We start from the raw sequence: 57144 nt of genomic DNA, 5'->3' as shown, positions 1-57144 counted from the left end.
TTTTTTGCATGGGCCATGGTGTGCTGTCCCTTACCTTTTCTTAGTTCAGGTCTGTTGTTGTGACCTGATCGAGGGCGGCATACCCCTCGGGCAGGTCAATTTCGTAGAACGTATATGAAAGCGTTATGGTGTGTACATACTTGCCGTCATTGTCATCGACGATTTCTGGATCGACATAGAAGCTGACCGGCATCTGAACGCGTTCGCCGGGGGCCAAAACCTGCTCGGTAAAGCAAAAGCATTCGATCTTGTCGAAAAACGCGCCCGCCGTGTAGGGCGTCACGTTATAGCTGGCCTGCCCGGCAATCGGGCGGTCGGTCGGGTTGTAGGCCTCGTAAAAGGCGAGACCTGTCTCACCGATGCGCACTTCCATTTCGCGCACAACCGGTTTGAATTCCCAGGCCATATTGCCGTTCAGCGTGCCGTCAAAACGAACCTTGATCGTCTGATCAAGGATTTCCTGATTGGCTGCCTGCACCTGTTCAGGCACACCGCCGAATCCTGTCACCCGGCAGAACCAGTCATAAAAGGGCACAGACGCCCAAGCCAGACCGCCCATGACAATGACAAGGGAAACGGTTTGTGCGACTGTTTTTGCGGGTCCTGAAAGTGCCATTAGTCAGATGCCTCCGATCCGGCGGCCGTGTTAGCTGTTCCCGGCGCGCGTGTGAAATCCGTTTCGGTGATTTTCACAAAAGTCAGAAGCATAACCAAGACGACAAATCCGCCCAGCATGAGGCCAACGCCAACGTTGCGGCCTTTGCGGCGGCCATGAATCTCGTGTTCGGCGCGAATGCCCATTACCAGCCTCCCAGTCCATAGGGCCGCAGCGTGGCTTCGATCAGGATCGCGCCAAAGTGCAGGAACAGATAATACAGCGACAGCCGGAAGAACTTGCGCTCAACCAGGTAGTTGTCGCCTTCGGCCATCTCTTCGTCACGCTGCCAGATGCGGTAAGCCCCGATCAGGAAAAGCGCATTCAGAACGATAGCGAAAGACAGGTAGATATAGCCGCCGATTGCCGTAAATCCGGTGCCAACCGCCAGAACGGCAAGCAGGACCGTATAGGCAAGGATATGACGCCGTGTCGATGGACGCCCGTGGGTCACGGTCAGCATCGGCACATTCGCGTCGTCGTAGTCTGACCGCATGAACAGGGCCAGTGCCCAGAAATGCGGCGGCGTCCACATGAAGATCAGTGCAAACATAAGCCACGCCTCAACCGAGAAACTGCCGGTCGCGATGATCCAGCCGATCACCGGCGGAAACGCACCCGCCGCGCCACCGATAACGATGTTCTGCGGCGTAGCGCGCTTGAGCCACATGGAATAGACCACGGCATAGAACAGGATCGTGAACAGCAGCATCCCCGCAGCCAGCAAGTTCGCGCTTAGTGCCAGCATCATCACCGACAGGCCAGACAATGCCACGCCCAGCGCAAGCGCCTCGCCCGGCTGCACCTTGCCTGCTGGGATCGGTCGTTTCGACGTCCGGCGCATCACAGAATCAATGTCAGCGTCCCACCACATGTTCAGCGCACCCGATGCCCCGGCCCCGATCGCCACGAACAAAATCGAGGCAAAGCCAACAATCGGATGCACTGACACGGGGGCCGCCAACATGCCGACGACAGCCGTGAAAACGACCAGTTGCATCACACGGGGCTTGAGAAGGGCAAAGTAATCGCCCAATTGCGCCTCATGCTCTGCGGCAGGTGTGTTGGTGATGTCCGTCATCCGGCACCTTTGGCTTGAGGTGAGGTGGGCACTCTGCCCACCTTACATGGCTTCCGTCAGGTGGGCAGAGCGCCCACCCACTGCGAAGGGATCAGTTAGAGGCGATCTGGACCGACTGGGGAATGCCGGCGTATTCTTCTTTCGCCTTGCCCAGCCACTCCTCATACGCTGCTTCCGACACCACTTTGACGGTGATCGGCATGTAGGCATGGGCCTGGCCGCAAAGCTCGGAACACTGGCCAAAGTAAATGCCTTCCTGCTCGGCCTCGAACCACAGTTCTGCAAGGCGCCCGGGAACGCCGTCCTGCTTCACGCCGAAGGCCGGGATGGTCCACGAGTGGATCACGTCAGAGGCTGTCACCTGCATCACGATGGTTTTGCCGACAGGTACAACCACGGACGTGTCTGTGGCCAGCAGCCATTCGTTGCGCGAATAGCCTGCCGCTTCGAGCTTGGCCACCATGACGTCGCTCAGCTGGTTGGCAATTGCACCGGCGTCTTCCTCTTCTGAGGAAAGTGTCGCGGGCGCGCCGATCATGTAGCTGTCAAAACCGAAACCGTCGTCGACGTATTCATAGGACCAGTACCACTGGTTTCCGATCACCTTGATCGTCACGTCCGCCTCAGGAATTTCCTGCTGGCGGAACAGAATCGGCAGCGAATAAGCACCGATAAGTACGAGAATCAGAATTGGGCCGACCGTCCACGACACCTCGACCGGGGTGTGGTGTGTGAAAGAGGCAGGCTCGGGATTGCGCTTGGCGTTGTAACGGATGATGACCCAGCCGATCAGCGCGGTCACGAAAAGCGTGATGGCAGTGATGATCACCAGAATCAACCAATCCAGATCGTGGATGTCCTGCGCCAGGCGCGTGACGGCAGGCTGAAAGCCCATTTCGCCGTCCGTTGGCGCACCAATGACTTCCAGACCGTCAATGCGCAGGTTGTCTTGCGCCATAGCGGGCAGTGCCGCGAGGCTTGCCATCACTGCACTCAGAGAGAAAAGATGTTTCATGTGTCGTCCTGATCTTGTGACCGAATTTGGCTACGGATGTCCGGCTACGCGATGGTCTTCACCCAGCCGTTGTCATTCCGGTGCTAACAACCATATTCTAAACACAAGATAAAGCCATTCGATTGCGTCAAACGGACGCGAAGCCGGTTTTATTACTCAATTACAGGATATCCCGCATGCCCAACCCGCCATTTTCGCCTTTTGACACCGATCTGGACCGGGATAACGCCCTGAATGTCCTGCGCGAGGCCGTGGCGGGCGCCGACGATGGCGAACTTTTCCTTGAGCGCCGACGGTCCGAGGCGCTGATGTTCGATGATGGCAGGCTCAAGACAGCCAGCTATGACGCCTCCGAAGGGTTCGGCCTGCGGGCCGTGCGCGGTGAGGTGGCCGGATACGCGCATTCCACGGAAATCTCGGAAAAGGCGCTGCGCCGCGCGTCCGAAACTGCACGTCTTGCGGTTGGTGACGGGGGCGGCACTTGGGCGGATGCGCCGGAGGGCACCAACAAACGGCTTTATACTGACGCGGACCCGATCGAGGGCGCGACCTTTCCGGTAAAGATCGAAACGCTGCGCGAGATCGACAGCTTTACCCGCGAACTGGACAAGCGGGTTGTTCAGGTCACGGCAAGCATCGCGGCCAGCCTGCAGGAAGTCGAAATCCTGCGTCCCGAAGGGACGTCCGTGCGGGATATCCGCCCCATGACCCGGATCAATGTATCGGTCATCGTGGAGCAGAACGGGCGGCGTGAGAGCGGCAGCGCGGGTGGCGGCGGGCGGATTGGCCTTGATGGCTTGCTTAATCCTGCCGACTGGCAGGCCAAGGCGCGTGAAGCGTTGCGGATTGCCGCAGTCAATCTTGAGGCTGTTCCTGCCCCGGCGGGCGTTATGGACGTGGTTCTTGGTCCCGGCTGGCCGGGCATTCTGCTGCATGAAGCCATCGGCCACGGTCTGGAGGGCGATTTCAACCGCAAGGGCAGTTCCGCCTTCGCAGGCCTCATGGGCAAGCAGATCGCGGCACTGGGGGTGACGGTGCTGGATGATGGCACGATTCCGGACCGGCGCGGCTCGATCAGCGTGGATGACGAAGGCACGCCCAGCGCCAAAAACGTGCTGATCGAGGATGGCAAGCTGGTCGGCTACATGCAGGATCGCCAGAACGCGCGGTTGATGGGGGTGAAAAGCACAGGCAACGGGCGGCGGCAGTCTTATGCGCATATCCCGATGCCACGCATGACGAACACCTACATGCTGGGCGGTGATGCCGCACCCGAAGACATCGTGGCCGACCTCAAGGATGGCATCTATGCCGTGGGGTTTGGCGGTGGGCAGGTCGATATCACCAACGGCAAGTTTGTCTTTTCCTGTACCGAAGCCTACCGCGTTGAGAACGGCAAGGTCGGGGCGCCGGTCAAGGGCGCGACACTGATTGGTGACGGGGCCACGGCGCTGAAACAGATCCGCGCAATCGGCAACGATCCGGCACTAGACCCCGGCATGGGCAATTGCGGCAAGCAAGGCCAGTGGGTGCCGGTGGGCGTGGGACAGCCAACGTTGATGATTGGCGGGCTCACGGTGGGCGGGTCTGCAGCCTAGACCGCAGCGACGTATCCTGCGGGGCCTGAGCCGTTCTTCTTCATGTCCTGTTAGCCAACGTCTCCTATACCTGATTCTGCAACGGACGGAGACACGGGATGACTGATGAGGACCACAATCCTTCTTCCACTCACCCCCCACTCCCACCTACCCCGGAAGATGAACGGTTTGCCCGCCTTCGTCAGTTGCGCTCGCGCCGGGTTGGCATATCCACGTATAAACGACTGCTGACTGAACACGGCACTGCGCAAAACGCGCTGGCCGCGCTGCCCCAGGTGGCGCGTGCCGCGGGCGTTTCAGATTACCGCATTTGCCCCGAAGGCGTGGTGCAGGCGGAAATGAAAGCCGCGAGGGCCGCTGGCGCTCAATTGGTAACGCTTGGAGAGCCCCCCTACCCCGATACGCTGGCCGAAATTGCCGACGCGCCACCATTCCTTTGGGCGCTTGGCGATCTGACATTGCTCTCAAGGCCAATGATTTCGCTGGTGGGTGCGCGCAATGCCTCCTCTCTTGGCGCTCGGATGGCCAAGGCGTTGGCCCGTGATCTGGGCGCAGCCGGGTTCGTCGTTGTGTCAGGCTTGGCGCGTGGCGTCGATGCGGCAGCACATCTTGCGGCGCTCGATACCGGAACAATCGCTGTGCAGGCGGGTGGTATCGACATCATGTATCCTGCCGAAAACACCGAACTGGCGCGGTCCATCGCAACAACCGGCTTGCGCCTGTCGGAGCAACCCATGGGACTGCAGCCCATGGCCCGGCATTTTCCCGGCCGCAACAGAATCATCTCTGGCCTGTCCCGCGCCACAATCGTGGTTGAGGCGGCTGCGAAATCCGGCAGCCTGATCACCGCACGGGACGCACTGGACCAGGGGCGCGACGTGCTGGCCGTGCCGGGCCACCCCTTCGATGCGCGCGCGGCGGGCTGCAACATGCTGCTACGGGACGGGGCCACTCTGATCCGTTCTGCCGCCGACGTGATCGAAGTCCTGGGGGCCGCGCGGACAGAAACGCCAGATCTGCCATTGATCGCTCAGGCAGCGCCCGAGAAACGCAGCTTGCGCGAATCTGCTGCGCTGCATGCGCAGATCCTGTCACGGCTTGGCCCGTCTCCGGTGGCCGAAGACCAGTTGATCCGCGATCTGGAAACACCGGCGGCGCAGGTCGCTCCAGCACTGGTTGATCTGGAGCTTGACGGCCAGATCGCGCGGCGGCCCGGAGGTCTGCTCAGCAGGGTCGTCTAAGGCAGGCAAGGCTGCTTTCCCAAACGTCAAGTAGCTGCTGCACCACCCGGTATGCGAGTAATTAGTTGCGACGCCAATAGTCAGGTTTTTCCCGGCGGCGCCACGCAAAACACCCATCTGTCTTGCGCAAACCCGCAGCTGTCGCATTGACAATACCCCGTTGGTTCCCACATGTGACAGCGAAAAGACCGCCCTCAAATTTCACGCAAGGTGCTTAATTTTATGCCAGTTGTTGTTGTCGAATCCCCGGCCAAGGCCAAAACGATCAACAAATATCTGGGCGATGACTACACCGTTTTGGCCTCTTACGGGCACGTCCGCGACCTGCCGCCCAAGGACGGATCCGTGGATACGGAGAACGGTTTCGACATGAAATGGGAGGTCGCCAGCGACAGCAAGAAACACGTCAAGGCGATCGCCGATGCGCTAAAAGAAGACAACGCACTGATCCTTGCCACTGACCCCGACCGCGAGGGCGAGGCGATTTCGTGGCACCTGCAAGAGGCGCTGACCAAACGCAAGTCGATCAAGAAAGACACGCCGGTCAGCCGCGTGGTCTTTAACGCGATCACCAAGAACGCGGTCACCGAGGCGATGAAAAACCCCCGCGAGGTCGACATGCCATTGGTTGAGGCTTACCTCGCCCGCCGTGCACTGGATTATCTGGTGGGCTTCAACCTGTCGCCCGTGCTCTGGCGCAAACTGCCCGGCGCAAAATCGGCTGGACGCGTGCAATCGGTCACGCTGCGCCTGATCGTTGAGCGCGAGATGGAGATCGAAGCGTTCCGCGCCAAGGAATACTGGACGGTCAAGGCGCTTCTTTCTACCCCACGCGGACAGGAGTTCGAGGCGCGGCTTGTCACACTGGCAGGCAAGAAGCTTGAAAAGTTTGATCTGGCCGATGCGACGCAGGCCGAAATGGCCGCGCAGGCGATCACATCGCGCGATCTGGCCGTCACGTCGGTCGAGGCAAAACCCTCAACCCGCAATCCGTCGGCGCCGTTCATGACATCGACCCTTCAGCAGGAAGCGAGCCGCAAGTTCGGCATGGGCGCACGCCAAACCATGAGCACTGCGCAACGGCTTTATGAGGCGGGACACATTACGTACATGCGAACCGACGGGATCGACATGGCGCCAGAGGCCGTGACCATGGCGCGCGATGCGATCAAGGACCGGTATGGCGCCGATTATGTCCCTTCTGAGCCGCGCATGTACAAGAACAAGGCCAAGAACGCTCAAGAGGCGCACGAATGTATCCGGCCCACCGATATGGCGAGGGATGCCGCATCCTTGAAGCTCGAATCTGATCAGGCGAAGCTTTACGATCTGATCTGGAAGCGCACGCTGGCCTGCCAGATGGCAAGCGCGAGGCTGGAGCGGACCACGGTCGAGATTGGCAGCAAGGACGATCAGGTCGGCTTGCGTGCCACCGGGCAGGTCGTGCTGTTTGATGGATTCCTGCGCGTCTACGAAGAAGGCCGCGATGACGTGGTGGATGAAGACGACAAGCGTCTGCCGCAGATCACCCAGGGCGACAAGATGGACAAGCGGTCCGTCACGCCTGAGCAGCATTTCACCCAGCCGCCGCCCCGCTATACCGAGGCGACGCTGGTCAAACGCATGGAAGAATTGGGCATCGGTCGCCCGTCAACCTACGCCAGCATTGTGACGACCATTCAGGACCGCGGCTATGTGCGCCGCGAGGGCCAGCGGCTGATCCCCGAAGACAAGGGACGGCTGGTGACAGCTTTCCTTGAGAACTATTTCCGCAAATACATCGGGTACGACTTTACCGCTGACCTTGAGGATCAGCTTGATAAGGTTTCGGCGGCTGACGCCAATTACAAAGAAGTGCTGACGCGCTTTTGGCGGGATTTTTCGGCGGCAATTGCCGAAACTTCCGAGCTGCGGATCACCGAGGTGCTGGAAAAGATCAACGAGGTGTTGGAGCCGCATCTGTTCCCACCAAATGAAGATGGCACTGATCCACGGCTTTGTCCCAACTGCGGCGAAGGGCGCCTTTCGATGCGCACCGCGCGGTCGGGCGGCGCGTTCATCGGGTGCTCCAACTACCCCGAATGCCGCTATACCCGGCCGTTCGGCCCACCCGACCCCGAAGCGGAAGCCTCGGCCATTCCACCTGACGGCAAATTGCTGGGCACCGATCAAGGTGACGAAATTCGCGTCTTCAAAGGCCGCTTTGGTCCCTACGTTCAGCGCGGCGAAGTGACCGAAGAGAACAAGAAGCCCCCACGTCAGTCGATTCCGAAGGACTGGCCGCCGGAAGAGCTTGATCTGGAACGCGCCTTGATGCTGCTTAGTCTGCCGCGCCCCATCGGGCCGCACCCGGAAGATGGCGTGATGGTCTGGTCGAACATCGGGCGCTATGGTCCATACCTCAAGCATGCCGAGAGCACCTCTGACCGGGGCGGCACCAATGCCAACCTTGAGAGCATCGACGAGGTGTTCACGGTCGGCATGAATCGCGCCGTGCAGCTTTTGGCGGAAAAGGTTGCCAGCCGCGGTGGGCGCGGACAGGCCGCAAAGCCGCTGCGCGAGTTGGGCGAACACCCCGAAGCAGGCGGTGCGGTCAACGTGATGAAGGGAAAATACGGTCCTTACGTGAAATGGGAAAAGATCAATGCAACGATCCCCGACACGATTGACCCCGAAGAGCTGACCATGGCGCAGGCCGTGCATCTGATTGATGAACGCGCTGCAAAGTCAGGCAAGAAGAAACCGGCGGCCAAGAAACAGCCTGCCGCGAAGAAAAAGCCTGCAGCCAAGAAGAAAGCCGCCCCCAAGAAAACAGCCGCAAAGAAAAGCGATGCGAGCTAAAGCCAGCTAGGAACGGCACAATTCACATTCGATAAACGGAATGTGAATTGTGCCGCCCCCGCTGCCCTGTCACATCTGCCACAAAGAAACACAGAGTTCGCGAGGCAGAAAATAACACGATCCCCCATCAACCGTCGGCACCTGATCCTGACCGGGGCAGCGGCCCTTTGCACCCCGGCGTTGGCGCGGGCGCAGACCGCGCTGCCTGCCGATGCCCTGTCCCCACCCGTTGTTCGCGACACGCAAGAAGCCGTGCGCCGGAACGCCACCAGCTTTGTAACTCAGAACTGGCAGGATCATTTCGACGATCTGGGCAAGGCGGCCATCGTCGCCGACACAACCTCTCGGGCGCTGCATTTCTGGAGCGGGGATGGCACTGTATATAATGTCTACCCAACCTCCGTGCCCCGCAGCGATGAACTGACCAAGCGGGGATACACGAAAATCGTACGCAAACGCGTCGGGCCAGACTGGACCCCGACCCCCAGCATGATCGAGCGGGACCCGACGCTGAAATACATGCCCCCAGGCCCCGATAATCCGCTGGGCACGCACGCGATGTATCTGTCGTGGCCCGCGTACCTTATCCATGGCACCCACGATACGCGCAAAATCGGGCGGCAATCCTCTGATGGATGCATCGGGCTGTATAACCACATGATCGAAGCGCTTTATCAGATCGCGCCTATTGGGACTCAGGTGCGTATCATCTGACCCCGATCCCCCTCGAACGATTTGACAGCGCCGCAGCGCGGCGTCACAACAGGTCCAAATGATAATTGACCTGTGAGGGGGAACTAGGCCCATGAAAAAGATCTATGGCTCCGCAGCCGAGGCGTTGGATGGTGTGCTGTCAGATGGAATGCTGATCGCTGCCGGGGGCTTTGGCCTGTGCGGCATTCCTGAACTGCTGCTGGAGGCGATCAAGGAGAACGGGGCCAAGAACCTGACATTTGCGTCCAACAACGCGGGCGTGGATGATTTTGGCATCGGCATCCTACTGCAAACCCGTCAGGTCAAGAAGATGATCAGTTCCTACGTGGGTGAAAACGCAGAATTCATGCGCCAGTATCTGAGTGGCGAGCTGGAGCTTGAGTTCAATCCCCAAGGGACCCTGGCTGAGCGGATGCGCGCTGGTGGCTGCGGCATTCCGGGCTTCTATACAAAGACGGGCGTGGGCACGGCGATTGCCGAAGGCAAGGAAAGCAAGATGTTCAACGGCGAGGAGTACATCCTCGAAGAAGGGCTGTTTGCCGATCTGTCGATTGTGAAGGCGTGGAAAGCGGACGACACAGGCAACCTGATCTTCCGCAAGACAGCACGTAACTTTAACCCGCCTGCCGCCATGTGCGGCAAGGTGTGTGTGGCCGAGGTCGAAGAGATCGTGCCGCGCGGCTCGCTTGACCCTGATCACATTCATTTGCCAGGCATCTATGTGCACCGCATCATTCAGGGCGAGCACGAGAAACGCATCGAACAACGCACCACCCGCAAACGCGAGGCGTGATCTGAGACCATGGCACCCAAGGCCGGATCAGAGGTGACAGTCAGCCCCTATCAGGGGCTGGACGACCGTGCCTTCTGGCGGTCAGGTGTTGTTGAGGCGGGCACCTATCCGCCGCCCGACATTTACCGGCCAAAGTTTCCGATCGCAAAGAACCTGCCGATTTTCACAGCGGGCAGCTGCTTTGCCCAGCATGTGGGCCGCACGCTGGCCAACGCCGGTTATCACGTCATCGATACGGAGCCGATGCCGGACTGGGTTCCGGCAGAGCTTGCCCACAAGCATGGCTACAAGCTGTATTCCGCGCGCTTTGGCAACATTTACACGGTGCGGCAGTTCTTGCAGTTGTTGCAGGAGGCGTTTGGCAACTTCAAACCAGCCGATCCCGTTTGGGAAAAGGACGGGCGTTATTACGACGCTCTGCGTCCGGGGATGACACCGGGCGGGCTGGCGAGACCGGAACATGTGATGGAGTCGCGCGACTATCATCTGCGCGCTGTTCAGGAAGCGGTGGCAGAGACCGGGATGGTGGTCTTTACGCTGGGGCTGACTGAAACCTGGCAGCATAAGCCAAGCGGCACTGTATACTCCACGGCGCCGGGCACCATTGCCGGTCGGATCGACCTGGAAGTACATAGCTTTGTAAATTTCCGCGCGTCTGAGATACGCAAGGACTTCCTGACGGTGCGCAAGATTTTCAGGGCGGCAAACCCTGATGTGAAGTTCCTGCTTACCGTCAGCCCTGTGCCGCTTACCGCAACCGCGAGCGGCGCGCATGTGCTGCCTGCCACGACATACTCCAAGTCAGTTCTGCGGACCGTCGCGGGAGAGTTGGCTGAAGATTTCGACGATTTCGACTATTTCCCCAGTTTCGAGATCGTGTCGTCACATCCGTCTGCGGGACGGTTTTTTGAACCGAACCTGCGCAGCGTGAAGCCCCGTGGCGTGCGCCGCGTGATGCGTGCGTTCCTGAACGCGCATGAGAACAAGCCGCGAACCAAGGAAGTGCGCCGCGCGCAAAGGCGCGCTTTGCAGGAAGACCGCACCGCCGATCAGAAAGCCGCAAGCGCCGAAGATGTGATCTGCGAAGAGGAATTGCTGGAGGCGTTCCGCAAATGAGCAAGGCGTTGATCATCGGCTCCAGCCATGTGGGCGCTTACAAAAACGCAGCCGATATGTTTGCGGAGTTATATCCCGAAGCTGAGCTTGATTACTTTGGCGTGCGCGGACCGCTGTTCCTGAACGGAGGCATTGATAAGGCAGGTCGCTTTATCGTCCCGTTTCGGGATGAGAAAGATCGCGCTTTCGTGGTCACGACGAATGGCAGCGAAAGCGTGGCGACCTCAGGTTACGATCATCTTCTGCTGGTGGGGCATCGCTTTGCCTTTGTGAACTTTGCCGCCCTGCTGCGCGATCATGACATTCTGGAAGGCGCCCGCACCGGCAAGCCCCGCGTGATCAGCAAAGTGATGCTGAAAGAGATCATTGAGACAGTCACAGACATGACAGTCGAAGACGCCCTGCGTGGGTTCGAGGACTTTGGCGGAACATTGACCTTTGCCATGGCCCCCTATCCGGCCAGTTCGATTGTAGAGCGTTGCGGTGAACTTGAACTTGCCGATGTGCTTGACAGCTTTTGGGCGCAACCAGATGCGGCTTGGGTCTATGACACATGGCTGAACCACCTGCGCAATGCGCTGGCTGCCAAGGGGCATCATCTGCTGAAACAACCAGACGCAGTGAACGACGGTCTCTTTGCGACCAAACCAAAATATGCCCGCAAGGCTGCCACGCTGAACGATGGTACGCTGGGCAAGAAAGATCACCGGCATATGAATGCGGACTATGGTCTTGCTATGCTCAGCGCCTTTGCCGAAACCCGATTGGGTCTGACACCGCAAGGTGCGATGCGGACCTCCCCTCAAAAGAAAAAGAAAGAAAGGATTGCCTGATGCCCTGGGATCGCAACCAAATGGCGGCGCGCGCCGCAGAAGAGCTTGAAGACGGCATGTACGTAAACCTTGGCATCGGGATTCCGACGCTGGTGGCGAACTACGTGGGCGACAAGGACATCACCTTGCAATCCGAAAACGGGATGCTGGGCATGGGCCCCTTCCCCTATGAGGGCGAAGAAGACCCCGACTTGATCAACGCGGGCAAGCAAACGATCACGGAACTGTCCCGGACCGCCTATTTCGACAGTGCCATGTCCTTTGGCATGATCCGGGGCGGCAAGATTGCCGCCGCGATCCTTGGCGCGATGGAAGTGGCCGAGAACGGTGATCTGGCCAACTGGATGATCCCCGGCAAGCTGGTCAAAGGCATGGGCGGCGCGATGGACCTTGTCGCAGGCGTGGGCCGTGTGATCGTGGTGATGGACCACACCAGCAAGCATGGCGACAGCAAGGTGCTGAAGGAATGTACCCTGCCACTGACAGGCAAAGGCGTAGTGGACCGGATCATCACGAACCTTGGGGTACTGGACGTGGTTGAGGGCGGTCTGAAGATTGTCGAATGCGCCGACGGCGTGAGCGAAGAAGAACTGCGCGCTGCGACTGAGGCTACGATCGTCTGATCGGCGGGACACTCAGTGATCGATTCATGAGGAAACAGGGCCGGGAGGGACAGATCGTCCAACCCGGCCTTAATTCAACGCCACAAACACACATCCATCGCTGATCAGTTCGGGGGGCGTACGGCACAACCCGCGCGCCACCTGAAACGCGGCCAGAACCTTTGGCACGTAATCGCGCGTTTCGGCAAAGGGTGGCACGCCTGCATGTTCGCGCACTGATCCTTCGCCTGCGTTATATCCTGCAAGCACGAGGATCGGATCGCGGTCAAATTCTTCCATCAGCCAATCAAGGTATTTCACGCCGCCTGTAATGTTCTGCTTCGGCTCGAAACTATCCGCGACGCCGAACCGCTCGGCCGTGTCGGGCATCAGCTGCATCAAGCCTTTTGCCCCTGCCCCACTGACCGCATCCGCCCGGCCCGCAGATTCCACCGTGATCACGGCCAAGACAAGCGCAGGCGATACCTGCGTTCCGATGGTTGAGAGCAGAATGTCCACGCCGTTCGCCTTTGCGATATCCTGCATCTGCTGCAATCGTGGTGCCGGCACTTTGCTGGTTGCTGCTGCAAGTGTGGTGATCGCCTGCTCCAAACGCCCGGGTCCGGCGCTTGCTGCCTGTGGCGATACCTTGTCCCAGAACCATCCGAACTGTCCAAGGGTCTGCCGATCAATGGAGCCGGAGGGCGTGGCAACGGCTGTCTGCTCTGGCTGACCGGGCGCCTGAGGGGCAATTTGAATGTTGATGCGGTTCGTGCTGCCAGACTTGGGTGGCTTTACCCGCTTTGCAGTGAAGTCGGGAAATGGCGTTGGACCTTCGGCACCGGCAGGGGAAACGCAAACCATCCCCGCCAAAAGCGAATATTTGATAAACCGGTTCATGCCTGCCTGCTTTTGTTATGCTTCTTGGCTCGATTTTGGGGAAATATCCCACAAAGGCGTGTTTCAAACCAGCCAATCGTGACGGCAAAGATGGCGATTTCGCCATATTTGACTGTCAAATACAGAAAAACCAACACAAACGACTAATCAAAAATGAAATTTATTTCAAAAATACAGGCGCTTACAAAAAAATATGGGGGAATTGGCGATATAAACGAAAAAGTCACATTTCACGCCAAATTCATGCCCCAATCACCCGGCTATATAGTGTCATACCAAGTCGAACTGGCAGCCAAGTGAGAGAAACGGGTGTCACAACAAACGGCGGGGTTGGAACTTGAACTTAGATGATCCTTGGAGGGACATACCATGATGAACTTTATTAAGAACTTCCGCAAAGACGAAGACGGCGCAGTTACAGTTGACTGGGTTGTACTGACAGCTGCCGTTGTTGGCCTGGCCGTTGCGGCTTACTCTTCCATCGAGGCCGGCGCGGAAAACCTGACGTCGAACACCGGCACCTTCCTGGACGGTCGTAACCCGAACACCGCTCCTTAATAGGATAGCCGCAAAAGCTTCACTGAGAGCTTTAGGGGGTCGCGTTCTGCGTATCGGGGCGCGGCCCCTTTCTTCGCGCAATCGACAGGCTTTGCGTTTACCCCAGTGCGAGGGCCACTCATGAATAATCAAATTAAGTCTTTCCTGAAATCCGAAGACGGTGCCGTCACGGTAGACTGGGTCGTTCTGACCGCAGCAGTCGTGTCCTTGGCGGTCGTAGCAATCTTTGCAATTCAGGGCTCGACCGACGATGTCGGCGACGGTGTCGGGACATATCTGACCGATTCCACTGCAGGTAGCATGTAGCACCGCATGGCCAAGACAACCGACCCCCAATTGGCCGGTTCTTGCATCTCATTGGGCGCGCTGGAGAATCCGCGCGCCTTAGCCTTTTCACAAGGCCGGCAAACAATAGCCACAATCAACATGCATTGTTGATGTGCATAAGAGGCACCGGGGCCAACCCCGGCACGAACAGTAGCAAGAGGTAATCAACATGCGGATGGTATTTGGACTGGTCCTTTTGGTAGGCATCGCGCTTGCTGGCGGGGCTGTTTATCTGGCCAAGGATCGGATCGCGCAATATCAGGCTGCGAACGCTCAGGCTCAGGCAGCGCTTGCAAAGGTGGTGCCGACCAAGAAAGTTTTTGTGGCCCAAGACACGCTGAAATACGGACAAAAGCTGACACAGGATGACGTGCGCGCCATCGACTGGCCGGAAAACGCGATACCCGAAGGTGCTTTCTTTGAGCTGACAGAGCTGTTCCCAGAGAACACAGATGAGCTTCGCGTTGTTCTGCGCGCCATGGAAAAAGACGAGGCAATCCTTGCCGTAAAAGTAACAGAGCCCGGTGAAGATACCGGCCTCACCTCTCGGCTGGAGCGCGGCAAGCGTGCCTTTACCATCAAGGTTGACGTGTCCAGCGGCGTGTCAGGCTTCCTGCGTCCGGGTGACCGCGTAGATGTCTACTGGACCGGCCGCGTGAATGTGATCGGTGCCGCCGTGAATAACAGTGAAGTCACCAAACTGATCGAAGCTGGCGTCCAGCTCATTGCGATTGACCAAAGCGCGAACGGCAACGTGGATGAGGCGACAATCGCCCGCACCGTGACCGTATCTGTCAGCCCACAGCAGGTGGCAGCCCTTGCACAGGCTCAATCAACCGGCAAACTGTCGCTGTCCCTTGTTGGTGCCGAGGACGACACAGTTGCCTCTGCTATCGAGGTCGATCAGCGTTCGCTTTTGGGTATCGCCTCTGAGGCCGTTATTCAGGAGGCACCCAAGGAGAAAGTTTGCACCATCCGAACCCGCCGCGGTGCCGAGGTCGTAGAGCTTCCCATTCCATGTACCAACTAGGCAGAAATGTCCGGTGAAACCAATTGCTTGCAACAGCGCCGCCCCACAGTGGCGCTGTTTGCATTTCGCGTTATGTTGCCATTAACCCACATAAGCTGTTGCAGCGAACACCTTGATTCTTGCAATAAAAATCAAACTGACGCAGAGTGAATAAAATGACGGGCGAAAAGACCCATCTCTGAGGCGTGATCAAAAAGGCAGGTCACATGAAAATCGACAGATTCCTGAAAGCAGCCCTCGTCGGGCTGTCCCTGAGTGCCATGCCCTTGGCCATGTCCACACCGGCGCCGGCTCATGCCGATACCGTGCGGATCGTCAAGAAGGGTACGAATGCGACCCTCAACGTTCCCATGAACCGGGCTGTTGTGGTTGAAAGCGATATACCATTTGCGGAACTCAGCATCGCCAATCCCGGCATCGCTGACATCTCGTCGCTGTCTGACCGCACCATCTATGTGTTGGGCAAATCCCCAGGCCTGACCACACTGACCCTTCTGGACGCCAGCGGTCAGCTGATCACCAACGTTGATGTGCGCGTTGCCGCCGACGTGAGTGAGTTTAAGGAGCGCCTGCGCCAGATCCTTCCAGGTGAGCAGATCGAGGTGCGGACCGCAAATGACGGCATTGTTCTTTCCGGTGTGGTTTCCTCCACGCAGCGCCTTCAGCGCGCGCTTGATCTGGCCGAACGCTATGCGCCGGAACGCGTATCCAATCTGATGAGCGTCGGAGGAGTTCAGCAGGTGATGATGAAGGTGCGCTTTGCTGAGATGCAGCGTAACGTGTCAAAATCACTCAGCTCTTCTCTTGCCCTGAACGGAACGATTGACAGCACCGGCATCAATGGCGGTACAGGCACCACGGCAACGTCCGGCGGTATTGCAGGTTCTCTGGGCGGCACGGTTCCGGCCGGCAACCAGAACGCGGGCGCCGTTCTTTTCGGTTTCAACGCTGGCTCTGTCCAGGTTGGCCTTCTGTTGGAAGCGCTTGAGCAAAAAGGCGTGGTCCGCTTCCTTGCGGAGCCAAACCTGGTGGCACTTTCCGGTCAGGAAGCACGCTTTCTTGCAGGCGGTGAATATCCGATCCCCGTCGCGCAAACATCTAGTAATTCTATCTCGGTCGAATTCAAACCATTTGGCGTTGAGTTGATCTTTGTCCCACGTGTTGTGGGCCAAGACGTCATCAACCTTGAATTGAACGCCTCCGTTTCGGCGATCGACCCTACGAACAGCGTTATTCTGGGAAATGGTATCGAGATATCTGCCTTTACCCGCCGGGAGACATCGACCACGGTCGAGCTGCGCGATGGAGAAAGCTTCGCGATTGCCGGCCTGCTGACGGATGACTTCACAGATAACACGAGCCAGCTGCCTTGGCTTGGCGATGTGCCCGTTCTTGGTGCCCTCTTCCGATCCGCAGACTATCAGCGCAACCAGACAGAGCTTGTTATTATCGTTACCGCACATCTGGTCACGCCAACACAGGGCGAAGCGCTGGCCTTGCCCACTGACCGCATCAGGCCGCCGACCGAAAAGGATCTTTTCCTGTTTGGGCGCACCTCCGAAGGCACCCGCACCCCCAAGAAGGGCGCGGCAGGAGAGGTTGCCAAACAGGACTTCGGCGGCTCATATGGGTATGTACTGGACTGATCATATGAATTCTCCCATGCGCACAAGACTGAAATATGCAGGTGTTACCGCAGGGCTTGTCGCTTTGCTGGGCTGCGCCCCAAGTTCGGACCCGGTCTATACTCAGTTTTACCGCGAAGCGGGGGCGCTGACCGATACGGGCCACTTTGGCAATGCAACGCTGAACAACCGTTTGGTCATGACAGGCGAACGTCAGTATACCTTCGATCTGGCAAACCGTTTTGCGTCCGAAGTGCCGTCCATGGTGACTTTTGCGTTCAATTCATCGCAGTTGGATGGACAGGCCCAGGCGATCCTGCGTCAGCAGGCTGACTGGATCAGACAATTCCCTGAAATTCGTTTCCGTGTCTATGGCCACACTGATCTGGTAGGGTCCAACAGCTACAACCGTGCGTTGGGCAAACGCCGTGCCGATGCTGTTGTCCATTACCTCAACCGTCTTGGCATCAGCCGATCCCGGCTTGAGGCGGTCGTTTCTTATGGAGAGACGCAGCCGTTGGTCGTCACGCAGGGCCGTGAGCGCCGCAACCGTCGCACCGTGACTGAGGTGAGTGGGTTTGTGAAACGGCATCCAACTGTACTGGATGGTAAATACGCACAAATCATCTTCCGAGATTACGTGGAAAGCGCCAAGCCAGCGAGTGACCTTGGCCAACAGATTTTGGAACAGTCCATCCAGTAAGCCAATAGTCTCACCTGACGCCAGCCAGGTGAGAAAAACCCCATTGATTGATGAAAATTGGCTCTTTTGTCTGAAAAGCACAAAAAGCCACGCGCCATCAGACGCGCCTCATTAATCGTGCTGCGCCCTTTCTGATCGTTTCAAGATACCCAACAAACGAAATCTTTTGGCCCCAATCTCGCCCAAGTTGCCTGCGATATCTGCCCTGTAGGACAATTGTGTCTAGGCAAAATGCCGGACATGGGCGATCGCAAAGGGTGGAAATCTGCACGTCAGATGCAGCATGCACCTTTGCCAAGCCCTTGTGAGCAAAGGAATATGGGCCATGAGTAGTGTAATGCCACAACCCGAAGCAGCGCCAATTGTGGCCTGCACGGTGAGTCGTGACGTACAAAACTTCGACCTGCTAATCGAAGACATGGAAGATGCTCTAGGAGAGTCCTGGGGCGATTTGGGTTTTGCTGAGGCGTTGGCCTTCTTCGGCCAGCCTGAAGCTGAATCAATGGAATTTATCGCTCTGGCGCTTGATGAAACGGATGAGGAAAACCTCGTCCTGATGTCCGAAATCATCACCCAAGCCAAGTCACGCGATATCAAGGTGATCCTGATCGCCGAAGACGTGACACCGGCGGCCCTTCATTCCCTGCTGCGTCAGGGGGCGGATGAATTTGTTCCCTACCCACTGCCCGAAGGTGAACTGTCGCAGGCGATTGCCCGCGTGCGCAAACAAGACGAAGTGGCCGAACCCGTCGAGACCAATACCCCGCAACTGAAAGCGGGCGCGCAAAAGGACGGCGCACTTATCGTCATTCACGGTCTTGCCGGCGGCACTGGGGCAACCACGATGGCTGTCAACCTTGCCTGGGAACTGGCGAACGTCGACAAGAAAGACCCGCCTTCGGTCTGTCTGCTGGATTTTGATCTGCAGTTCGGTTCTGTCGCGACGTTTCTTGACCTGCCCCGCCGCGAGGTCGTTTACGAAATGCTCTCCGACACCGAGAATATGGACGAGGAAATTTTTGGTCAGGCCCTGCTGACCTATGAGGATCGCTTGCAGGTCCTGACCGCGCCCAGCGACATGCTGCCGCTTGACCTGATCACGTCCGAGGACGTGAACCGTATTCTTGATATCGCACGGAACCAGTTCGACTATGTGATTGTCGATATGCCCTCAACGCTGGTGCAATGGTCCGAAGCTGTCTTGAACAATGCGCATATCTACTTCGCGCTGCTTGAACTTGATATGCGCTGTGCGCAGAACACGCTCCGCTTCAAGCGTGCGCTACAATCCGAAGAACTCCCGGTGGAGAAGCTGCGCTATATTCTGAACCGCGCACCGAAGTTCACTGATCTGAACGCCAAGAGCCGCGTGAAAAGGATGGCGGAATCGCTCAGCATTTCGATTGATGTGCAATTGCCGGATGGCGGCAAGCCCATCACGCAGGCCAACGATCACGGCATGCCGCTGGCCAGTTCAGCGCCCAAAAGTCCGCTCCGCAAAGAACTGATGAAGCTTGCGGCCTCCATTCATGACCTCAAGGGCGATCAGGCCGAAGCGGCCTGATCTTTTCTGGAAAGATAGAGTATGTTTTCAAAGTATAAAAAGCCCGATGCCAAATCCGCCCCGGCGGCACCTGTCGAAATTATCGACAACATTGCCGCATTCGAAGAGAAAAAGCCTGCCGCCAATTCGGCACGTCGGAAGGCGCTGAAGCCCGCCGCAGCCGCGCCGATCGATAAGGAAGTCAAACGCAAGCAGCGCATGTCCGACATCAAGCTGGAACTGCACCGCGCGCTTCTCGACAACCTTAATCTTGCCGCGCTGGAACATGCGACAGAACAGGACCTGCGTCAGGAAATCAACGAAATCTCGGCTGAAATCCTGGCCGAGAAATCGATCGTTCTGAACCGCGAAGACCGCATGACGCTCAATTCCGAGCTGTATGATGAGGTGACGGGCCTTGGCCCGCTTGAGACATTGCTCAAGGACGAGACAGTCAACGATATTCTTGTGAACGGCCCGCAGCAGATCTTTGTGGAGCGCGAGGGCAAGCTGGAACTGACGGATGTGACGTTCAAAGACGAACGCCATCTTTTGCGCATCATCGACAAGATCGTTTCCGCCGTGGGCCGGCGCGTGGACGAAAGCAACCCTTACGTGGACGCCCGTTTGCAGGACGGCTCGCGTTTCAACGCGATGGTGCCGCCTGTTGCGGTCGATGGCTCGCTCGTCTCCATTCGTAAATTCAAGAAGGACAAGCTGGGCATCGATGACCTGGTGAATTTCGGAGCGTTCACCGAAGAGATGGCAGCCTATTTGCAGGCCGCCGTTGCCACCCGCCTCAATGTGATCGTGTCGGGCGGTACAGGCTCGGGTAAGACGACCACGCTTAACGCGCTTTCAAGCTTCATCGACAACGCCGAACGCATCCTGACCATTGAGGATACGGCGGAACTTCAGCTGCAGCAGACACACGTGGGCCGGATGGAAAGCCGTCCGCCCAACGTGGAAGGCAAGGGCGAGGTTTCGCCCCGCGATTGTCTGAAAAACGCGCTGCGGATGCGTCCAGACCGCATCATCGTGGGTGAGACGCGTGGCGAGGAAGTCATCGACATGCTTCAGGCGATGAACACCGGTCACGATGGTTCAATGACAACGATCCACGCGAACAGCGCCCGTGATGGTGTGTCGCGTCTGGAAAATATGATCGCCATGGCCGGGATCGAGATGCCGCTCAAGGCGGTTCGCTCGCAGATCTCATCGGCTGTGAACCTCATCGTGCAGGCGTCCCGCCTGCAGGACGGCTCGCGCCGGATGACATCGATCACAGAGATTACCGGCATGGAGGGTGACGTGATCTCGATGCAGGAAATCTTCCGGTATCAGCGCGTCGGTCTCACACCTGACAACAAGATCATCGGCCACTTCACCGCCACCGGGGTGCGCAGCCACTATGCGGAACGCTTCCGCATGTGGGGCTACGATCTGCCGTCATCCATCTACGAACCCGTCGCAGCACAGTAAGGACCACGACCATGAGTGCAGAACCAATTATCTATGGCCTGATTTTCGTCGGCGTCCTGGTGCTGGTCGAAGGCCTGTATCTGGTTGCTTTCGGCAAATCGATCAGTCTCAATAGCCGGGTGAACCGCCGCCTTGAGATGCTGGAAAAAGGAACACGCCGCGAAGAGGTGCTGGAGAAGCTGCGCAAGGAAATGCAGCAGCACATGGATGCCAAAACCATCCCGCTCTACTCTCTTCTTTCAGAGAAGGCGCAGAAGGCTGCCATTGCCTTTACGCCCAAGCAGCTGATCATGCTGATGGGTGGTCTGGCGGTCGTCGCCTTCATGGGCCTGACCATCGGCACCGAAACAGACGTGGCCGTGCGGGCCTTGCTGGCCGTGGCGATTGGCATCGGGGCGGTCTACTTTTGGATCTCGACCAAGGCCAACAAGCGCATGTCCATGATCGAGGAACAATTGCCTGACGCGGTCGAACTGATGGTGCGGTCCTTGCGCGTGGGTCATCCGTTCACCAACGCGATTTCTATCGTATCCAAGGAAGTTCAGGATCCGCTGGCATCAGAATTCGGCGTCATCGCCGACGAATCTGCCTATGGCCGCGATGTGGGTGAAGCCCTGAAAGACATGGCCGAACGTCTGGACATGCAGGATCTGCGCTTTCTTGCGGTGGCCGTGACAATCCAACAGCAGTCAGGTGGTAACCTTGCGGAAATCCTTGCCGGTCTGGCCAAGGTGATCCGTGCGCGTTTCCGCCTGTTCCGCCGGGTCAAGGCGATCACGGCCGAGGCGAAGTGGTCAGGCAAATTCCTGTCTGCCTTCCCCATCGTCGCGCTGATCGTGATCAACGTAAGCGATCCCCATTATTACGACGACGTGAAAGACCACGCGATGTTCATCCCCGCCTGCTTCTTTGTTGGTATCATGCTTACGGTGAACCTTTTCGTGATGCGCGTTCTGACAGACATCAAAGTGTAAGGGCTGAGCAATGGGACTTTTAAACGAGATCAACGAAAAGATCACAGAGCTTATTGGCCCGATGGGTTTGATCATTATCGTCGGTGTGCTGGGCGTCAGCCTTGTTCTGCTGACCGTCCTAGTGATGCTGCGCCAGCCCGAAGATCCACTTGATAAGCTCAAGCGGAATGTCTCGGGTGCGGCCAAACGTGACAGCAAGGCGCAGCTGCGGCAGGCAGACGGGAACCAGCAACTTCAGAAGTTCGCCAAGTTCCTTGAACCCGAAGATGTGGCGGAACTCTCCGCAAAGCAATTGCTGTTGCGGCAGGCTGGTTATCAGGGTCGAGACGCTGTACGGGTTTTCTACTTTGCCCAGATGGCGCTTGGCGTTCTTGGCCTGCTGGCCGGTGTGATTTACATCAACTTCCTTGGTGGCGGCGAAGGCCTGAGCACACAGAAGACCATGATGTATACGGTCGGTCCGGGCGGCATCGGCTATTTCCTTCCCAAGTACTGGGTCACCCGCCGCGTTGAGGCACGCAAGGATGAGATCAGCCGTGGTTTTCCCGATGCTTTGGATATGATGCTGGTCTGTGTTGAGGCCGGTCAGTCGCTGGATCAGTGTATTGTCCGCGTCGCACGCGAACTGCGTGCCTCTTACAAAGCGCTTGCCGATGAATTCGAGGTGGTCGCCTACGAAATGAAGGCCGGTAAAGACAAAGTCAACGTCTTCAATGATATGGGCGAACGTTGCGGCGTGCAGGATGTGTCGTCGTTTGTGACGGTGCTTGTGCAATCAGCCACCTTCGGTACATCGATCGCTGACGCGCTTCGGGTCTACGCGTCTGAAATGCGTGACAAGCGCGTGATGCGTGCGGAAGAAGCGGCAAACAAGTTGCCAACAAAGATGACACTTGCCACTATGATGCTGACCGTGCCGCCGCTGCTGATCATTCTGGTCGGACCTTCGGTGCATGGCATCACGGAACTGGGCAACATGTCAGGACCAGGCGGGCAATGATACCACCCTTCAGGCGCTGTATATTGGGCGCTCTGACACTAACTTCGACACTCGGATTGGCTGCCTGTTCCACGGGCGGCTTTTCTGCGGCAGGCGATCAGGTCTATGCCCCCGGCGTTAATCAACGCGCCAAGGCCGAAGACGGCGTCGAGGTGGGCCATCGCCTGATTGCCGCAGGCCAGTATGAACTGGCCATCCGGTCGTTTAACCGCGCCGCCCTGGCAAATGGTATGGATGGCGAAATCCTGTCGGGACTGGGCAGCGCAAACCTTGGTCTTGGTCGTCTGGGACAGGCGGAACAGCTGTTGCGCCGCGCAGTAAAAGAGGACGCCGATCAGCCAGAGACCTGGAACAATCTTGGTGTTGTGCTGATGGAACGGGGCAAAACTGTCGAGGCAGAGCAAATCTTCAAACGCGCCTATGCGCTTGATAATGGCGAAAGTGACGCAATCCGCGACAATTTACGCTTAGCGCTCGCAAAATCGGAAAATTCTGGTAACGTGACGCTTGACGACGATAGTTATAAGTTGGTGCGGCGCGGTCGAGGGGATTACCTCATCAGTCAGACACCAGAACCGTTGTGACCGATAAGGTCGAGGCAGAGCAGTAAAAAGGACGCAAAAATGCGCCACCCTATTCTTCTGGCCGCCTGTTTGGCAGGCGCAAGCGTAGTTGCAGGCTGCGCTGAGAAAGACGCAAACGCCACCGTTGAACGCGCCTTCAAGGACGTCAATGTTGTCGATGAAAACAACCTTTCAGATGTCATGCTTACGGTCGCCGACCCAAACGAGGCGGTCAGCTATTTTGAACGCGCGACCAAGGAAGACCCTGAACGGATCGACCACCAGCGCGGTCTTGCATCATCGCTGATCCGCGCCAAGCGCGTGACCGAAGGGGCCGTGGCCTGGAAAAAGGTCACCCAGATGCCCGAGACAACCTCGGACGATGCGGTTGAATATGCGGATGCGCTGATCCGGTCCGGGGATTGGGCAGGCGCTGAAAAGGTACTTGATGGCGTCCCCCCGACGCATGAGACATTCAAACGCTACCGGCTTGAGGCCCTCGTTGCTGACAGCAACAAGGAATGGAAGAAGGCCGACAGCTTCTATGAAATTGCGGCCGGCCTGACCACGACGCCGGGGTCAGTGATGAACAACTGGGGCTATTCCAATCTGACGCGTGGCGACTACGCGGCAGCCGAGCGGCTGTTCTCTGACGCTGTGCGGCAGGATCCCACGCTCTTTACCGCCAAGAACAATCTTGTCCTCGCCCGGTCCGCACAGCGCGACTATACCCTGCCCGTCATCCCGATGGACCAGACAGAGCGTGCGCAACTGCTGCACACCATGGCGCTGTCCGCGATCAAGCGGGGCGATGTGGAGACCGGCAAGAGCCTGTTGCGTGAAGCGATTGACACACATCCGCAGCACTTTGAGGCTGCCGTGCGCAGCTTGCGTGCCCTAGAGAACGGCTGACGTGATGGCGATCTCGGCCACGCATGCGCTGTGGTTTTTGCCATTCGTCTTTCCCATCTGTCTTTACGTGGCCTTCACGGATATGGCGCAGATGCGGATCACCAATCCTGCCGTGGTATTGCTGGCGCTGGTCTTTGTGGTGCTTGGGATATTCCTGTTTCCGTTTCCTGAATACCTCTGGCGGCTCGCTGCGCTGGCCATCGTATTGGTCGTGGGGATCATTCTGAACGCGGCAGGGGCGCTGGGGGCCGGTGACGCGAAATTCATCGCCGCCGCAGCCCCCTTCATCGCATTGGGCGACCTTCGCTTGGTGATCGCTCTGTTCATGGCAACGCTGCTGGCCGCCGCGGTCGCCCACCGGGGGGCCAAGTACACACCCCTGCGCCGCCTTGCCCCGCACTGGGACAGTTGGGAGCGCGGCAAGAAGTTTCCCATGGGCCTCGCTCTTGGCCCTGCTTTGGCCATCTATCTGATCCTCGGCGCCCTCTATGGCGCCCGATAAACGCCATATTCGGCATCTAATCTGCGTCCCAAGCACAACCCTGATCTTCGGAGCCGCACCATGAACATGCAAACCACCACCGTCATGGCCCCCCCGCCCCCAAAGCGGCTGGAGGATATGAAGCTTCCCATCGTTATGATGCGTGACATCGTCCTCAAGACGATGTTTCGCAAGAACACGGATATGGTCAGCGAATTGGCCAAGGCCATCTGCCTGCCCGTCCCTGTGACGCAAGAGTTGATCGACATGGGGCGCGACCAGCGCCTGATTGAAGCGACAGGCACGCTCAACGCCAACAATGGCAACGAGATGGGCTATCAGTTGACAGACGCGGGCAAAGCCCGCGCGCTGGATGCCTTGGCCCAATCCGAGTATTTTGGGGCCATGCCGGTTCCGCTGGATGTCTACCGGGAACAGGTGAAACGCCAGTCGGTCCGCAACCTTCAGATCACCCGCGAGCAACTGACCGGTGCCATGGGCCACCTTGTCCTGCCAGACAGCCTGCTTGACCACCTCGGCCCTGCAGTCTCTGCCGGTCGCTCGATCCTGATGTATGGCCCACCCGGCAACGGTAAGTCCTCGATCTCGAACGGTATCCGCGACGCACTGGGGGACAAGGTCTATGTGCCCCGCGCCATCGAATACGCGGGTCAGGTGATTACGGTCTATGACCCCATCGTGCACTCAATGGCCGAAGAAAACGTGCAGGACCCCCGGTCGCTGCGCCGTGTGACCCGCTTTGACACCCGGTATGTCTGCTGCGAACGGCCGACGGTGATCACCGGGGGCGAACTGTCGCTCGACATGCTCGACCTGGTCTACAACCCCACTGCGCGCACCTATCAGGCGCCGCTGCAACTGAAATCTACCGGTGGTATCTTTATCGTGGACGACCTTGGCCGCCAGAAGGAACCGCCGCAGTCCATCGTCAACCGCTGGATTGTGCCGCTGGAAGAAAGCAAGGATATCCTCGCCCTGCAATCGGGTGAGAAATTCGAGGTGCCCTTCGACACGCTGGTGATCTTCTCCACCAACTTCCACCCGAACGAAATCTTCGACCAGGCCGCGCTGCGTCGGATCTTCTTCAAGATCAAGATTGACGGCCCCAGTCAGGCGAACTTCCTCAAGATTTTCGCCATGGTCGCCAAGAAGCGCGGTATGCCGCTGGATGAGCCCACGTTGGTGCATCTTCTCAAGGTCAAATACCCAACAATCGACAACGTCTATGCCAACTATCAGCCCATCTTTTTGATCGACCAGATGATTTCAATTTGCGAGTTCGAGGGCATTCCATACCAGATGTCGCCTGAGCTTATGGATCGTGCGTGGGCCAACATGTTCGTCAAAGAAGAGCATATTGTGAAGTAGCGCCACGAGATCAGCGCCGCGCCTGTCGCTCGCGTCAAGGCGCCGCCCCCGCGAAGCCCCGCTTCTTGCCCTGGAGTTCCCTGGGCATTGTGGCGTGCCGCGATGGGGGCTGGCCCCCGCGCCGCCAGATGCTATCTAGCATGTCATGCGCGCACTTCCCCCAAAATTTCTGAACTGGTTCGCTTCCAAGGGCTGGTCGATCCACCCGCACCAGCAGGAGATGCTGGACCGCGCCGATGCCGCTGCCCTGCTGCTGATCGCGCCCACGGGCGGTGGCAAGACGCTGTCTGGCTTTCTGCCCACGTTGATTGACCTTTCGGACGGCACCCATGAAGGGATGCACACACTCTATATCTCTCCGCTGAAAGCGCTTGCCGCTGACATCAAGCGCAACCTCACCACACCGGTCGAGGAAATGCGCCTGCCCATCACCATTGATGAGCGCACCGGCGACACGCCCGCCACGCGCCGTAAACGCCAGCGGGCTGATCCGCCGAATATCTTTCTGACCACACCAGAAAGCCTTGCCTTGCTGGTCAGCTACGAAGATGCCCCGCGCATGTTCAAAGGGCTCAAGCGCGTCGTGATCGACGAAATTCATGCGCTGGCAGAATCCAAGCGCGGCGACCAGATGATGCTGGCGCTGGCCCGTCTGCAAACGCTCTGCCCTGATCTCAAACGCGTCGGCCTCTCGGCCACGGTCGAGGACCCGGCGTCGATCGCTCACCTCATGGCGCGCCACCCCGATCCGTGCGACATCCTGCTGGCTGATCCCGGCCCGGCCCCGGACATCCAGATGCTGATGACCGACGAGGCCCCGCCATGGTCCGGCGGTGGTGCGGCCTATGCGATCCCGCCCGTGCTGGAGGAAGTGAAGAAACACAACACCACGCTGATTTTCCACAACACCCGCGCACAGGCGGAGATCTTCTTTCACAACCTCTGGATTGCCAATGACGACAGCCTTCCCATCGGCATCCACCACGGCAGCCTTGACCGCGAACAGCGGACACGGGTCGAGGCCGCAATGGTACGAGGCGACCTGCGTGCCATCGTCTGCACAGGCTCGCTTGATCTGGGCATCGACTGGGGCGATGTGGACCTTGTGATCCAGATCGGTGCGCCAAAGAACGTCAAGCGGCTGGTCCAGAGAATTGGCCGCGCCAATCACCGCTATAACGCCCCCTCCAAGGCGCTGCTGGTGCCAGCGAACCGGTTCGAAGTCGTGGAATGTGTTGCCGCCCTGGAAGCCGTCCTTGCGGGCGATCTGGATGGAGAGCCGCGTGGCCCCGGTCCCCGCGACGTGCTGTGCCAGCATATCCTGATCACTGCTTGCGCTGGCCCGTTTGACGCCGACGCGCTTTTTGCGGAAGTCACCTCTGCCGGGGCCTATAGCGCCCTGTCGCGCGCCGATTTTGACGCCTGTCTGGATTTCTGCGCGACCGGGGGATATGCGCTCAAGGCTTATGACCGCTGGCAACGTCTGATCCAGAACCCGGATGGCACATGGCAGTTGCGCGACCCGCGGGCCGCGCAACGCATCCGCATGAACATCGGCACCATTCAGGATACAGACACTCTCAAGGTCCGCCTGCGCCGCAACCGGGGCGGCAAACCGCTGGGCGAGATCGAGGAAAGCTTTGCCGCCTCCCTGACCCCCGGAGACACCTTCCTGATCGGCGGGCAGATCGTTAAATACGAGGGGTTGCGCGAGATGACCGTTGAGGTCAGCCGGGACGTGGCGAAGAAGCCCAAGATCGCCACCTTCATGGGCACCAAGTTTGCGACCTCTACGCAGCTTTCCGCCCGCATACAGAGGATGTTCACCCAGGACAGCTGGCCTGAACTGCCGCGCCACACGGCCGAATGGTTGCATCTGCAACGCGAAGTCAGCCAGCTTCCGCAGCCCGGTCGCCTGCTGGTCGAGAGCTTTCCCCACGATGGCCGCGCCCAGACGGTCGTTTACGGCTTTGCCGGGCGGAACGGCATGCAGACACTTGCGCTCTTGCTGACCAAACGGATGGAAGAACTGGGACTCAGCCCTTTGGGTTTTGTCTGCACCGATTACGCCACGTTGATCTGGAGCCTTGATGCCGTCACCGATGCCGCCCCGCTGTTTGATCGTGCAGCACTTTTGGACGGGTTGGAGACATGGTTGGCAGGCAACGCCGTAATGAAACGCACCTTCCGCGCCTCGGCCACCATTGCCGGGCTGATCGAACGCAACACCCCCTCGGCCCGCAAGACCGGGCGGCAGGCGACGTTTTCAAGCGATATCCTCTATGACACGCTGCAAAAGTACGATCCCGATCACCTGATGCTGCAAATCACCCGTGAAGAGGCGCTGCGCGGGCTGGTCGACTTTGGCCGGATCGAAGAGATGATCGCCCGCGTCGGCGACCGGATCGATCACAAGCAGTTGTCCCGCGTCACGCCACTTGCCGCGCCGCTGTTTCTTGAGGCAGGCCGCGTGCCTGTCAAGGGCGACGCCGAAGAACGCCTGCTGGTGGAAGAGGCCGCGCGGCTGATGGAGGCCTCGGGACTGGCCCAACTGACACCACCGCCCTCGGACAAGCCAAAATGGCGCGTTGGCTGGTAGCCCCTTGCCAAATCGCGCCCCATCGAACATGAACAAAGGATGAACGCCCACGACTTTTCTCTTGCCGGCATCCCGCTCAAGGCGCTGTGTACGGGCGCCCTTTGGTGGCCTGATCAGGCGCTGCTTTGCGTCAGCGACCTGCATCTGGGCAAATCCGAACGGATCGCCAGACGCGGCGGCAGTGCCCTGCCCCCCTACGAGACACGCGATACGCTGACCCGTCTTGCCGCCGATCTGGCGCTGACCAAGGCGCGCACCGTGATCTGTCTGGGCGACAGCTTTGACGATCTGGGGGCGGCGCGTGCGTTGCCCGAAGAAGAAAAACTGTGGATCGCGCGGTTGCAGGCCGGACGTCGCTGGATCTGGGTTGAAGGCAACCACGATCCCGGACCCGTCGATCTGGGCGGATCACACCTTGCTGAACTGCCGCTGGTCCCGCTGACCTTTCGCCATATCGCGCATGCACAGGCAAGCGGCGAGATTTCCGGCCATTATCACCCCAAGGCCAGCCTGTCGCTCAGGGGCCGCACCGTGACCCGGCCCGTGTTCCTCTATGACAGCGACCGGCTGATCATGCCCGCCTATGGCACCTATACCGGCGGTCTTGATTGCCAGTCTGCGGTCTTTGCACCCTTGATGCGCCCTGAAGCCTGTGCTGTGTTGACGGGCAAGACCGCCGTGGCGGTGCCCATGCCAAGATAGGACAGCCCCCATGGACGATACCGCCCGCGACCGCATCCGGCGCAGCTTTGCCGCGCAAAGCATGATGAAGACACTGGGGGCCGAGATCATCGAGGTCGAGGAAGGGCTGGTGCGCATTGCCTCCCCTATTGTGCCGGGTGCCATGCAACAACAGGGCTTTGGACACGCGGGGCTTACCTTCTCCATCGGGGATAGTGCTGCGGGCTATGCCGCGCTGACCACGCTGCCACTGGACCTGGAAGTCGTGACTGCAGAGATCAAGGTGAACCTGCTGGCCCCCGCACGGGGCGACCGGCTGGTGGCCACCGGCCGGGTGATTAAACCCGGCAAGCGACTGTGTGTGGTCACGTCAGAGGTGCATGCCGAACTGGACGGTGTATCGACCATGATCGCCGTTCTGCAAGGGACGATGGTCCCGGTTCCGGGCTAGGCGGTCAACCCTTCGGGTTCAGCCAGGCCATTGGCGCGGCAACAAGCCGTCACGGTGTTGGCCAAAAGGCACGCGATGGTCATCGGTCCGACCCCACCCGGCACAGGCGTGATGGCACCGGCGCGTTCAGCACAGCTTTCGAAATGACAGTCCCCCACAAGGCGGGTCTTGCCCTCGCCCTTTTCCGGCGCGTCGACGCGGTTGATGCCCACGTCGATGACTGTCGCACCTTCCTTGATCCAGTCGCCTGGTACCATTTCAGGACGGCCCACCGCCGCCACGACGATATCTGCGCGGCGCACGACATCAGGTAGGTCCTTGGTGCGTGAATGGGCGATCGTGACCGTGGCACTGTCGTTCAGCAAAAGCTGCGCCATCGGTTTGCCCACGATGTTGGACCGTCCAATCACCACCGCGTCCATGCCAGAGATGGATCCGTGATGGTCGCGCAGCATCATCAGACAGCCCAGCGGTGTGCAGGGCACCATGGATTTCTGTCCCGTACCCAGAAGACCCACATTTGAGATATGGAACCCGTCCACATCCTTGGCCGGATCAATGGCGTTGATGACCAGATCTTCGTTCAGATGCATGGGCAGCGGCAATTGAACAAGGATACCGTGGATTGAGGGATCGTTGTTCAACTGATCGATCAGCGCCAGCAAATCCGGTTCCGCTGTATCTACGTCCAGCTTGTGCTCAACCGATTTCATCCCGACCTCGACCGTCATCTTGCCTTTGGAGCGGACATAGACCTGAGAGGCAGGATCTTCGCCCACCAGCACCACCGCCAGTCCCGGCGTGATCCCGTGCTCCTTGTCAAGGCGGCTCACATGTTCGGCTACCTGTGCGCGTACCTTTGCGGCAAAGGCTTTTCCGTCGATGATCTTGGCTGGCATTCTGGTCTTCCTGTTATTTGATGAAATCGACCCTGTGGGTCCATGTTTTTCCGTCGGTGATCAGCAATTCGTCGAATTCCATCATCTGCAACAGATCAAAGAAGGTTGCGACATACTGCAGGTCTTCGCGTTGAAAAAAGCCGCCCGTGCGGACACTGACTGTCAGTTGTGCAAGGATCGCCCGCGCCCGGTAGATCGTCGCAAAAATCTCGTCGTCAAGTGCAACGAGGATCAGCGTATCGGCATCATCCCCCTTTGAAAAAAAGACAAAGCGCGGGCTTTCGGGGGCCTGAAGCTGGGATTGCGTCAGAACATTCACGAAATCAACCCGCAGCGGTCGGCCCGTGTCGGGCGAGGAGCGGATCACCCGCTCAAACGTCTCTTCCGAGCTGACCTCGGGATAGTAGTATCCCACGTAGCGATCTCCGGCGGCCGCTGCCCCGGCCAGCACAAGAGCGAATAGAAAGCAGATAAAACGGGTCATATGGGTGTCCTTCGCCAAGCGTTGCCGCCTAGCTTGCGGGCAGTCGGTGCGGAGGGCAAGGGGAGTTGCCCATCCGCGGTTCTTTCAAGTCAGGATCAGAACAAACCTTCGACGTCGCCGTTCGCGTTCAGGCGGATGTTTTCTGCCGACGGAACGCGCGGCAAGCCCGGCATCGTCATGATCTCACCACAGATGGCGACCACGAAACCGGCGCCCGCAGATAGGCGCACCTCACGCACGGGGATGTCAAAGCCGGTCGGTGCGCCGCGCCGCTCTGGATCGGTGGTAAAGCTGTACTGCGTCTTGGCCATACAGACCGGCAGGTTGCCATAGCCCTGATCTTCCCAATCCTTCAGCTGGTTCAGGATTTTCTGATCCATCTGCGCACTGTCCGCGCGGTAGATCTTGGTCGCGATGGTGTTGATCTTTTCAGCCAGTGGCATGTCGTCAGGATAGATCGGCGCAAAGTTGGCCTCACCCTTCTCGATCGTCTCAGCCACTTTGGTGGCAAGGTCAGCCGACCCTTCAGAGCCAAGTTCCCAATGGCGCGACAGGACCGCTTCGGAACCTTGCGAGGCCACATAGTCCTTGACCGCCTGCACCTCGGCATCGGTGTCCGTGACGAAGTGGTTGATGGCAACGACAACGGGCACGCCGAACGATTTGACGTTCTCGATGTGACGCCCAAGGTTCGCACAGCCGTTTTTGACCGCCTCGACGTTTTCCGCACCAAGGTCTGCCTTGGCCACGCCGCCGTTCATCTTCATCGCGCGCACCGTCGCGACCACAACGACCGCAGACGGTGACAGCCCCGTCTTGCGGCACTTGATGTTGAGGAACTTCTCAGCGCCCAGATCGGCACCAAAGCCCGCTTCGGTCACCACGTAGTCCGCCAGTTTGAGTGCGGTTGCCGTGGCAATGACAGAGTTACAGCCATGCGCGATATTGGCAAAAGGACCGCCGTGCACGAAGGCCGGGTTGTTCTCAAGCGTCTGAACGAGGTTGGGCTGCATCGCGTCCTTGAGCAGCACGGTCATTGCACCGTCCGCCTTGATATCGCGTGCAAAGATCGGTTTGCGCTCGCGTGTGTAGGCGACGATCATATCGCCCAGACGCTTTTGCAGGTCAGTAAGGTCTTTGGACAGGCACAGGATCGCCATGACTTCGGAGGCGACCGTAATATCGAAACCTGCCTCGCGCGGGAAGCCGTTGGCCACCCCGCCCAGCGACGTTGTGATCTGACGCAGGGCACGGTCATTCATGTCGACCACGCGGCGCCAGACGACACGACGGGTATCGATCTCAAGCTCGTTGCCCCAATAGATATGGTTGTCGATCATTGCCGACAGCAGGGAATGCGCCGAAGTGATGGCGTGGAAGTCGCCGGTGAAATGCAGGTTCATCTCTTCCATCGGCACGATCTGTGCGTAACCGCCACCAGCAGCCCCGCCCTTCATGCCAAAGTTCGGGCCGAGAGAGGCTTCACGGATACAAACAGCAGCTTTCTTGCCGATACGGTTCAGACCGTCGCCAAGACCCACCGTTGTCGTGGTCTTACCTTCGCCCGCAGGCGTCGGGTTGATCGCGGTGACAAGGATCAGCTTGCCATCCGGGCGGTCCTGAACGGAATTGATGAACGACTGCGATACCTTGGCCTTGTCATGGCCGTAGGGCAGCAGATCATTGCTTGAAATACCAAGCTTTTCGCCAATCTCCTGGATCGGACGCTTTTGCGCCTCGCGCGCAATTTCGATGTCGGTTTTATAAGCCATGGAGAATCCCCTGTTGCAGTCGGCTTCTTTGTTGCCCCCCTCATATCGTCAGCACGATACCGACAGAGGTCGCATTTCCGACATTTCCACCGCCGCATGCGGCGAGCGGTCGCAGATGGGTTTCGTTTCGGAAACGCCAAGGGCTTAAAGATGGGCCCATGAGCGTTGATTGGGGATGTGCAGGCGCAACGTGTCGCCTATCGACAACTGGCCTTCCCGTTCAACCCAGCTGCACACGCCGCGCCGCCCTTTGGCAGCGGCCTTGAACGCTTTGCCATGGCCGGGCTCATCTTTTTCGATTTCACGGGCAGGGAAATTGCAGGGACCGTTTTCCACATCCACAACCAGCGTCGTCCCGTTCCCGGCTTGCAGCCGCGAGCCGGGCGGCACGAAGGTAAAGTCAGGAATACCCTTGAGCACCAGCGATGCGCCCAGCAGCAGTGGATCAACCGCAGGCAGGTCCATGGCGTTGGCGATCTGGTCCAGCTCTTCGGCGGACAGGATGGTCAATTGTCGAACATTACGGATTTCCGTCCCAACGGGGTGCTGGTCCTTCACGCGGACACAGGACTTGCGGGTCAGTCCTGCATGAAAATCCCCTTCAAAACCTGCATAGGTCGCGAAAGCTGTCTCTACCGCCTCTGACCGGATGTTGGCGCGGTTTTCGGGCACTTTGCCCATCCAGACAATCTCAGCAGTGTGATTGGTCGGTTTCAGCTCGGCCATGTCAGTCTCCCATTCTTGTGGGGACACCATGGTAATCGGACCCGCAAAAGAAAAGGCCCCGCCGTAGCGGTGCCTTATGACCTTTTGTGACGGTCAGGAAACCATGCTTGATCAGACGGAGGGTTCGGGCTCCATCCCGCCTTCGGGGGATGAGGGCTTCTTGCCTTTGCCCTTGGCCTTTGGAATGGCCGTCAGGCTTGGCTTGTCGTCCTTGTCATTATCGTCATCGCCCTTTTCAGGGATCGGCGGCAAGCCGTCCATGACGCGCTTGATCTCGGCACCGGTGAGCGTCTCATACTCCAAAAGACCCTGAGCCAGACGCTCGAACTGATCTTCCTTTTCCTTGATGATCTTCAAGGCCCAGTCATAGCCGTCCTGAATGAACTTCTGGACCTCTTTTTCCACAAGCTCCTTGGTGCTGGCGGACACAGAGAAACCCGGTGTGCTGCCGGAATAGCCCTGAACAGCTTCGGAATAGTCGATGTTGCCGACCTTATCCGACATGCCCCATTGCAAGACCATCGCGCGCGCCAGCGCCGAGGCTTGCTGAATGTCGCCCGCAGGTCCGTTCGACACGGCCTCTTCACCGTACTTGTGGATTTCAGCCGCCTTGCCCGCCATGGTCATGGCCAGACGCTGGTGGCATTCGTCCTTGAACATGTTGAGGCGGTCCATCTCAGGCAGGCTCATCACCATGCCCAAGGCACCGCCGCGCGGGATAATCGTGGCCTTATAGACCGGATCACACTTGGGAAGTTCCATACCCACCAGCGCGTGACCAGCCTCGTGATACGCTGTCATTTCCTTCTGCGCGGCAGTCATGACCATCGAGCGGCGCTCAGAGCCCATCATGATCTTGTCCTTGGCGTTCTCAAAGTCGATCATCATCACGAAACGGCGGCCTAGACGCGCGGCACCCAAAGCGGCCTCGTTTACGAGGTTCGCAAGGTCCGCACCCGAGAAGCCGGGCGTACCGCGTGCGATGATGCGCAGATCGACGTCAGGGCCGAGGGGTGTCTTGCGGGCGTGCACACCGAGAATCTTCTCGCGGCCCTTGATGTCGGGGTTGCCCACCGTGATCTGACGGTCAAAGCGGCCCGGACGCAGCAAAGCGGGGTCCAGCACGTCTTTTCGGTTGGTGGCCGCGATGATGATCACACCTTCGTTGGCCTCAAAACCGTCCATTTCGACCAGAAGCTGGTTCAACGTCTGCTCGCGTTCATCGTTACCACCGCCATAGCCTGCGCCACGGTGGCGACCCACAGCATCAATCTCGTCGATAAACACGATACAGGGCGCATTCTTTTTCGCCTGCTCGAACATATCACGTACGCGGCTCGCACCGACACCCACGAACATCTCAACGAAGTCAGAGCCCGAGATGGTGAAGAACGGCACGCCCGCCTCGCCCGCGATGGCGCGTGCAAGCAGTGTCTTACCAGTACCCGGAGGGCCCTCAAGCAGGGCGCCTTTGGGGATCTTGCCGCCAAGGCGCGAGAATTTTTGCGGATTGCGCAGAAATTCTACGATCTCTTCCAATTCTTCCTTGGCCTCGTCAATGCCTGCCACGTCGTCAAAGGTCACGCGGCCATGCTTTTCGGTCAGCATCTTGGCCTTGGACTTGCCAAAGCCCATGGCACCGCCTTTGCCGCCGCCTTGCATCCGGTTCATGAAATAAATCCAGACACCGATCAGCAAAACAATCGGCAGCAGCGACATCAGGAATGTTTGGAAACCCGACTGTTGCTGCGGACGCGCCTGCACCGGCACGTTGTTGTCCAGCAAAAGCGTGGTAATCTCGGCGTCTTCCGGCTTGATCGCGACGAAATCTCCGCCGTCACTCTTGCGGAAGCGCACCTGCTCACCGTCAAGCGTCACATTTCGGACCTGACCGTTTTCAACGGCATTCACGAATTCGGTGTAAGTGATCTCATTGCTTTGCAGGTTGTTGCCAGAACCGCTGAACAGGTTGAACAGCGCCAACACAAGCAGCATCAAAACGACCCAAAAGGCGAGGTTACGAACGTTGCCCAAGGAAATTCTCCTAATTGTTGCAGGTCCGTTTTACGCAACGAACCCTTGTGGCACACCAGTGTGGTGCCTCTTGATCTATAAGATAGAGATCATGCGCTCAGGTTCAATGCGATAATAGTGCGGCAAAATAGGTATCCGCCCCACCATCCAGTTCCGCCTGCCAATTATGTTCACAGCCCGCCAGCGGTGCCGCAACGAGAACATCATGATCCCAGACCGATGGCGTGGACTGCAAAACCACGTGCGGCCTGCCGGTCGCACGCCAATCTGGGCATTGATCAAGCCCGTCCATCCCCAAGGCCCGTACCGTCAGATGCGGTAGATGTTTCGCCCCGCCCAAAGGCAGCATCCGCCAGCGTCCGTCCCACAGCGCATCCGTCGGCAGGGACAAATTACGCAACGCCTGATGTTCCCGGAAAATCCAGATCTGTGCAGCAATGCGACGAATGTGACAGCCATCAACGGTCCCGGCCTGCCCTTTGCGCAGGGACGCGATGACATTGGCGACCGCAGCACGGCGCGGCGCATAATCTGACCCGCTGACCCACATGATCGCCCGCACGATCAATCGGCGCTGAATCTCGTCAGGTTGCAGGCGCAGACCGGTTTCGTCCAATACGATGGCCCCGGCATCCACGTGCACGAAATGTTTGGCTGCCAGAAAGGTCTGCCAATCCAGCGCACGGCGCGCCTCTGACAGGTGACCGGCAACTTCTGCCAGTACGTCGGATGTGATGCCCAGATCGGACAGGATACCCAGCGCCTTTCGGGCCTTGATCCGGTCAAAACGTTCATCGTCGTTACTGGGATCATTGATCCACGGAATGTGGTGTTCGTGAAGATAGGCCTGCAAGGTCTCTCGCCGGGTGCGCAACAAGGGACGCACCCAGGTAATCCCTTCGCGCACGGTCCGGTCTTGAATACCAGACAATCCGTCGACACCAGACCGCCGCGACAACCGCATCAAGACGGTCTCCGCCTGATCGTCCGCAGTATGACCCACCGCGACAGTGCTGATACCATGTTGCTGCGCCCAAGCCGAAATCTTGGAATACCGCGCATCGCGCGCCGCCTTTTGCAGGTTGCCTCTGCCGCTCCAGTCTTCCCAGACCAATGTATCATGTGGCACACCGATCTCGGCGCAATGGCGGGCCACCTTATCGGCTTCGGTTGATGCTTCTTCGCGCAGTCCGTGATTAACAGTGACCGCATGCAATTCAATTTTGTGTAATTCGCAAAACTCGCGCAAAAGATGCAACAGCGCCATTGAATCGCTGCCGCCCGAAACTGCGACCCCCATCTTGCGTGGCGGATGCGGCAAGAACGCCTCGGACACATATTCTGGGAGACGCGCGGTCATTTTGCTACGAGCACCCGATGTTGCGGCGTTGGTCTTCGGCCTGCACGACCGCAGGACTGTCGGGAAACCGCAGGCCAACCTCGCTCAATGTGACGCAGGCTTCCTGGGTTTGACCCAAGGCACCCAGCGACCGGCCCAACTCATACAGCGCCTGCGCTGCCATTGGCCCTTCGGGTGCGGCGCTGAAACTGGCCAGATAAGCACGCGCCGCCTCGCGGGTGTCGCCCATCTTATCCAAGGCCTCGCCCCGGCGCAATTCGGCTTCGGCGGCTAGCGGGCCACCCGGATAGGTCTGATTGAAGGTCGCAAAGTGGTCTGCGGCGGTGCGAAAGTCACCAGAAGCGAGCGCCTCCTGCGCCCGCTTGAAATCGGCCTCTTCACCCACGGCGAGGGATGCCTGATCGGTTGGCGTGGCCGGGCCGGTGAGCGGCGCGGCCACAGCGGTCTGATCCGCACCACCCAAGGTCGTCGTCTCCCCAAGGGTCGAGACATCGCCGCCTTCAAGTTCGACCAGACGGAACTCAAGATCTCCAATCCGGGCCGTGCCATCCGAAACAATCCGGTTGATGCGGTTCTCAAGCTCCTCGCTCTTGGAGGTCAAGCGCTGAAGCTCGCTCTCCATTGCGCCCACACGCTCCAGCACCGAAGTTCCGGCAACATTCACCCCCGCTCCGCCCGTCGTCGACAGTTCGCGGCGCAGCTTCTGCACCTCGGTGTAAAGAATTGTCAGTTCCTGCCGAATGTCGGCAAGCGTCTGGTCGTTCTGGGCAAAAAGCGTGACGGGGCTGACTATCAGCCCCACAGCTACCGCCAAAATAAACCGCATCTTCATCAACTCATCAGTCCTCAGCTTGTCAGTCCGCCAGCCAAGACAGTGACTGCGCGGCGATTCTTGGCATAGCAGGCCTCGTTCGAGCAGATCTCAATCGGCCTTTCCTTGCCGTAGCTTACCACCCGCAACCGGCTGGCCGGGACACCTTTCGAAATCAGGTGCTCCTGCGCCGCGTTCGCCCGGCGCGCACCAAGCGCAAGGTTATATTCCCGTGTGCCCTGCTCATCCGCGTGACCTTCGATCACTGCCTGATAGTCGCTGTTGGTCAGCAACCATTGTGCCTGCGCATTAAGCGTTGCCCGACCTTCGGTCGTCAGGTTCGACTGGTCCACGGCAAACAGTACCCGGTCGCCAACGGACTGTTGAAAGAAGGCCGTCGATGTCGGATCATTTGCACTGCCCGGAACAATTGCGCCGTTGGCACCCGCGCCTGCCGTTGCGCCCGCACCGAGACCATCGGCACCAAAGCGGTCCGGGTTGGTACAGGCGGTCGTGGCCAGAGCAGCGATTAGCAAGCCAGCCGTCAAAATTCTTTTCATGTCCTATCTGCCTCTTTTCTTATGTCACTTCTGTGATTGCCCAGTGATTTACCATAATCACCGGAGCAAGGGAATTGTGCGCCAATCATCCATCGATCGTTTACTTTTGCAACGGTGACCAGGATGGGTCGGACCCGCCCGATGGCGTGCTGACCGGGCGCAGGTTGCGCCCGGAAATATCTACTGAATAAAGCGTCGAGGACCCTCCGGCACCCTGCGTTTCCCGCGAGAACATGATCACGCGGCCATTAGGCGCCCATGTCGGCCCCTCGTCCAGAAACGATGCCGTGAGCAGCCGTTCCTGGGACCCGTCCAGCCGCATCACCCCGATATGGAACCGTCCCTTGTTCTGTTTGGTGAAAGCGACGAGATCGCCCCGAGGGGACCAGACCGGCGTGCCATATCGCCCTTCTCCAAAGGAAATTCTCTGCGCTTCACCGCCTGTTGCGGGCATGACGTACAGCTGCTGCGTGCCGGAACGGTCGCTTTCAAACACGATACGCGTACCATCCGGGGAATAACTTGGGGCGGTTTCGATCGCCGGCGTGTTGGTCAGGCGCACGGATTGGCCCGAGTTGATGTCCATCGAATGGATGTCAGTGTTTCCGCCCTGTGTCAGCGAATACACCACCGTCTGCCCCGACGGAGAGAAACGTGGCGCAAAGCTCATCGTGCCTTCGGCGCTTTCCAAAACCCGGCGCTGGACAGACCCAATATCCAAAACGTAGATGCGCGGAAATCCGCTCTCGTAACTGGTATAAAGCACCCGATCACCGGACGGTGAGAACCGTGGCGCCAGCACGATCGCATTCGAGTCGGTCAGATACTGAACATTCGCCCCGTCATAATCCATGATGGCGAGCCGCTTTTTACGGTCGTCCTTTGGGCCCGTCTCGGACACATAGACCACGCGGCTGTCGAAATAGGGGCCTTCGCCGGTGATCCGGGCATAGACCGCATCAGCCACCTTGTGCGCCATCCGCCGCCAGCCCTCGGTCGTGCCAGAAAATTGCAACCCATTGCCCAGCTCAGCGCCAGAAAAGACGTCATGCAAACGGAATTTCACATTGACGTTGTTGCCCTGAACGTTGACCGCGCCCGTGACCAGCGCCTGTGCATTGATTGCTTTCCAGTCGGCGTATTGAACCGGCGCGTTGAAATCATTGACCGTCGAGATAAACGCCGATGACGGGATTTCCCGGAAAAGGCCGGTGCCGGTCAAATCAGCCGCCACCACCCGGGCCAGCTCATTTGCCAACTGGCTGGCCTCGGCGCTTTCTGCCTGAAAGGTCGGCACGGCGACCGGCAGTGGCTCGATAATTGCTTCGTCAATAATGATCCGCAGCGGCTCTTGCGCGGCAAGCGGTCCGGTCAGGAACAGGGTCAGCCCTGCGCAAATGCTCAAAAACATCTGTTTCATTTCAATTGAATCCTTTCAGGCGCCTCTGTGACGCAATGCTTGCGCCTTTGGGTCGGGAATTGGGAGGGGAAATATCGCGCGGCCTGCGTCATTGGAACCGGACACGCCGCGCCCCATTCGCAAGTTTCCGCCCAAAATCGGTGCCACATCATCAAAATCCCATCTTTCTGGGATCAAAGGTCATTTCAATGTTTTGCCACTGGCTGAATTTTTCCTGCGGCAGGTCATAGCCACGGGCACCGCAGCGGATAATGGCGCGCCGTGCTGAATCAAACACGCGTTGTGCCGCCGCGTTCGATCCACCGGATGAGCTTAGCATGCGGATCGTCTCCGCCACAGGCGTGCCATTCTGGTTCATCTTGACCGCAATTACCACCGTCGTGCCCAAAGCCTCGGTCGAAAGCGACCCGATATTCCAGCATTGAGCAACCGCAACGCGTAACGCGTCGCGCTCCCCTGCGGACAGCGGCGGCCCGCTGGGTGCCGCGACGGCCTCTTGCGCGGCCTGAAGCGCGGCCAGCACATCGTCGTTGTTGACGGGGGTCGAAGGGTTTTCGCTCTGCCTAGCGGGGCGTTCCGCCTCGACAACCGGCTCTACAGCTTCCGCCACTTGACGCGGTGGTGCTGCCGGTCTGCGCCCCGGTGGCCGGGCCGAGGCTGCGGGCGCACTTGCCGCTTCGGTCACGATCTCGGTCGTCGCCTCTTCGGGGGCGGTGGCCTCCTGTGTCTCCTGTTCAGCCGTCTCGCCTGCGGTATCCGGCACCACGGCCTCCTGTTCAACAGGATCGGGGACCGCTTCGGGATCGGGCTGCGCGACTGGTTCAGGGGCCACGCGCTCTACCGGGCGCGGTGCCGCTACGGGTGCCACATCGGGCACCAGCACTGCCACGTCACCTACGGGTTCGCGCAGGTCCAGTGGCGTGTCCTCAACCTGCGTTTCCGGCGGCAGTTCCAGTTCAGTCACCTCGGGCGGTGCATCTTCGGGTGGCGTTTCCGTCTGCAACGGCGCTGGCTGTTCGATAACATCATCTGGGGTTGAACCCAGCTCGGGTGTCTCGATCTGGACCTCTGGTGCGTTGGGCTGTGCGACTTCGATCGCACTTTGCGGGGACTGCCTTGCCGCGATCATCGCATCGAAATCCGCGCCAGAGATCACGGAGACCTCTGTTATCTCGAAAGGCTCCGGGTCAGGCGTCAGCAGGCCGCCCAGCAGCAGCCAGCCGATCAGCATCAGATGCCCAGCGCCAGAGATGACATGCCCGGTATGCACCGATCAATTCCCGCTCGCGTCGCCGCTATCAAGGGCGGGTCCACCGATGTCCGTCACCAGCCCGATATTTGAGAAACCACCCGCATTGAGCGCACCCATGACTTCCATCACGGAACTGTATGGCACGGCCCCGTCCGCCCGCAGGAAAACGCGGTCACTGGCACGTTCCGCCGCAATGGCGCGCAAGCGGGTGACCAGTTGCGTCCGTTCCACAGACGTTGTCTGGATCTGGACCTCTCCATCAGCGGTCACTGTCACTGTCAGCGGCTCTTCCTGCTCTGTCGGCAGGGCACCGGCGGCAGATTTCGGCAACTCCACCGACACCCCCACGGTCAAGAGCGGGGCTGCAACCATAAAGATAATCAAAAGCACCAGCATCACGTCCACAAATGGCGTGACGTTGATCTCAGACATGGGTTGCGCGCGCGATCGTTTGCGTCCGCGCCCGCCCCCGCCTTGTTTCTTAATTGCACCCGCACCCATGGGTCAGCTGTCCAACTGGCGGCTGAGGATGGTCGCGAATTCATCGGCAAAGGCCTCATGCGTACCGATCAGCCGCTCGCTGTCGGCATTGAGCTTGTTATAGAAAATCACCGCCGGGATCGCTGCAAGCAGGCCAAGGCCCGTGGCCAGCAGCGCTTCCGCGATGCCCGGCGCGACAACGGCAAGATTGGTATTCTGTTGCTCGGCAATCTCGATAAAGGCGTTCATGATGCCGATCACGGTACCGAAAAGCCCGATAAAGGGGGCCGATGAACCGACCGTCGCCAGCACCGTCAGCCCCTTTTGCAGCCTTTCGGCCTCCTTCGCGATTGCCACATCCATGCTCCGGTCAATCCGTGCTGTGGCACCGGGGATCAGCCCCCCGTCCTCGCGATGCGAGCGCCGCCATTCGCTCATCCCGGCGGCAAAGACCTTTTCTGAAGGCCCGTCAGGGTCGGCCCCGATTTCATCAAACAATCCGTCCAGCGGCTCTCCCGACCAGAACGACCGGTCAAATCGCTCCGCTTCCGATTTCGCAGCGCGGTAGGACAACAATTTCTGAATGATGATCGACCAGGACCAGAAGGATGCAACAATCAGGATGATCATCACCAGTTTGACCGACAGCGTCGCACGCATGAACAGTCCCCAAACGGAGAAATCAATCTCCCCCGCCAATGCCAGCGTCTCTGCTTCCATATTCCCGCTCTATGTTTTGCCGTGTTCCACGGCTGTCTGCCTCAAGGCCCTTATTTGTGGGCTCAATTCGGCGGAATCTAGCGAAGTACAAGCGCGAAAGCCAGCAGATTGCACTCAGGCGGGCGGATCAACCAGCTGTGAGCGAAGTTTTGCTGGCAATCGCGTCGGTTTTCCCGCTGTGGTCATACACACGGCGGTCACTTTCGCGCGAAAGATGATCTCATCCCCCCGCGCGACCTCCTGATCGAACATCCAGCGCACAGCGCCCTTGGCATGATGCGTCGTGCGCACCTCAAGACGGTCACCAAACCGCGCCTTCCCCAGATAATCCGCCTCAACGCGCGTGATGACAAATACGATATCCTCATCGCGCATCGCGCGCTGATCGACGCCCAATCGTTCCACGATATCTGACCGCGCGCGTTCGATGTATTTCAGATAATTGGCATAATAGACGATGCCCGCCATATCCGTGTCTTCGTAGAAAATGCGCACCGGGAAAGTATGGCTCATTGTGTCACCTCGATACGGGCCAACAGGCGCAGGGCATGGCTGGCATCCTGTGCCGCATGCGGCAGCACCGGATCATAGGCGGCACGGATCAGCGCGGCGATATCAGGCCGCAGGATTGTGGTGTCATTGGCCACCATCAGGGGTGAACGGTCCTGAAACGCCAGATCGGACCACAGCAATATCGACTGTGTGATCTGGCTAAGCGCCAGCGTTTGCGCAGGTACGTCGCTCAGGTGCTTGTCCATCCGCAGGAAGACGAAACAGGCCTTGATCGCGCCGCGCTCATCAAAGCGGAAAAACCGGTACTGGTTGGCATCCGCCGCCTGCAACCGGTCCACAAGCGGGACCAGATCCGGCACCAGCCGGTCCATCCCCGGCACCTCAAGCAACTCTGCCCAATCCAGAAAGAAGAACATCATCAGGTTTGACCCCAATTCCGCGTCCATCTCCCCCATCTCATGCCCGGCCAGTTCGCAAACCGCCTGAATCGCCCCCCTGACCACGCCAAGGGTCGCGTCATCCACGCCAAAGACCACCGGGCAAATCGGCCGCCCCCACCGGGCGAAGGCAAAGCTGTCATCTGACCGCGTGAACAGCGTCTCGATCTCTTCAGGCGTCACGGCATGTGCCTCCCGGATGCGGTTCTCCCAAGGCGCAGTTCTCCCGCTTCATCTTTCCAATACAATTCACATCCGCCCTCTCACCCAAACAGATCGCTTTGCCCCTTGGGCGCTGCCATCCCCAGATGCGTCCAGGCCTTCCGCGCCAGCATCCGCCCCCGCGGGGTCCTCTGGATCAGGCCCTGTTGTAACAAGAACGGCTCGATCACCTCTTCCAGCGCATCCCGGCTCTCGCTCAGCGCCGCCGACATGGTTTCGATCCCGACCGGACCACCCTGATAATTCTCCGCGATCAGCCGCAGGTACCGCCGGTCCGCGCCATCCAGCCCCAGATGATCCACACCAAGCCGGGTCAGCGCCATATCCGCCAGTTCTCGCGTGACGCGGCCATCCCCCTCCACAACCGCGAAATCCACAACGCGCCGCAAAAGCCGACCGGCAATCCGGGGCGTCCCCCGCGCCCGTTTCGCAATCTCACGCGCGCCGCCTTCCTCGGCGGGTGCGCCTAGCTTGCGCGCATTGCGGTCCACGATGATGAACAATTCATCCTCGGTGTAGAACTGCAACCGCGTCGGAATGCCAAAGCGATCCCGCAAGGGTGTCGTCAAAAGCCCCATACGCGTGGTGGCCCCCACCAGCGTGAAAGGCTGCAATTCAATCCGCACCGTCCGCGCCGCAGGTCCTTCCCCGATCACCAGATCCAGCTCGAAATCCTCAAGCGCGGGATAGAGCACCTCTTCCACCGCCGGATTGAGCCGGTGGATCTCGTCAATGAACAGCACGTCGCGCGCTTCCAGATTGGTCAGGATCGCCGCCAGATCACCGGCTTTGGCCAGTACCGGGCCAGAAGTCATGCGGAACCCCACACCCAATTCCCGCGCCATGATCTGCGCCAGCGTTGTCTTGCCCAGGCCAGGAGGGCCATGGAACAACGTGTGGTCCATGGCCTCGCCGCGCTGCTTGGCCGACTGGATAAAGACGCGCAGGTTCGATCGCGCTTCGGCCTGCCCCACGAATTCATCCAGCATCTGTGGCCGCAGCGCGCGGTCCACATCCTCTGGCAGCGGCTCGGGCCGCACGGTGGGGTCGATGTCTGTCACTGTCTATTCCAAGCGAAGAAAGCCCGCCACGGGCCTTGATGAGCGCACCCTAGCCTTTTGGCGCAAGAAGTTTCAACGCGGCCCTGATCAGATCGGGGGTCGAGGCCCCTTCCATCTCACCGGCCGCCTGCGCCACCGCCCCTGCGGCATCGCCGGGGCTGTAGCCCAGATTGCCCAGCGCAGACAGCGCTTCGGCCTGTGCGGATGCGGTCGCCGCCGGGACCGGTGCCCGTGGCTTTGCCACGGCAGGCTCCAGCACCTCCGCTTCAACCTCGCCCTGTGCCTCGGCCAGAGTGCCGGACATGGCCATCACCGACGGGGCCTTGTCTTTGAGATCCAGCACAACCCGCTGCGCAATTTTTGGCCCTACCCCCTTGGCTGCCTTCACTGCATTCCAGTCGCCCAGCGCAATCGCGCGGCTGACACCGTCTGGTCCCAGCGTACCAAGGATGGCCAGAGACGCCTTCGCCCCAACCCCCTGTACCGAGGTCAGCAAGCGGTGCCATTCCTTTTCAACTAATGTCTGAAAGCCGAAAAGCTGCATCAGGTCTTCGCGGACCACCAGATCGGTAAAAAGCGCCGTGACCTCGCCCACCCCCGGCAATGCCGCCAGCGTGCGTTCAGAGCAATAGACAAGATACCCCACGCCACGCACGTCGATCAGAACGTGATCCGTTGCGCGGTAATCGATGCGGCCTGTGATCTTGCCAATCATGCGCGGGCCTTTGCGACAGCAACGGACAGCGCACTCGCACCGCCGTGATGTGCATGACAGATCGCAATAGCCAGTGCATCCGCCGCATCCGGTCCCGCGATTTCAATCCCCGGCATCTGCATCTTTACCATATGGGCCACCTGTATCTTGTCTGCGTGGCCCACACCCACAACCGTCTTCTTGATCTTGTTGGGGGCGTATTCCCCCACAGGGATACCCGCCTGCGCCGGCACCAGCATCGCAATGCCACGGGCCTGACCCAGTTTCAGCGTTCCTGCCCCATCCTTGTTAACGAAAGTCTGCTCTACCGCGGCCGCAACGGGCCGGTAGGTGGCGATCACCTCGGACAACTGCGTATGAAGTGATAACAACCGCTGGGCCAGATCATCGCCAAGTGAATGGCAAACGCCATTGGCGACATGCGTCATCCGGTTGCCCGTGACGTCAATCACGCCCCATCCGAGGTTACGAAGCCCCGGATCAATGCCAATCACCCGCATATGACGCCTGCCTTAGCTAAAATTGTTGCTTTTTTGATGCACTAGCACGAAAGGCGAACATCCGCCAAGCCTTTCCGTCCGATGCCCAATCGCGACATGCGTGACGTCGCAATCAGACCACAGGGTTTGTTTTCGCCTCCACCAGGCAGGAAAACGACATGGCTTCTGCCACATTTTTTCCATATTTTACGGTATGTTAACCACAAATCTGACCTATGCAAAAAACGCAGATCACACATGCGTTGGCGTGGCTTGTGACAATGGAAAAGACGGCCTATCTGCCCCTCACACCACCGGGGAAACCGGTATAACATTCAGACTATAAGGACGGCCCAAATGGCAGCTTTTGACACATCCCGCACCGCATACGGCTCCGCTTCAGCCGTTTCTGGTTTCTTTACCCTGATCTCCCGCGCATTCGGGTCTGTCGTGGCTTGGAACGATGCGCGCGTAACACGCAACGCGCTTTCTTCGCTCTCTGATCGCGAACTGGAAGACATCGGTCTGGTACGCGGCGACATCGACGCAGTCGCGCAGACAGAGTTCTTCCGCTAAGATCTCAACCCGGCGAACCAGATCGCCAACAGACGTAAGAAAGCCGCGCCCTGACCCTCAGGAGCGCGGCTTTTTATTGTCTTTGAGACGCAAAGTGAAAAGATCGCGCCACCCTACGGATGGGATAGCGACGACCGGATATATCAGCGCAGAACGGGCCCTACGGTGCTGGCGACCGCTTCGGTCACCGGATCAATAGCGAGCGCTTTTGCACCCATCTGTTCGATTGCTGTACCGTTTTGCAGCTTTGACAGGCGCTCGTTGTAGGTCACAGGGCCGAAAGCGGCCAGCGCAAATGATTTGAACGTCAGAAAACCGATCAGCATCAACATGACAAGCTTAAGCACGCCCGTCCCCGGAAGCAGATTTCCGCGCTTGGGCGTGGCAACCAGCAGGCCGTCCTTGTCAACTTTCGTGGTATATCCGCGAGTCATTTTCGCGTGCTTGCGCCCAAGCATGTCCAGGCGCTCAACAAAGTGGTCGTGGGTCTCAACCATGGCAGCAGTCTCTCGTTTAACATCGGCCCCCACCGCTGTTGAATAAAGTTTTAGACATCAAATATGGCGAAAAATGGGCAGCCGCCCCTTTTTGACCGCAAAACACCCTGAATTTAGGTAACTTTTTGCAGTGTCAGCGTCGTCCAGTCAACAATGCTGTCCCGGTGCACCAGGTTGATGCCAGAACGTGCATAAACCTCGATCACCTCATCCGCCTGTTCGTTGAGGATCCCCGACAGAATCGCATAGCCACCCGGCTGCAACGCCTCCGCCATATCCGGCGCAAGCGCCACAAGCGGCCCCTTTAGAATATTGGCAAAGATCAGATCAAACGGCGCGGCGGCGGCCAGGTCCGGATGATCAAATCCTGCTGCCTCAACACAGACCACGCGTCCCTCAAGCCCATTTGCCGCCACATTTGCCCGCGCGACATCCACAGCCACCTCGTCAATGTCACTTGCCAGCACCCGGTCCGGCCAAATCCGCGCCGCTGCCATGGCCAGTACCGCCGTGCCGCAGCCGATGTCAGCCACGTTCTTGCCAACAAAGCCGTCGTTCGCCAGACGGTCCAGCGCTTTCAGGCACCCCAGCGTGGTGCCGTGATGTCCAGTACCAAAGGCCATTGCCGCCTCAATCAGCAGCGGCTCGCAGCCCTCCGGCACCTTGTCCGCATCGTGACTGCCATAGACAAAGAACCGCCCAGCCTCGACCGGGGCCAGCTCGCGGCGCACGTGGGCGACCCAATCCGTTTCGGGCAGTTCCGACACGACAAAGGGCTTCGCCCCCATCGCTGCCGCCAGCACCCGCAGTGCCGTGTCATCCGGTGGTCCCTCGAAATAGCCGCCCACTTCCCACAGCCCCGACCCGTCTTCCATTTCGAACACACCTACGCCAGTAGGTGTTGGTTCAAGCCGCTCCATCGCCTCGCCCAATGCATATGCCGCATCGCGCCCTTCAAGGGTGGTCAGTGCCGTAAACGTCGCCATTATCTTCTCCGGTATCTGTCAGGGTTCGGGTAGGCCCGTGGACGGGCGGGGTCAACCTCTGCCTCATCCGGGCCGCGCAACCCTTTGACATAGAACCAGCCCCATGTCGCCGCGATCAGCCCCATGACAGCGCCCGCAACCGCCTGACCGTAAATCACACCCGGCGCACCAAAGAGGGCCGCCAATCCCGCCGCCGCCGGAAAGCTCAACACCCCGTCCTTCAGCCAGTTCACCAGCGTTGACCGCGTGGCCTTGCCCAGATTGTTGAACGCCGCGTTCGACACGAAGAGCGCCCCGATAAACACAAAGCCGCCGACCCCTACCAGCGTAAAGGCGTGCAACACTTCGACCCCGACGCCGGTCAGCCCAAAGGCCGCGATCACATAGGGCGTCGCCATCAGCATCAGGCACCAGGCGACCAGCGTGTAGACCCCACAAAACAGCAGCGCATCGCGGTAGGTCTGGCGCACCCGGTCCATCTGGCCCGCGCCGAAATTCTGCCCAAAGATACCGCCAATGGCACCTGACAGCGCGAAAACCCCGCCAAAGACAACCACGGTCAGCCGCCCCACCACGGCCCAGGCCGCCATCGCCTCATCGCCGTAGCGCGACATCACGATGGTCAGCACATAGTTCCCCGCAGGTGTCGACATCTGCGTGGCAATCGCAGGCCCCGCCACGCCCATGAACGGGCCTGCGATATTGCGCAGCGTGCGCAGCCGGGGCCGGTCCACCAGTTTCATCTGGATCACGGCAAAATAGGTCGCCAGCCCCAAGAGCGCAAAGCGGAACAGAACCAGCCCGATGGCCGCGCCATCCAGTCCCCAGCCCATCCAGAAGATCAGAACCGGATCGACGATCATCAGCACCATGCCAGAGAACAGCGTGATATACATCGCCTTGGCGCCGTACCCATCCGCCCGCAGCGTCCCCGACATCACCAGTGCCGCAGACATCGGGACAAGAGAGGGAATTGTAATCGCCAGATACCGCGCCGCCAGCCGGGCGGTCTCGCCCTCCGCGCCGGTAAAGTCGATCAGTTGATGCCGGAACCCTACGATCAGGGCCACGACACCGGCCAAAATGCTTGCGGCGATCACCACGCCAGCACCTGCCTGCCTGCGCGCCTGATCCCGGTTACCCGCCCCGATGCTGCGAGAGATAACGGCCGTCGCCCCGATCATCAGCCCCACGGCGATGGAGACAGAGAAAAACTGTACAGCGTAGGCATAACCGATGGCCGCAACCAGTTGCGGCTGACCCAACTGGCTGACCCAGAACAGGTTCGCCGCGTCTACCAGAAAGACAAAGGTGATCCCCATGGCCCCTGTCGCGGTCATCCGCACCACATGTCCCATGGTGCCGCCGCTCAGGAACCGGCCCTGCTCCACGCGGCTACTCCGCCGCCTGCGGCAGTCTCATCGCGAATATCGTCTCGTTGCCCGGCGCAGGGTGGCGCGGGATCAGCATAGCGAGGCAAAACGACACCCCAGCCATCGCAGCCGCCAGAAAGAACACCGCCGCAGGCGAGACCAGCCACAAAAGCCCCAGCCCCACGGGCAGGAACACCGCAGCGATGTGATTGATGGTAAAGGCCACCGCCGCTGTGGGCGCGATATCTGCGGGGTCCGCGATCTTCTGGAAATAGGTCTTCATCGCCAGCGCAAGTCCGAAAAACAGATGATCAAGCACGTAAAGCACCGCAGCGACCACTACACCCCAGCCCAGGTAATAGACCCCGCCATAGCTCAGGAATACAAGGATCAGCCCGATATACTCAAACCCCAGCGTGCGCCGCTCACCGAAATAGCCCACCGCGCGCCCCATCAGCGGCGCGAAAAGAATATTGGCCACCAGGTTGATCAGGTACAGCGTGGTGATCTCATGCACCTCGTAGCCAAACCGCTCGACCATCATGAAGCCTGCAAAGACCACGAAGATCTGCCGCCGCGCGCCGCCCATGAACTGCAACGCGTAATAGAGCCAATACCGCCGCCGCAGCACCATCTTCTTGAGCTGAGGTGTGGGGGCTTCGAACTGCGGATAGGCCAGCATCGCAAAGACAGCGATGACGACCGTGACACCGCCTCCCGCCAGATAGACAGCGTTGTAGGACAGCCCCAGCGTCTCCCACAGCGCGATGATGGCAAGATAGGCCACCAGTGTCGCCGCCGATCCCGCCGCCAAAAGCCAGCCCAGCATGCGCGGCGCGTCCTCGATCTTCAGCCATTGCAACTGCAGCGACTGATTCACCGTCTCATAATAATGAAACCCGATAGAGCTCAGCATGGTGATGGTCAGGATACCGCCCATCGACGGAAACCACGCCGTCACAGCCGTCGCCGCGCCCAACAAGATCAGCGACACCAGCCCCAGCACCTGTTCGCGCACAAAGATGATGATCGCGATCACCCCTACGGCCAGAAATCCCGGTATCTCGCGCACCGTGTGCAAAAGACCGATGTCCGAGCCATCAAAGTCAGCGACTTCTATCACGAAGTTGTTCAGCAATGCCGACCAGGTATTGAAAGCAATGGGCATCGCCAGCGCCATCAGAAACAACAGCGCCACCGGCCTGCGCCAGAAGGGCAACGTCTTCGCATCGTCAAGGTGTATAAACCTGGCCATGTCCCGCTTTACGCCTTGCCGGAACAAATGACGATACGCAAAAACGCACAGCGCTCCCCTCGACTGCGCAGACCCCGTCCGGGAACCTTGGTTTCGGAGCCGCCGTTGCGTGGGGACAGGCGGTCAGGGCGCGGACGGCTTGCCAAGAGAAATCCTCGAGGGGCCCCTTCAGGGGATACGATGATTTCTCTTGGGAAGACGGCGGCGTTCTGTCAGGCAGGCCCTGCGCAACGGCGGCTCCGAAACTCTTGGTTTTGGTGAGCCAGCAGCGCCGACCGGTTCATCACCCTAAACTCCCTTTGCCACCGGGCGCCCTGCGAAGAAGCCCGTGAGGACTGATGAGCACATGGGGAAAGGACCGCCGCTAAACCGGTTCGAGGCATCGCCCCTCTGTTGGACAGGCGCACCCTAATAGAAACTCTGCGGATCAATATCCACGGCCAGCCGTAGATCACCCTTCAGTCGCACCTGTGCGACCCATGCCGCCAATGCCTCCTGCAAGGGCGCCGATTTCTCTGCCTTGACCAAAAGCCTGACCCGATGCCGCCCCCTGACCCGCGCAATCGGGGCCGGTGCTGGCCCGAAAACCTGCGCCCCGATCCGGCGCAGCGGCGCGTCCTGCCGCGCCAGCAGGTTGCCTGCATCGAAAACCTGCGCCACATCCGGCCCCGACAGGATAATGCCGGCCATGCGCCCGTAGGGCGGCACGCCCGCCTGTTTGCGCTCGGCCGCTTCCGCCGCCCAGAACGCTTCCTCATCGCCCGCCAGAATGGCCCGGATGACCGGATGCTCCGGCTGGTAGGTCTGCAAGAGCGCCGTGCCCGGGGCTTCGGCCCGCCCGGCCCGCCCGGCAACCTGTCGCATCAACTGGAACGTCCGCTCCGCTGCGCGCAGATCCGAGCCCATCAACCCAAGGTCGGCGTCGATGACGCCAACGAGGGTCAGGTTCGGGAAATTATGCCCCTTGGCCACCAGCTGCGTACCTATGACGATATCCGCAGCCCCCTCCGCAATGCCCGCGATTTCGGCCTTCAGCGCACGGGCCGATCCGTACATATCCGAACTCAGCGTCGCAATCCGCGCATCGGGCCAGATTGCCGCCGCCTCCTCGCCCAGCCGCTCCACCCCCGGCCCCACCGCGGCCAACCGTCCTTCGGCCTCGCAGGACGGGCAGGCCTCCGGCATCGGCTTGCTCTCGCCGCACTGGTGACAGATGAGCCGCTTGAGGAACCGGTGTTCCACCATCCGCGCGTCGCAGTGATCGCAGCCAATCTGGTGCCCGCAAGCCCGGCAGAGCGTGATCGGCGCATAGCCCCGGCGGTTGATGAAGAGCATCGCCTGCTCGCCCTTCTCCAGCCGCTTGTTCACCTCAGCTTGCAAGGTGGGCGACACCCACCGATCCGATGGCAACCCCTCGCCCCGCATATCAATTGCGCCCATCGTCGGCATCACCGCAGGGCCGAAGCGTGAGGTCAGATCCAGCCGCCGGTACTTGCCTGCCTCCACATTAGCCCAGCTTTCAAGCGATGGCGTGGCCGAGGCCAGCACCACCTGCGCCCCACAGATTGCTGCGCGCAGCACCGCCATGTCCCGCGCATTATAAAGAACGCCCTCTTCCTGCTTGTAAGAGGTGTCATGCTCCTCATCGACCACGATCAGCCCAAGGTTCTGGTACGGCAGGAAAAGCGCCGAGCGTGCCCCGATCACCAACTGGCACTGGCCCTGCCCCACCATCCGCCAGATGCGCCGCCGCTCTGTCATCGTGGCCCCCGAATGCCACTCCGCAGGCTTCGCGCCAAAGCGTTCCTGCACGCGGGTCAGGAATTGCTCGGTCAGGGCAATCTCGGGCAGCAGCACCAGCGCCTGCCGTCCGGCCCTCAACGCCGCCGCCACCGCCTCAAGATAGACTTCGGTCTTGCCTGATCCCGTCACGCCCCGCAGCAACGTCGTGCCATAGGCTTCCGACCGCACACCGTCAGCCAGCACAGCCGCCGCTGCTGCCTGATCCTCGGTCAGTTCCTTACCCGGCATATCCGGATCAAGCCGCGCATAAGGCATGTCGCGCGGCGCGTCCTCTTCGCGCACGCCGCCCTGTTTGGCCAATCCTTTGACAACCGATGACGTCACGCCCGCCATCTCGGCCAACTCCTTCAGTGTGAAGGACAGATCTCCGTAGTCCTCCAGCACCTCCAGCACCCGTCGCCGCGCATCTGTCATCCGCTCCGGCACCTGATCGCCGCGCCGGTAGACCTTGCGCATCGACGGCGGATCACCCAGCCCCGGTGCGCGCGTGGCCAGCCGCAGCATCGCGGGCATCGTTGTCAGCGTATAGGCCGCCGCACGTTCCAGAAACACGCGCATCTCCTCGCGCATCGGGGCGGCATCCAGCACCCGGATCACATGACGGATCTTGGACAGGTCATAATCGCCCAGGCCCGGCCCCCAGATGACACCCAGCACCTTGCGCGGCCCCAGCGGCACCTCGACAAAAGCGCCCAGATGACAGCCGCCTTCGGGCGCGCGGTAATCCAGCGCGCGGCCCAGGGGCTGCGTGGTCAATACGGCCACAAGATCACCATGATCAAAGAATTCAGGCAGGCTCACCAAAGGTTCCAAAGCTCGTTTGCGCAATTGAGGCTTTAAGCATCGCAGATCATGCGGTAAAGCCAAGGCAAGCTCATTTGTGTTAGCGTTAACACAACAGACATGCACCAAGCGGAGACCTGCCACATGAAATTCTTTGTAGATACTGCCGAAATCGAAGCCATCGCCGAACTGAACGAGCTGGGCATCGTGGACGGTGTAACGACCAACCCGTCGCTGATCCTGAAATCAGGTCGCGACATCATGGAAGTCACCAAGGAAATCTGTGATCTGGTTGACGGTCCGGTCAGCGCCGAGGTGGTCGCGATGGAAGCCGAGGCCATGATTGCAGAAGGCCACAAGCTGGCCGAGATCGCCGATAACATCGCCATCAAACTGCCGTTGACGTGGGACGGTTTGAAAGCCTGCAAGGTCCTGTCGGGCGAAGGGCGCATGATCAACGTGACACTCTGCTTCTCTGCAAATCAGGCGCTCCTGGCAGCCAAGGCAGGCGCGACGTTCATCTCGCCTTTCATCGGGCGTCTGGATGACATCCACCTTGATGGCATGGACCTTATTCAGGACATTCGAACCGTCTATGACAATTATGGGTTCGAGACAAATATCCTCGCCGCGTCCATCCGTTCCGTGAACCACGTGCAGGATTGCGCCCTGATTGGCGCGGATGTGGTGACCGCGCCCCCGGATGTGATCAAGAAACTGTCCACGCACCCGCTGACCGACAAGGGGCTTGAGCAGTTCATGGCCGATTGGGCCAAGACGGGTCAGAAAATCCTTTAAGGATCAGCGCCGCAGCGCTTCGAGCAATGCGCGCAGTTCCGCTGGGCTCAGCGGAAACATCTGACTGGGTCTGTTGGGTGTCTTGATCATGGCGAAATCCTAAGGTGCAGAGGCAGCTTGCATCAGGGGAATTTCGCCATATCACTCCCCAGATGCAGCAAAACCGTGTTGATTGCGTGAAAATGCAGCGGCATTTGATGAACCTTCGGCACTTTTTCGACCCATTTGGCGCAGGCAGGCGGCGCTGCACACCGTTCATTGCCCCCGCCTGACACCGATCCGCCACAGGTCATCAATTGCACAAACGGGGGGCAGATTTCCGCCTGCCCCCATGTTATACGGATCGCAAATAATAAGAGACTACGATGAGCAGCAATCCCAAGATTGAAGACGCCCTGCGTGAGGCGATCATTTCGCAACCGGATGTGATTCTGGATGACAGTGACGTCATGCAGGCACTGATCGCCGCTAATGAGCGTGCGATGGGCGGAAATATCGTCGATCTGCGTGGCATCGCGATGGAACGGCTTGAGGCGCGTCTGGACCGGCTGGAGGACACGCACCGGTCCGTCATCGCCGCGGCTTACGAAAATCTTGCCGGCACGAACCAGATCCACCGCGCGATCTTGCGGATGCTCGACCCGGTGGAATTTGAACCCTTCCTGCGCGATCTGGGCGGCGAAGTGGCTGAAATCCTGCGTGTCGATGCAGTCAAACTGGTGCTCGAATCTGTCCAGAACGACAATGATCCCGCCGTACAGCGCATGGGCGAGGTGCTGAGTGTCGCGGAACCCGGTTTCATCGACGACTACATTACCCAAGGGCGCGGCAACATGGCCCGTCAGGTCACCTTGCGCAGCATTCAGGATGCCTCCGAGCATATCTACGGAGAAAAGGCCGACTGGATCCGCTCGGAGGCCTGTCTGAAACTGGATTTCGGCGCTGGTCGCCTGCCCGGCCTGCTGGTGCTGGGTGCGGAAGACCCGCATATGTTCGGTCCCCAGCAAGGCACTGACCTGCTAACCTTTTTCACCGGCGTGTTTGAGCGTGCCATGCGCCGCTGGCTGTCTTGAGCGGGCCGGATCTCTCTGAAAGTACCGGGCTGATCAGCCCCGCCGCGCGCGACGCGTTGCAAACATGGCTCGAACATCAGCGCGCCCTGAAAGGGGCCGCCGAAAACACGATCACCGCCTATCAGGGCGACGTTGCGGATTTTCTGGCGTTCATGACGCAGCACAAGGCACAGCTTCAGGGGCTGGGCGCGCTTGCGAAAATCACGATCACCGATATGCGCGCATGGATGGCACGCACGCGCGGACCCAACGTGGGGCCAAGGTCGATGGCCCGCAAGCTGTCAGCGGTAAAGGCCTTCTATCGCTGGCTGGCCGAGCGCGAGGGGTTTGAACCTACCGCGGTCCTGTCCACCCGTGCACCGAAGTACCAAAAGAAACTGCCGCGCCCCCTGGCGGTGGACGCGGCCAAAGCGCTGATCGACTGCGTGGAAATCCAGTCAGACCGGCCATGGGTGGCCGCCCGCGACGTCGCGGTTCTGACCCTGCTCTGGGGCTGCGGTCTGCGCATTTCCGAAGCGCTCGGCCTGAAAGGCCGCGATGCGCCCCTGCCCGACACGCTCAGGATCGTCGGCAAGGGCGGCAAGGAACGCGTGGTGCCGGTCCTGCCCGCTGCCCGCGATGCGGTCGAGGCCTATTGCCGGCTTTGCCCTCATCCCCCCGAGGCAGACGGTCCCCTGTTCCGTGCGATCCGGGGCGGCGCGCTCAGCCAACGGGCGATTGCACAGGTGATGGCCGACGCACGGATGCAGTTGGGATTGCCCGCCACAGCAACACCACACGCAATGCGGCACAGTTTCGCGACGCATCTCCTGGATGCAGGTGGCGATCTGCGCGCGATCCAGGAATTGCTGGGCCATGCGTCGCTCTCTACCACGCAGGCGTACACGGCGGTGGACACAGCAAGGTTGATGGAAGTCTACAACCGGACCCACCCCAAGGCTGGTTAATTATTAATTAACAGCACCTGAGCGCATGATTTCACGCATCAAATCAGGAATTACCCACGGGCAATCCCGATACTATTGCCGCTTATTGTGAAGAACGCGGTTTGAAAATTCCCGGATTTCCCGCATTGTGCTAGCCGCCCAAACGATCCACGAAGGCCTGCGCTGCAACCGAAGGGTCCGCCTCTCCTGCCGCCACCTCATCACTTAACGCCTCCAGCGCCGCTTTGGCCTCTGGCTCCTGCAATCGGGCCAGTAAGCGCTGTTTCACGTCTTCCGTGAACCAGTACCGCGCCTGCGTCGCCCGCGTGCGATCCCAGAAGTCATGCTCTCGCCGCCAAGCGGTCAGCTTCTCCATCGCTTCCCAAGCTGTCTCAAGCCCGCTTTCCTCCAGCGCGGACACCGTCATCGCGCAGGGATACCCTTCCGGATCCTGCGGCCGCTTGCGCAGCAATCGCAAGGCCCCCGCGTAATCCGCGCAGGTCCGTGTCGCCGCTGGCTTCAGATCGCCATCGGCCTTGTTGATCAGGATGATGTCGGCCATCTCCATGATCCCCCGTTTGACGCCCTGCAGCTCATCCCCGCCCGCCGGGGCCAGCAGCAGCAGGAAAAGGTCAGACATCTCGGCCACCACGGTTTCCGACTGGCCCACGCCCACTGTCTCAATCAGCACCACGTCAAAGCCTGCCGCTTCGCACAACCGCACCGCTTCGCGGGTGCGCCGGGCCACACCTCCCAGATGGGTCTGGCTGGGCGAGGGCCTTATAAAAGCGTTCTTCTCCCGGCTCAGCAAATCCATGCGCGTCTTGTCCCCAAGAATCGACCCGCCCGACCGCGAGGACGACGGATCAACCGCCAAAACGGCCACGCGCAATCCCTTGCGGATCAGCATCATGCCAAAGCTTTCAATGAAAGTGGATTTCCCCACGCCCGGCGTCCCGGACAACCCGATGCGCAGCGCCTGTTTGTCCTGCGGCAGCGCCGCCAGCAGGTCTGCCGCCTGCGCACGGTGATCCGCACGACCGGATTCAACGAGTGTGATGGCCCGCGCCAGGGCGCGCCGCTCTCCTGCGCTGACGCGCTGTGCAAGGTCTTCGATATCCATGGGCCATCTTTTGCGGATGGCTGCTGGATTTGTCCATCCCCCGGCCTTGGCCTTGTCCCTGCTTTGACAGATAACAACCCCATGTCAGACGCCCTGCCCATTGATGCCGTCCTGCCCGAGGTCATTGCCGCCCTGCGCGCGGCGGGACGCGTCGTGCTGCAGGCACCACCCGGGGCGGGCAAGACAACCCGCGTGCCGCTGGCGATGCTGGACGCCGGGATCACGCAGGGCCGGATTATCATGCTGGAGCCGCGACGCCTCGCCGCCCGCGCCGCTGCCGAAAGGATGGCACAGACGCG

At 59.6% G+C, this 57144-nt stretch carries 58 protein-coding genes (2 of these 58 running past the window's edge); 29 read left to right on the top strand and 29 right to left on the bottom strand.

Features of this window, described 5'->3' with window-relative positions; genetic code table 11:
* From GV827_RS12915 to coxB, 5 genes are all read right to left on the bottom strand, one after another.
* Window positions 1–17, bottom strand: partial view of a cytochrome c oxidase subunit 3 gene (locus tag GV827_RS12915; protein ID WP_164354218.1) — the start only. It extends 793 nt beyond the left edge of the window; the window shows 17 of its 810 coding nt (coding positions 1–17); the start codon lies at window positions 15–17; its stop codon lies off the left edge, out of view.
* A gap of 23 nt (window positions 18–40) precedes the next feature.
* Window positions 41–616 carry a cytochrome c oxidase assembly protein gene (locus tag GV827_RS12910; protein WP_164354217.1) on the bottom strand — a complete coding sequence of 192 codons (576 nt, stop codon included), beginning with the start codon at window positions 614–616 and terminating at the stop codon, window positions 41–43.
* Complete coding sequence (locus GV827_RS12905) at window positions 616–801, bottom strand: cytochrome C oxidase assembly protein (RefSeq protein ID WP_164354216.1); 186 nt, start codon at window positions 799–801, stop codon at window positions 616–618. Before GV827_RS12905 ends, GV827_RS12910 begins: the two co-directional genes overlap by 1 nt.
* On the bottom strand, window positions 801–1736 hold the full coding sequence (cyoE, locus tag GV827_RS12900; protein ID WP_164354215.1) for a heme o synthase: 936 nt from the start codon (window positions 1734–1736) through the stop codon (window positions 801–803). The genes GV827_RS12905 and cyoE overlap by 1 nt, the downstream gene beginning before the upstream one ends.
* A 91-nt stretch (window positions 1737–1827) precedes the next feature.
* Entirely contained in the window at window positions 1828–2751 is a 924-nt protein-coding gene (gene coxB / locus GV827_RS12895; protein WP_164354214.1) for a cytochrome c oxidase subunit II, read from the bottom strand.
* Between the two features lie 176 nt (window positions 2752–2927).
* Between coxB and tldD the strand changes: the two genes are divergently transcribed.
* The 8 genes from tldD (at window position 2928) to GV827_RS12855 (ending at window position 12510) form a co-directional block, all read left to right on the top strand.
* The gene (tldD, locus tag GV827_RS12890; RefSeq protein ID WP_164354213.1) at window positions 2928–4349 is read left to right on the top strand and encodes a metalloprotease TldD; all 1422 of its coding nucleotides are present in this window, start codon (window positions 2928–2930) and stop codon (window positions 4347–4349) included.
* Window positions 4350–4447: 98 nt separating this feature from the next.
* Window positions 4448–5590, top strand: coding sequence for a DNA-processing protein DprA (gene dprA / locus GV827_RS12885; RefSeq protein ID WP_164354212.1), 1143 nt, complete (start codon window positions 4448–4450; stop codon window positions 5588–5590).
* A gap of 222 nt (window positions 5591–5812) precedes the next feature.
* Window positions 5813–8431 (top strand): type I DNA topoisomerase, encoded by a 2619-nt coding sequence (gene topA / locus GV827_RS12880; RefSeq protein WP_164354211.1) that lies wholly within the window; start codon window positions 5813–5815, stop codon window positions 8429–8431.
* Window positions 8432–8542: 111 nt separating this feature from the next.
* The gene (locus GV827_RS12875) at window positions 8543–9145 is read left to right on the top strand and encodes a L,D-transpeptidase (protein ID WP_164354307.1); all 603 of its coding nucleotides are present in this window, start codon (window positions 8543–8545) and stop codon (window positions 9143–9145) included.
* A gap of 91 nt (window positions 9146–9236) precedes the next feature.
* Window positions 9237–9938 (top strand): CoA transferase subunit A, encoded by a 702-nt coding sequence (locus GV827_RS12870; protein WP_164354210.1) that lies wholly within the window; start codon window positions 9237–9239, stop codon window positions 9936–9938.
* 9 nt (window positions 9939–9947) lie between these two features.
* Window positions 9948–11054 (top strand): GSCFA domain-containing protein, encoded by a 1107-nt coding sequence (locus GV827_RS12865; RefSeq protein ID WP_204325870.1) that lies wholly within the window; start codon window positions 9948–9950, stop codon window positions 11052–11054.
* Complete coding sequence (locus GV827_RS12860) at window positions 11051–11887, top strand: hypothetical protein (protein ID WP_164354209.1); 837 nt, start codon at window positions 11051–11053, stop codon at window positions 11885–11887. The genes GV827_RS12865 and GV827_RS12860 overlap by 4 nt, the downstream gene beginning before the upstream one ends.
* On the top strand, window positions 11887–12510 hold the full coding sequence (locus GV827_RS12855) for a CoA transferase subunit B (RefSeq protein WP_164354208.1): 624 nt from the start codon (window positions 11887–11889) through the stop codon (window positions 12508–12510). Before GV827_RS12860 ends, GV827_RS12855 begins: the two co-directional genes overlap by 1 nt.
* 69 nt (window positions 12511–12579) lie before the next feature.
* Here GV827_RS12855 and GV827_RS12850 read toward each other — a convergent pair whose 3' ends face one another.
* Window positions 12580–13389 (bottom strand): lytic transglycosylase domain-containing protein, encoded by an 810-nt coding sequence (locus GV827_RS12850; protein ID WP_204325869.1) that lies wholly within the window; start codon window positions 13387–13389, stop codon window positions 12580–12582.
* A 369-nt stretch (window positions 13390–13758) separates the two neighbouring features.
* Here GV827_RS12850 and GV827_RS12845 point away from each other — a divergent pair, with 369 nt between their 5' ends.
* From GV827_RS12845 to GV827_RS12770, 16 genes are all read left to right on the top strand, one after another.
* Window positions 13759–13947 (top strand): Flp family type IVb pilin, encoded by a 189-nt coding sequence (locus GV827_RS12845; RefSeq protein ID WP_164354207.1) that lies wholly within the window; start codon window positions 13759–13761, stop codon window positions 13945–13947.
* Between the two features lie 120 nt (window positions 13948–14067).
* On the top strand, window positions 14068–14253 hold the full coding sequence (locus tag GV827_RS12840; RefSeq protein ID WP_164354206.1) for a hypothetical protein: 186 nt from the start codon (window positions 14068–14070) through the stop codon (window positions 14251–14253).
* Window positions 14254–14443: 190 nt separating this feature from the next.
* Entirely contained in the window at window positions 14444–15304 is an 861-nt protein-coding gene (cpaB, locus tag GV827_RS12835) for a Flp pilus assembly protein CpaB (RefSeq protein ID WP_164354205.1), read from the top strand.
* Window positions 15305–15510: 206 nt separating this feature from the next.
* Window positions 15511–16950 (top strand): type II and III secretion system protein family protein, encoded by a 1440-nt coding sequence (locus tag GV827_RS12830; RefSeq protein ID WP_164354204.1) that lies wholly within the window; start codon window positions 15511–15513, stop codon window positions 16948–16950.
* Between the two features lie 16 nt (window positions 16951–16966).
* The gene (locus GV827_RS12825; protein WP_235930351.1) at window positions 16967–17632 is read left to right on the top strand and encodes an OmpA family protein; all 666 of its coding nucleotides are present in this window, start codon (window positions 16967–16969) and stop codon (window positions 17630–17632) included.
* Window positions 17633–17957: 325 nt separating this feature from the next.
* Window positions 17958–19196 carry an AAA family ATPase gene (locus tag GV827_RS12820; protein WP_164354202.1) on the top strand — a complete coding sequence of 413 codons (1239 nt, stop codon included), beginning with the start codon at window positions 17958–17960 and terminating at the stop codon, window positions 19194–19196.
* A 21-nt stretch (window positions 19197–19217) separates the two neighbouring features.
* Window positions 19218–20657, top strand: a complete 1440-nt coding sequence (locus GV827_RS12815) for a CpaF family protein (RefSeq protein WP_164354201.1) — start codon at window positions 19218–19220, stop codon at window positions 20655–20657.
* An 11-nt stretch (window positions 20658–20668) separates the two neighbouring features.
* Window positions 20669–21631 (top strand): type II secretion system F family protein, encoded by a 963-nt coding sequence (locus tag GV827_RS12810; RefSeq protein ID WP_164354200.1) that lies wholly within the window; start codon window positions 20669–20671, stop codon window positions 21629–21631.
* Between the two features lie 10 nt (window positions 21632–21641).
* Window positions 21642–22631: a type II secretion system F family protein gene (locus GV827_RS12805; protein ID WP_204325868.1), complete on the top strand. Its 990-nt coding sequence runs from the start codon at window positions 21642–21644 to the stop codon at window positions 22629–22631.
* On the top strand, window positions 22628–23215 hold the full coding sequence (locus tag GV827_RS12800; protein WP_164354199.1) for a tetratricopeptide repeat protein: 588 nt from the start codon (window positions 22628–22630) through the stop codon (window positions 23213–23215). Before GV827_RS12805 ends, GV827_RS12800 begins: the two co-directional genes overlap by 4 nt.
* A gap of 39 nt (window positions 23216–23254) precedes the next feature.
* Window positions 23255–24106, top strand: a complete 852-nt coding sequence (locus GV827_RS12795; RefSeq protein ID WP_164354198.1) for a tetratricopeptide repeat protein — start codon at window positions 23255–23257, stop codon at window positions 24104–24106.
* Between the two features lie 4 nt (window positions 24107–24110).
* The gene (locus GV827_RS12790) at window positions 24111–24608 is read left to right on the top strand and encodes a prepilin peptidase (RefSeq protein ID WP_164354197.1); all 498 of its coding nucleotides are present in this window, start codon (window positions 24111–24113) and stop codon (window positions 24606–24608) included.
* A gap of 60 nt (window positions 24609–24668) precedes the next feature.
* Window positions 24669–25976: an ATPase gene (locus GV827_RS12785; RefSeq protein ID WP_164354196.1), complete on the top strand. Its 1308-nt coding sequence runs from the start codon at window positions 24669–24671 to the stop codon at window positions 25974–25976.
* Between the two features lie 145 nt (window positions 25977–26121).
* Window positions 26122–28575, top strand: coding sequence for a ligase-associated DNA damage response DEXH box helicase (locus GV827_RS12780; RefSeq protein WP_164354195.1), 2454 nt, complete (start codon window positions 26122–26124; stop codon window positions 28573–28575).
* A 39-nt stretch (window positions 28576–28614) separates the two neighbouring features.
* Window positions 28615–29277 carry a ligase-associated DNA damage response endonuclease PdeM gene (gene pdeM / locus GV827_RS12775; RefSeq protein WP_164354194.1) on the top strand — a complete coding sequence of 221 codons (663 nt, stop codon included), beginning with the start codon at window positions 28615–28617 and terminating at the stop codon, window positions 29275–29277.
* 10 nt (window positions 29278–29287) lie between these two features.
* Window positions 29288–29707, top strand: a complete 420-nt coding sequence (locus GV827_RS12770) for a PaaI family thioesterase (RefSeq protein WP_164354193.1) — start codon at window positions 29288–29290, stop codon at window positions 29705–29707.
* Here the strand turns inward: GV827_RS12770 and folD are convergent.
* The 17 genes from folD to ruvC form a co-directional block, all read right to left on the bottom strand.
* Window positions 29704–30606 carry a bifunctional methylenetetrahydrofolate dehydrogenase/methenyltetrahydrofolate cyclohydrolase FolD gene (folD, locus tag GV827_RS12765; RefSeq protein WP_164354192.1) on the bottom strand — a complete coding sequence of 301 codons (903 nt, stop codon included), beginning with the start codon at window positions 30604–30606 and terminating at the stop codon, window positions 29704–29706. The genes GV827_RS12770 and folD overlap by 4 nt on opposite strands.
* A gap of 13 nt (window positions 30607–30619) precedes the next feature.
* Complete coding sequence (locus GV827_RS12760; protein WP_164354191.1) at window positions 30620–31090, bottom strand: hypothetical protein; 471 nt, start codon at window positions 31088–31090, stop codon at window positions 30620–30622.
* 95 nt (window positions 31091–31185) lie between these two features.
* A complete protein-coding gene (locus tag GV827_RS12755; protein ID WP_164354190.1) occupies window positions 31186–32862 on the bottom strand; it encodes a formate--tetrahydrofolate ligase in 1677 nt (558 codons plus the stop codon).
* A gap of 144 nt (window positions 32863–33006) precedes the next feature.
* Window positions 33007–33588, bottom strand: a complete 582-nt coding sequence (locus tag GV827_RS12750) for an MOSC domain-containing protein (protein WP_164354189.1) — start codon at window positions 33586–33588, stop codon at window positions 33007–33009.
* Between the two features lie 111 nt (window positions 33589–33699).
* On the bottom strand, window positions 33700–35622 hold the full coding sequence (ftsH, locus tag GV827_RS12745; RefSeq protein WP_164354188.1) for an ATP-dependent zinc metalloprotease FtsH: 1923 nt from the start codon (window positions 35620–35622) through the stop codon (window positions 33700–33702).
* A 103-nt stretch (window positions 35623–35725) separates the two neighbouring features.
* Window positions 35726–36982, bottom strand: coding sequence for a tRNA lysidine(34) synthetase TilS (gene tilS, locus GV827_RS12740; RefSeq protein ID WP_164354187.1), 1257 nt, complete (start codon window positions 36980–36982; stop codon window positions 35726–35728).
* 4 nt (window positions 36983–36986) lie between these two features.
* A complete protein-coding gene (gene ybgF / locus GV827_RS12735; RefSeq protein ID WP_164354186.1) occupies window positions 36987–37808 on the bottom strand; it encodes a tol-pal system protein YbgF in 822 nt (273 codons plus the stop codon).
* 20 nt (window positions 37809–37828) lie between these two features.
* On the bottom strand, window positions 37829–38353 hold the full coding sequence (pal, locus tag GV827_RS12730) for a peptidoglycan-associated lipoprotein Pal (protein ID WP_164354185.1): 525 nt from the start codon (window positions 38351–38353) through the stop codon (window positions 37829–37831).
* A 100-nt stretch (window positions 38354–38453) separates the two neighbouring features.
* Window positions 38454–39764: a Tol-Pal system beta propeller repeat protein TolB gene (gene tolB / locus GV827_RS12725; protein ID WP_386334038.1), complete on the bottom strand. Its 1311-nt coding sequence runs from the start codon at window positions 39762–39764 to the stop codon at window positions 38454–38456.
* Window positions 39765–39924: 160 nt separating this feature from the next.
* Window positions 39925–41043 carry an energy transducer TonB gene (locus tag GV827_RS12720; protein ID WP_164354183.1) on the bottom strand — a complete coding sequence of 373 codons (1119 nt, stop codon included), beginning with the start codon at window positions 41041–41043 and terminating at the stop codon, window positions 39925–39927.
* 3 nt (window positions 41044–41046) lie between these two features.
* Entirely contained in the window at window positions 41047–41526 is a 480-nt protein-coding gene (tolR, locus tag GV827_RS12715) for a protein TolR (RefSeq protein WP_164354182.1), read from the bottom strand.
* 3 nt (window positions 41527–41529) lie between these two features.
* Window positions 41530–42225 carry a protein TolQ gene (gene tolQ, locus GV827_RS12710; protein WP_164354181.1) on the bottom strand — a complete coding sequence of 232 codons (696 nt, stop codon included), beginning with the start codon at window positions 42223–42225 and terminating at the stop codon, window positions 41530–41532.
* Window positions 42226–42339: 114 nt separating this feature from the next.
* Window positions 42340–42738, bottom strand: coding sequence for a YbgC/FadM family acyl-CoA thioesterase (locus GV827_RS12705; protein WP_164354180.1), 399 nt, complete (start codon window positions 42736–42738; stop codon window positions 42340–42342).
* Window positions 42735–43358 carry a hypothetical protein gene (locus GV827_RS12700; protein WP_164354179.1) on the bottom strand — a complete coding sequence of 208 codons (624 nt, stop codon included), beginning with the start codon at window positions 43356–43358 and terminating at the stop codon, window positions 42735–42737. Before GV827_RS12700 ends, GV827_RS12705 begins: the two co-directional genes overlap by 4 nt.
* A gap of 80 nt (window positions 43359–43438) precedes the next feature.
* Complete coding sequence (ruvB, locus tag GV827_RS12695) at window positions 43439–44458, bottom strand: Holliday junction branch migration DNA helicase RuvB (protein WP_164354178.1); 1020 nt, start codon at window positions 44456–44458, stop codon at window positions 43439–43441.
* Between the two features lie 49 nt (window positions 44459–44507).
* On the bottom strand, window positions 44508–45173 hold the full coding sequence (gene ruvA / locus GV827_RS12690; protein WP_164354177.1) for a Holliday junction branch migration protein RuvA: 666 nt from the start codon (window positions 45171–45173) through the stop codon (window positions 44508–44510).
* Complete coding sequence (gene ruvC, locus GV827_RS12685) at window positions 45170–45673, bottom strand: crossover junction endodeoxyribonuclease RuvC (RefSeq protein WP_164354176.1); 504 nt, start codon at window positions 45671–45673, stop codon at window positions 45170–45172. The genes ruvA and ruvC overlap by 4 nt, the downstream gene beginning before the upstream one ends.
* 336 nt (window positions 45674–46009) lie before the next feature.
* Here ruvC and GV827_RS12680 point away from each other — a divergent pair, with 336 nt between their 5' ends.
* On the top strand, window positions 46010–46228 hold the full coding sequence (locus GV827_RS12680) for a DUF1127 domain-containing protein (protein ID WP_164354175.1): 219 nt from the start codon (window positions 46010–46012) through the stop codon (window positions 46226–46228).
* A gap of 143 nt (window positions 46229–46371) precedes the next feature.
* On the opposite strand, the gene GV827_RS12675 is transcribed toward GV827_RS12680, so the two are convergent.
* From GV827_RS12675 to GV827_RS12655, 5 genes are all read right to left on the bottom strand, one after another.
* Window positions 46372–46725 (bottom strand): hypothetical protein, encoded by a 354-nt coding sequence (locus GV827_RS12675; protein ID WP_164354174.1) that lies wholly within the window; start codon window positions 46723–46725, stop codon window positions 46372–46374.
* 113 nt (window positions 46726–46838) lie between these two features.
* Window positions 46839–47711 carry a 50S ribosomal protein L11 methyltransferase gene (locus GV827_RS12670; RefSeq protein ID WP_164354173.1) on the bottom strand — a complete coding sequence of 291 codons (873 nt, stop codon included), beginning with the start codon at window positions 47709–47711 and terminating at the stop codon, window positions 46839–46841.
* On the bottom strand, window positions 47711–49102 hold the full coding sequence (locus GV827_RS12665; protein ID WP_328823144.1) for an MATE family efflux transporter: 1392 nt from the start codon (window positions 49100–49102) through the stop codon (window positions 47711–47713). Before GV827_RS12665 ends, GV827_RS12670 begins: the two co-directional genes overlap by 1 nt.
* A gap of 4 nt (window positions 49103–49106) precedes the next feature.
* Entirely contained in the window at window positions 49107–50339 is a 1233-nt protein-coding gene (locus tag GV827_RS12660) for an MFS transporter (protein WP_164354172.1), read from the bottom strand.
* 408 nt (window positions 50340–50747) lie between these two features.
* Complete coding sequence (locus GV827_RS12655; RefSeq protein ID WP_164354171.1) at window positions 50748–52943, bottom strand: primosomal protein N'; 2196 nt, start codon at window positions 52941–52943, stop codon at window positions 50748–50750.
* A gap of 126 nt (window positions 52944–53069) precedes the next feature.
* On the opposite strand from GV827_RS12655, the gene fsa reads away from it, so the two are divergent.
* The 3 genes from fsa (at window position 53070) to GV827_RS12640 (ending at window position 55743) form a co-directional block, all read left to right on the top strand.
* Window positions 53070–53723, top strand: coding sequence for a fructose-6-phosphate aldolase (gene fsa / locus GV827_RS12650; RefSeq protein WP_164354170.1), 654 nt, complete (start codon window positions 53070–53072; stop codon window positions 53721–53723).
* Between the two features lie 365 nt (window positions 53724–54088).
* Entirely contained in the window at window positions 54089–54796 is a 708-nt protein-coding gene (locus tag GV827_RS12645; protein WP_164354169.1) for a DUF484 family protein, read from the top strand.
* Window positions 54793–55743, top strand: a complete 951-nt coding sequence (locus GV827_RS12640; RefSeq protein WP_235930350.1) for a tyrosine recombinase XerC — start codon at window positions 54793–54795, stop codon at window positions 55741–55743. The genes GV827_RS12645 and GV827_RS12640 overlap by 4 nt, the downstream gene beginning before the upstream one ends.
* Window positions 55744–55873: 130 nt before the next feature.
* Here GV827_RS12640 and meaB read toward each other — a convergent pair whose 3' ends face one another.
* Window positions 55874–56845 (bottom strand): methylmalonyl Co-A mutase-associated GTPase MeaB, encoded by a 972-nt coding sequence (gene meaB / locus GV827_RS12635; protein ID WP_164354168.1) that lies wholly within the window; start codon window positions 56843–56845, stop codon window positions 55874–55876.
* A gap of 81 nt (window positions 56846–56926) precedes the next feature.
* On the opposite strand from meaB, the gene hrpB reads away from it, so the two are divergent.
* Window positions 56927–57144: the start of an ATP-dependent helicase HrpB gene (hrpB, locus tag GV827_RS12630; RefSeq protein WP_164354167.1), read on the top strand. Its footprint extends 2197 nt past the window's final position; only the first 218 of its 2415 coding nucleotides appear in the window; its start codon is at window positions 56927–56929; the stop codon falls past the right edge of the window.

The organism is Sulfitobacter sediminilitoris, assembly GCF_010667575.1.
Classification (GTDB): domain Bacteria; phylum Pseudomonadota; class Alphaproteobacteria; order Rhodobacterales; family Rhodobacteraceae; genus Sulfitobacter; species Sulfitobacter sediminilitoris.
Note: the sequence above shows the minus strand (reverse complement) of the source record. Positions and strands in the feature narration are given on the sequence as shown.

What these genes read in the sequence shown, in the direction of transcription:
- GV827_RS12910 (WP_164354217.1), bottom strand. Translation starts at nt 616, where the DNA reads ATGGCACTTTCAGGACCCGCAAAAACAGTCGCACAAACCGTTTCCCTT.
- GV827_RS12905 (WP_164354216.1), bottom strand. Translation starts at nt 801, where the DNA reads ATGGGCATTCGCGCCGAACACGAGATTCATGGCCGCCGCAAAGGCCGC.
- cyoE (WP_164354215.1), bottom strand. Translation starts at nt 1,736, where the DNA reads ATGACGGACATCACCAACACACCTGCCGCAGAGCATGAGGCGCAATTG.
- coxB (WP_164354214.1), bottom strand. Translation starts at nt 2,751, where the DNA reads ATGAAACATCTTTTCTCTCTGAGTGCAGTGATGGCAAGCCTCGCGGCA.
- tldD (WP_164354213.1), top strand. Translation starts at nt 2,928, where the DNA reads ATGCCCAACCCGCCATTTTCGCCTTTTGACACCGATCTGGACCGGGAT.
- dprA (WP_164354212.1), top strand. Translation starts at nt 4,448, where the DNA reads ATGACTGATGAGGACCACAATCCTTCTTCCACTCACCCCCCACTCCCA.
- topA (WP_164354211.1), top strand. Translation starts at nt 5,813, where the DNA reads ATGCCAGTTGTTGTTGTCGAATCCCCGGCCAAGGCCAAAACGATCAAC.
- GV827_RS12870 (WP_164354210.1), top strand. Translation starts at nt 9,237, where the DNA reads ATGAAAAAGATCTATGGCTCCGCAGCCGAGGCGTTGGATGGTGTGCTG.
- GV827_RS12865 (WP_204325870.1), top strand. Translation starts at nt 9,948, where the DNA reads ATGGCACCCAAGGCCGGATCAGAGGTGACAGTCAGCCCCTATCAGGGG.
- GV827_RS12860 (WP_164354209.1), top strand. Translation starts at nt 11,051, where the DNA reads ATGAGCAAGGCGTTGATCATCGGCTCCAGCCATGTGGGCGCTTACAAA.
- GV827_RS12855 (WP_164354208.1), top strand. Translation starts at nt 11,887, where the DNA reads ATGCCCTGGGATCGCAACCAAATGGCGGCGCGCGCCGCAGAAGAGCTT.
- GV827_RS12850 (WP_204325869.1), bottom strand. Translation starts at nt 13,389, where the DNA reads ATGAACCGGTTTATCAAATATTCGCTTTTGGCGGGGATGGTTTGCGTT.
- GV827_RS12845 (WP_164354207.1), top strand. Translation starts at nt 13,759, where the DNA reads ATGATGAACTTTATTAAGAACTTCCGCAAAGACGAAGACGGCGCAGTT.
- GV827_RS12840 (WP_164354206.1), top strand. Translation starts at nt 14,068, where the DNA reads ATGAATAATCAAATTAAGTCTTTCCTGAAATCCGAAGACGGTGCCGTC.
- cpaB (WP_164354205.1), top strand. Translation starts at nt 14,444, where the DNA reads ATGCGGATGGTATTTGGACTGGTCCTTTTGGTAGGCATCGCGCTTGCT.
- GV827_RS12830 (WP_164354204.1), top strand. Translation starts at nt 15,511, where the DNA reads ATGAAAATCGACAGATTCCTGAAAGCAGCCCTCGTCGGGCTGTCCCTG.
- GV827_RS12825 (WP_235930351.1), top strand. Translation starts at nt 16,967, where the DNA reads ATGCGCACAAGACTGAAATATGCAGGTGTTACCGCAGGGCTTGTCGCT.
- GV827_RS12820 (WP_164354202.1), top strand. Translation starts at nt 17,958, where the DNA reads ATGAGTAGTGTAATGCCACAACCCGAAGCAGCGCCAATTGTGGCCTGC.
- GV827_RS12815 (WP_164354201.1), top strand. Translation starts at nt 19,218, where the DNA reads ATGTTTTCAAAGTATAAAAAGCCCGATGCCAAATCCGCCCCGGCGGCA.
- GV827_RS12810 (WP_164354200.1), top strand. Translation starts at nt 20,669, where the DNA reads ATGAGTGCAGAACCAATTATCTATGGCCTGATTTTCGTCGGCGTCCTG.
- GV827_RS12805 (WP_204325868.1), top strand. Translation starts at nt 21,642, where the DNA reads ATGGGACTTTTAAACGAGATCAACGAAAAGATCACAGAGCTTATTGGC.
- GV827_RS12800 (WP_164354199.1), top strand. Translation starts at nt 22,628, where the DNA reads ATGATACCACCCTTCAGGCGCTGTATATTGGGCGCTCTGACACTAACT.
- GV827_RS12795 (WP_164354198.1), top strand. Translation starts at nt 23,255, where the DNA reads ATGCGCCACCCTATTCTTCTGGCCGCCTGTTTGGCAGGCGCAAGCGTA.
- GV827_RS12790 (WP_164354197.1), top strand. Translation starts at nt 24,111, where the DNA reads ATGGCGATCTCGGCCACGCATGCGCTGTGGTTTTTGCCATTCGTCTTT.
- GV827_RS12785 (WP_164354196.1), top strand. Translation starts at nt 24,669, where the DNA reads ATGAACATGCAAACCACCACCGTCATGGCCCCCCCGCCCCCAAAGCGG.
- GV827_RS12780 (WP_164354195.1), top strand. Translation starts at nt 26,122, where the DNA reads ATGCGCGCACTTCCCCCAAAATTTCTGAACTGGTTCGCTTCCAAGGGC.
- pdeM (WP_164354194.1), top strand. Translation starts at nt 28,615, where the DNA reads ATGAACGCCCACGACTTTTCTCTTGCCGGCATCCCGCTCAAGGCGCTG.
- GV827_RS12770 (WP_164354193.1), top strand. Translation starts at nt 29,288, where the DNA reads ATGGACGATACCGCCCGCGACCGCATCCGGCGCAGCTTTGCCGCGCAA.
- folD (WP_164354192.1), bottom strand. Translation starts at nt 30,606, where the DNA reads ATGCCAGCCAAGATCATCGACGGAAAAGCCTTTGCCGCAAAGGTACGC.
- GV827_RS12760 (WP_164354191.1), bottom strand. Translation starts at nt 31,090, where the DNA reads ATGACCCGTTTTATCTGCTTTCTATTCGCTCTTGTGCTGGCCGGGGCA.
- GV827_RS12755 (WP_164354190.1), bottom strand. Translation starts at nt 32,862, where the DNA reads ATGGCTTATAAAACCGACATCGAAATTGCGCGCGAGGCGCAAAAGCGT.
- GV827_RS12750 (WP_164354189.1), bottom strand. Translation starts at nt 33,588, where the DNA reads ATGGCCGAGCTGAAACCGACCAATCACACTGCTGAGATTGTCTGGATG.
- tilS (WP_164354187.1), bottom strand. Translation starts at nt 36,982, where the DNA reads ATGACCGCGCGTCTCCCAGAATATGTGTCCGAGGCGTTCTTGCCGCAT.
- ybgF (WP_164354186.1), bottom strand. Translation starts at nt 37,808, where the DNA reads ATGCGGTTTATTTTGGCGGTAGCTGTGGGGCTGATAGTCAGCCCCGTC.
- pal (WP_164354185.1), bottom strand. Translation starts at nt 38,353, where the DNA reads ATGAAAAGAATTTTGACGGCTGGCTTGCTAATCGCTGCTCTGGCCACG.
- tolB (WP_386334038.1), bottom strand. Translation starts at nt 39,764, where the DNA reads ATGTTTTTGAGCATTTGCGCAGGGCTGACCCTGTTCCTGACCGGACCG.
- tolR (WP_164354182.1), bottom strand. Translation starts at nt 41,526, where the DNA reads ATGGGTGCGGGTGCAATTAAGAAACAAGGCGGGGGCGGGCGCGGACGC.
- tolQ (WP_164354181.1), bottom strand. Translation starts at nt 42,225, where the DNA reads ATGGAAGCAGAGACGCTGGCATTGGCGGGGGAGATTGATTTCTCCGTT.
- GV827_RS12705 (WP_164354180.1), bottom strand. Translation starts at nt 42,738, where the DNA reads ATGAGCCATACTTTCCCGGTGCGCATTTTCTACGAAGACACGGATATG.
- ruvA (WP_164354177.1), bottom strand. Translation starts at nt 45,173, where the DNA reads ATGATTGGCAAGATCACAGGCCGCATCGATTACCGCGCAACGGATCAC.
- ruvC (WP_164354176.1), bottom strand. Translation starts at nt 45,673, where the DNA reads ATGCGGGTGATTGGCATTGATCCGGGGCTTCGTAACCTCGGATGGGGC.
- GV827_RS12680 (WP_164354175.1), top strand. Translation starts at nt 46,010, where the DNA reads ATGGCAGCTTTTGACACATCCCGCACCGCATACGGCTCCGCTTCAGCC.
- GV827_RS12675 (WP_164354174.1), bottom strand. Translation starts at nt 46,725, where the DNA reads ATGGTTGAGACCCACGACCACTTTGTTGAGCGCCTGGACATGCTTGGG.
- GV827_RS12670 (WP_164354173.1), bottom strand. Translation starts at nt 47,711, where the DNA reads ATGGCGACGTTTACGGCACTGACCACCCTTGAAGGGCGCGATGCGGCA.
- GV827_RS12660 (WP_164354172.1), bottom strand. Translation starts at nt 50,339, where the DNA reads ATGGCCAGGTTTATACACCTTGACGATGCGAAGACGTTGCCCTTCTGG.
- fsa (WP_164354170.1), top strand. Translation starts at nt 53,070, where the DNA reads ATGAAATTCTTTGTAGATACTGCCGAAATCGAAGCCATCGCCGAACTG.
- GV827_RS12645 (WP_164354169.1), top strand. Translation starts at nt 54,089, where the DNA reads ATGAGCAGCAATCCCAAGATTGAAGACGCCCTGCGTGAGGCGATCATT.
- meaB (WP_164354168.1), bottom strand. Translation starts at nt 56,845, where the DNA reads ATGGATATCGAAGACCTTGCACAGCGCGTCAGCGCAGGAGAGCGGCGC.